Annotated in this window: 51 protein-coding genes and 3 pseudogenes (1 of these 54 only partly in view); 23 read left to right on the forward strand and 31 right to left on the reverse strand. The window is 40.4% G+C overall.

From position 1 onward, the window contains the following. The 3 genes in view from BVH04_RS04925 to BVH04_RS04935 are tightly spaced (at most 15 nt apart) and all read left to right on the forward strand, a layout consistent with a single transcriptional unit that may run on beyond the window. A protein-coding gene (locus BVH04_RS04925; RefSeq protein ID WP_086540217.1) for a DEAD/DEAH box helicase crosses the window boundary here: on the forward strand, positions 1-1,351 show its 3' portion. The gene continues 1,313 nt to the left of window position 1, outside the view; the window shows 1,351 of its 2,664 coding nt (coding positions 1,314-2,664); the start codon falls outside the window, past its left edge; its stop codon occupies positions 1,349-1,351. Positions 1,352-1,366: 15 nt separating this feature from the next. Continuing rightward, on the forward strand, positions 1,367-3,466 hold the full coding sequence (locus BVH04_RS04930) for a RecQ family ATP-dependent DNA helicase (RefSeq protein WP_086540218.1): 2,100 nt from the start codon (positions 1,367-1,369) through the stop codon (positions 3,464-3,466). Between the two features lies 1 nt (position 3,467). Beyond that, positions 3,468-4,733, forward strand: coding sequence for a DNA-processing protein DprA (locus BVH04_RS04935; RefSeq protein WP_086540219.1), 1,266 nt, complete (start codon positions 3,468-3,470; stop codon positions 4,731-4,733). A gap of 47 nt (positions 4,734-4,780) precedes the next feature. Here BVH04_RS04935 and BVH04_RS04940 read toward each other — a convergent pair whose 3' ends face one another. Both BVH04_RS04940 and BVH04_RS04945 read right to left on the reverse strand, forming a co-directional pair. After that, positions 4,781-5,203: a DUF4890 domain-containing protein gene (locus tag BVH04_RS04940; protein ID WP_086540220.1), complete on the reverse strand. Its 423-nt coding sequence runs from the start codon at positions 5,201-5,203 to the stop codon at positions 4,781-4,783. Positions 5,204-5,299: 96 nt separating this feature from the next. Next, on the reverse strand, positions 5,300-6,631 hold the full coding sequence (locus tag BVH04_RS04945) for an NAD(P)/FAD-dependent oxidoreductase (RefSeq protein ID WP_086540221.1): 1,332 nt from the start codon (positions 6,629-6,631) through the stop codon (positions 5,300-5,302). A 192-nt stretch (positions 6,632-6,823) separates the two neighbouring features. On the opposite strand from BVH04_RS04945, the gene BVH04_RS04950 reads away from it, so the two are divergent. After that, a complete protein-coding gene (locus BVH04_RS04950; RefSeq protein WP_086540222.1) occupies positions 6,824-7,531 on the forward strand; it encodes a YebC/PmpR family DNA-binding transcriptional regulator in 708 nt (235 codons plus the stop codon). Positions 7,532-7,555: 24 nt separating this feature from the next. Further along, the gene (gene yjjX, locus BVH04_RS04955; RefSeq protein WP_086540223.1) at positions 7,556-8,122 is read left to right on the forward strand and encodes an inosine/xanthosine triphosphatase; all 567 of its coding nucleotides are present in this window, start codon (positions 7,556-7,558) and stop codon (positions 8,120-8,122) included. A gap of 198 nt (positions 8,123-8,320) precedes the next feature. On the opposite strand, the gene BVH04_RS04960 is transcribed toward yjjX, so the two are convergent. Further along, entirely contained in the window at positions 8,321-9,307 is a 987-nt protein-coding gene (locus tag BVH04_RS04960; protein WP_086540277.1) for an NTPase, read from the reverse strand. Positions 9,308-9,376: 69 nt separating this feature from the next. Between BVH04_RS04960 and BVH04_RS04965 the strand changes: the two genes are divergently transcribed. Both BVH04_RS04965 and BVH04_RS04970 read left to right on the forward strand, forming a co-directional pair. Continuing rightward, positions 9,377-10,306, forward strand: a complete 930-nt coding sequence (locus BVH04_RS04965; protein WP_086540224.1) for a M28 family peptidase — start codon at positions 9,377-9,379, stop codon at positions 10,304-10,306. A gap of 118 nt (positions 10,307-10,424) precedes the next feature. Continuing rightward, a complete protein-coding gene (locus BVH04_RS04970; RefSeq protein WP_205635789.1) occupies positions 10,425-12,152 on the forward strand; it encodes a chloride channel protein in 1,728 nt (575 codons plus the stop codon). Between the two features lie 440 nt (positions 12,153-12,592). Here the strand turns inward: BVH04_RS04970 and mtgA are convergent, their stop codons facing one another. The 6 genes from mtgA to BVH04_RS05000 form a co-directional block, all read right to left on the reverse strand. Beyond that, on the reverse strand, positions 12,593-13,288 hold the full coding sequence (mtgA, locus tag BVH04_RS04975; RefSeq protein WP_086540226.1) for a monofunctional biosynthetic peptidoglycan transglycosylase: 696 nt from the start codon (positions 13,286-13,288) through the stop codon (positions 12,593-12,595). 9 nt (positions 13,289-13,297) lie between these two features. Next, on the reverse strand, positions 13,298-14,092 hold the full coding sequence (locus BVH04_RS04980; protein ID WP_086540227.1) for a class I SAM-dependent methyltransferase: 795 nt from the start codon (positions 14,090-14,092) through the stop codon (positions 13,298-13,300). Between the two features lie 65 nt (positions 14,093-14,157). After that, entirely contained in the window at positions 14,158-16,077 is a 1,920-nt protein-coding gene (locus BVH04_RS04985; RefSeq protein ID WP_086540228.1) for a DUF3857 domain-containing protein, read from the reverse strand. Then, positions 16,077-18,005, reverse strand: coding sequence for a DUF3857 domain-containing protein (locus tag BVH04_RS04990; protein ID WP_086540229.1), 1,929 nt, complete (start codon positions 18,003-18,005; stop codon positions 16,077-16,079). Before BVH04_RS04990 ends, BVH04_RS04985 begins: the two co-directional genes overlap by 1 nt. A 146-nt stretch (positions 18,006-18,151) precedes the next feature. Next, complete coding sequence (locus BVH04_RS04995) at positions 18,152-20,077, reverse strand: DUF3857 domain-containing protein (RefSeq protein WP_086540230.1); 1,926 nt, start codon at positions 20,075-20,077, stop codon at positions 18,152-18,154. Further along, complete coding sequence (locus tag BVH04_RS05000) at positions 20,070-21,959, reverse strand: DUF3857 domain-containing protein (RefSeq protein WP_140160523.1); 1,890 nt, start codon at positions 21,957-21,959, stop codon at positions 20,070-20,072. The genes BVH04_RS04995 and BVH04_RS05000 overlap by 8 nt, the downstream gene beginning before the upstream one ends. Positions 21,960-22,117: 158 nt before the next feature. Here BVH04_RS05000 and BVH04_RS05005 point away from each other — a divergent pair, with 158 nt between their 5' ends. Then, positions 22,118-22,582, forward strand: coding sequence for a MaoC family dehydratase (locus tag BVH04_RS05005; RefSeq protein ID WP_086540232.1), 465 nt, complete (start codon positions 22,118-22,120; stop codon positions 22,580-22,582). 87 nt (positions 22,583-22,669) lie between these two features. Here BVH04_RS05005 and BVH04_RS05010 read toward each other — a convergent pair whose 3' ends face one another. The 5 genes from BVH04_RS05010 to BVH04_RS05030 all read right to left on the reverse strand — a co-directional run bounded on the left by BVH04_RS05010 (position 22,670) and on the right by BVH04_RS05030 (position 29,002). Further along, on the reverse strand, positions 22,670-23,989 hold the full coding sequence (locus BVH04_RS05010) for a serine hydrolase domain-containing protein (protein ID WP_086540233.1): 1,320 nt from the start codon (positions 23,987-23,989) through the stop codon (positions 22,670-22,672). A 69-nt stretch (positions 23,990-24,058) separates the two neighbouring features. Then, on the reverse strand, positions 24,059-26,491 hold the full coding sequence (locus tag BVH04_RS05015) for a TonB-dependent receptor domain-containing protein (RefSeq protein ID WP_086540234.1): 2,433 nt from the start codon (positions 26,489-26,491) through the stop codon (positions 24,059-24,061). A 208-nt stretch (positions 26,492-26,699) separates the two neighbouring features. Further along, the gene (locus tag BVH04_RS05020; protein ID WP_086540235.1) at positions 26,700-27,311 is read right to left on the reverse strand and encodes a superoxide dismutase; all 612 of its coding nucleotides are present in this window, start codon (positions 27,309-27,311) and stop codon (positions 26,700-26,702) included. Positions 27,312-27,416: 105 nt separating this feature from the next. Further along, entirely contained in the window at positions 27,417-27,866 is a 450-nt protein-coding gene (locus tag BVH04_RS05025) for a nucleoside deaminase (RefSeq protein ID WP_262481353.1), read from the reverse strand. Between the two features lie 5 nt (positions 27,867-27,871). Continuing rightward, positions 27,872-29,002 (reverse strand): hypothetical protein, encoded by a 1,131-nt coding sequence (locus tag BVH04_RS05030; RefSeq protein ID WP_086540237.1) that lies wholly within the window; start codon positions 29,000-29,002, stop codon positions 27,872-27,874. Positions 29,003-29,243: 241 nt separating this feature from the next. Between BVH04_RS05030 and BVH04_RS05035 the strand changes: the two genes are divergently transcribed. Then, positions 29,244-30,353, forward strand: a complete 1,110-nt coding sequence (locus tag BVH04_RS05035) for a Na/Pi symporter (RefSeq protein WP_086540238.1) — start codon at positions 29,244-29,246, stop codon at positions 30,351-30,353. Here BVH04_RS05035 and deoC read toward each other — a convergent pair. After that, positions 30,335-31,009 carry a deoxyribose-phosphate aldolase gene (gene deoC, locus BVH04_RS05040; RefSeq protein WP_086540239.1) on the reverse strand — a complete coding sequence of 225 codons (675 nt, stop codon included), beginning with the start codon at positions 31,007-31,009 and terminating at the stop codon, positions 30,335-30,337. The genes BVH04_RS05035 and deoC overlap by 19 nt on opposite strands. After that, complete coding sequence (locus tag BVH04_RS05045; RefSeq protein ID WP_086540240.1) at positions 31,002-32,210, reverse strand: NAD(P)-dependent oxidoreductase; 1,209 nt, start codon at positions 32,208-32,210, stop codon at positions 31,002-31,004. The genes deoC and BVH04_RS05045 overlap by 8 nt, the downstream gene beginning before the upstream one ends. Positions 32,211-32,246: 36 nt before the next feature. On the opposite strand from BVH04_RS05045, the gene BVH04_RS05050 reads away from it, so the two are divergent. Then, the gene (locus tag BVH04_RS05050) at positions 32,247-32,825 is read left to right on the forward strand and encodes a methyltransferase family protein (RefSeq protein ID WP_086540241.1); all 579 of its coding nucleotides are present in this window, start codon (positions 32,247-32,249) and stop codon (positions 32,823-32,825) included. A 43-nt stretch (positions 32,826-32,868) separates the two neighbouring features. On the opposite strand, the gene BVH04_RS05055 is transcribed toward BVH04_RS05050, so the two are convergent. The 3 genes from BVH04_RS05055 to BVH04_RS05065 form a co-directional block, all read right to left on the reverse strand. After that, on the reverse strand, positions 32,869-33,471 hold the full coding sequence (locus BVH04_RS05055; protein WP_086540242.1) for a trimeric intracellular cation channel family protein: 603 nt from the start codon (positions 33,469-33,471) through the stop codon (positions 32,869-32,871). Positions 33,472-33,736: 265 nt separating this feature from the next. Continuing rightward, positions 33,737-34,348 (reverse strand): class I SAM-dependent methyltransferase, encoded by a 612-nt coding sequence (locus tag BVH04_RS05060; protein WP_086540243.1) that lies wholly within the window; start codon positions 34,346-34,348, stop codon positions 33,737-33,739. After that, on the reverse strand, positions 34,326-35,237 hold the full coding sequence (locus BVH04_RS05065) for a patatin-like phospholipase family protein (RefSeq protein WP_086540244.1): 912 nt from the start codon (positions 35,235-35,237) through the stop codon (positions 34,326-34,328). Before BVH04_RS05065 ends, BVH04_RS05060 begins: the two co-directional genes overlap by 23 nt. Positions 35,238-35,297: 60 nt before the next feature. Between BVH04_RS05065 and BVH04_RS05070 the strand changes: the two genes are divergently transcribed. The 9 genes from BVH04_RS05070 (at position 35,298) to BVH04_RS05110 (ending at position 43,014) form a co-directional block, all read left to right on the forward strand. Further along, a complete protein-coding gene (locus BVH04_RS05070) occupies positions 35,298-35,720 on the forward strand; it encodes a VOC family protein (RefSeq protein WP_086540245.1) in 423 nt (140 codons plus the stop codon). 9 nt (positions 35,721-35,729) lie between these two features. Then, complete coding sequence (locus tag BVH04_RS05075; RefSeq protein WP_086540246.1) at positions 35,730-36,791, forward strand: aminotransferase class I/II-fold pyridoxal phosphate-dependent enzyme; 1,062 nt, start codon at positions 35,730-35,732, stop codon at positions 36,789-36,791. Next, positions 36,788-38,023, forward strand: coding sequence for a serine hydrolase (locus BVH04_RS05080; protein ID WP_086540247.1), 1,236 nt, complete (start codon positions 36,788-36,790; stop codon positions 38,021-38,023). The genes BVH04_RS05075 and BVH04_RS05080 overlap by 4 nt, the downstream gene beginning before the upstream one ends. Positions 38,024-38,034: 11 nt before the next feature. Beyond that, entirely contained in the window at positions 38,035-38,256 is a 222-nt protein-coding gene (locus BVH04_RS05085; RefSeq protein ID WP_086540248.1) for a hypothetical protein, read from the forward strand. 208 nt (positions 38,257-38,464) lie between these two features. Then, positions 38,465-38,710: a hypothetical protein gene (locus BVH04_RS05090; protein ID WP_140160524.1), complete on the forward strand. Its 246-nt coding sequence runs from the start codon at positions 38,465-38,467 to the stop codon at positions 38,708-38,710. A gap of 33 nt (positions 38,711-38,743) precedes the next feature. Beyond that, on the forward strand, positions 38,744-39,019 hold the full coding sequence (locus tag BVH04_RS05095) for a hypothetical protein (RefSeq protein ID WP_086540250.1): 276 nt from the start codon (positions 38,744-38,746) through the stop codon (positions 39,017-39,019). 32 nt (positions 39,020-39,051) lie between these two features. Beyond that, complete coding sequence (locus BVH04_RS05100; RefSeq protein WP_086540251.1) at positions 39,052-39,318, forward strand: hypothetical protein; 267 nt, start codon at positions 39,052-39,054, stop codon at positions 39,316-39,318. 339 nt (positions 39,319-39,657) lie between these two features. Then, positions 39,658-40,596 carry a polysaccharide deacetylase family protein gene (locus BVH04_RS05105; RefSeq protein WP_086540252.1) on the forward strand — a complete coding sequence of 313 codons (939 nt, stop codon included), beginning with the start codon at positions 39,658-39,660 and terminating at the stop codon, positions 40,594-40,596. Between the two features lie 9 nt (positions 40,597-40,605). Beyond that, complete coding sequence (locus tag BVH04_RS05110) at positions 40,606-43,014, forward strand: alpha-L-rhamnosidase-related protein (RefSeq protein WP_086540253.1); 2,409 nt, start codon at positions 40,606-40,608, stop codon at positions 43,012-43,014. 305 nt (positions 43,015-43,319) lie between these two features. On the opposite strand, the gene BVH04_RS05115 is transcribed toward BVH04_RS05110, so the two are convergent. The 6 genes from BVH04_RS05115 to BVH04_RS05140 all read right to left on the reverse strand — a co-directional run bounded on the left by BVH04_RS05115 (position 43,320) and on the right by BVH04_RS05140 (position 48,779). Beyond that, positions 43,320-44,507 (reverse strand): T9SS type A sorting domain-containing protein, encoded by a 1,188-nt coding sequence (locus tag BVH04_RS05115; RefSeq protein WP_086540254.1) that lies wholly within the window; start codon positions 44,505-44,507, stop codon positions 43,320-43,322. Between the two features lie 174 nt (positions 44,508-44,681). Further along, a complete protein-coding gene (locus tag BVH04_RS05120; RefSeq protein ID WP_086540278.1) occupies positions 44,682-46,898 on the reverse strand; it encodes a DUF5916 domain-containing protein in 2,217 nt (738 codons plus the stop codon). Positions 46,899-46,999: 101 nt separating this feature from the next. Continuing rightward, on the reverse strand, positions 47,000-47,422 hold the full coding sequence (locus BVH04_RS05125) for a secondary thiamine-phosphate synthase enzyme YjbQ (protein ID WP_086540279.1): 423 nt from the start codon (positions 47,420-47,422) through the stop codon (positions 47,000-47,002). Between the two features lie 51 nt (positions 47,423-47,473). After that, on the reverse strand, positions 47,474-47,884 hold the full coding sequence (locus BVH04_RS05130) for a hypothetical protein (protein ID WP_086540255.1): 411 nt from the start codon (positions 47,882-47,884) through the stop codon (positions 47,474-47,476). Positions 47,885-47,962: 78 nt separating this feature from the next. Beyond that, entirely contained in the window at positions 47,963-48,319 is a 357-nt protein-coding gene (locus BVH04_RS05135) for a TfoX/Sxy family protein (protein WP_086540256.1), read from the reverse strand. A gap of 37 nt (positions 48,320-48,356) precedes the next feature. Continuing rightward, complete coding sequence (locus BVH04_RS05140; protein ID WP_086540257.1) at positions 48,357-48,779, reverse strand: hypothetical protein; 423 nt, start codon at positions 48,777-48,779, stop codon at positions 48,357-48,359. 241 nt (positions 48,780-49,020) lie between these two features. Between BVH04_RS05140 and BVH04_RS05145 the strand changes: the two are divergent. After that, positions 49,021-49,547, forward strand: a pseudogene (locus BVH04_RS05145) (transposase); the annotation flags it as partial. Between the two features lie 416 nt (positions 49,548-49,963). Here the strand turns inward: BVH04_RS05145 and BVH04_RS05150 are convergent. Beyond that, positions 49,964-51,565, reverse strand: a complete 1,602-nt coding sequence (locus tag BVH04_RS05150) for a sulfatase family protein (RefSeq protein WP_086540259.1) — start codon at positions 51,563-51,565, stop codon at positions 49,964-49,966. Positions 51,566-52,219: 654 nt separating this feature from the next. On the opposite strand from BVH04_RS05150, the gene BVH04_RS05155 reads away from it, so the two are divergent. From BVH04_RS05155 to BVH04_RS26775, 3 genes and pseudogenes are all read left to right on the forward strand, one after another. After that, the gene (locus BVH04_RS05155; RefSeq protein ID WP_086540260.1) at positions 52,220-52,717 is read left to right on the forward strand and encodes a tyrosine-type recombinase/integrase; all 498 of its coding nucleotides are present in this window, start codon (positions 52,220-52,222) and stop codon (positions 52,715-52,717) included. Further along, a pseudogene (locus BVH04_RS26770) lies at positions 52,668-52,844 on the forward strand (hypothetical protein); the annotation flags it as partial. The gene BVH04_RS05155 and the pseudogene BVH04_RS26770, both read left to right, overlap by 50 nt. A 51-nt stretch (positions 52,845-52,895) precedes the next feature. Next, a pseudogene (locus BVH04_RS26775) lies at positions 52,896-53,180 on the forward strand (transposase); the annotation flags it as partial. Positions 53,181-53,480: 300 nt separating this feature from the next. Here the strand turns inward: BVH04_RS26775 and BVH04_RS05165 are convergent. The 5 genes from BVH04_RS05165 to ltrA form a co-directional block, all read right to left on the reverse strand. Beyond that, positions 53,481-54,398: an NAD(P)-dependent alcohol dehydrogenase gene (locus BVH04_RS05165; protein WP_086540262.1), complete on the reverse strand. Its 918-nt coding sequence runs from the start codon at positions 54,396-54,398 to the stop codon at positions 53,481-53,483. A 152-nt stretch (positions 54,399-54,550) separates the two neighbouring features. Further along, the gene (locus tag BVH04_RS05170; RefSeq protein ID WP_086540263.1) at positions 54,551-54,982 is read right to left on the reverse strand and encodes a DUF6326 family protein; all 432 of its coding nucleotides are present in this window, start codon (positions 54,980-54,982) and stop codon (positions 54,551-54,553) included. A 9-nt stretch (positions 54,983-54,991) separates the two neighbouring features. After that, on the reverse strand, positions 54,992-55,615 hold the full coding sequence (locus tag BVH04_RS05175) for a hypothetical protein (protein WP_086540264.1): 624 nt from the start codon (positions 55,613-55,615) through the stop codon (positions 54,992-54,994). A gap of 81 nt (positions 55,616-55,696) precedes the next feature. Further along, positions 55,697-56,278 carry a Crp/Fnr family transcriptional regulator gene (locus BVH04_RS05180; protein WP_086540280.1) on the reverse strand — a complete coding sequence of 194 codons (582 nt, stop codon included), beginning with the start codon at positions 56,276-56,278 and terminating at the stop codon, positions 55,697-55,699. A 479-nt stretch (positions 56,279-56,757) separates the two neighbouring features. Beyond that, on the reverse strand, positions 56,758-57,651 hold the full coding sequence (ltrA, locus tag BVH04_RS05185; RefSeq protein WP_205635791.1) for a group II intron reverse transcriptase/maturase: 894 nt from the start codon (positions 57,649-57,651) through the stop codon (positions 56,758-56,760). Between the last annotated feature and the right edge of the window lie 20 nt (positions 57,652-57,671).

Below are 57,671 nucleotides of genomic sequence, written 5' to 3' on the forward strand. Positions count from 1 at the left end.
CCATGATAATTTTGAATCAGTTATTGCCGAAGCACAGAACCCAGAGTCGGTGTTGAATAAGATGACTTTCATCGAGCTAGATGAAGCTGAGTTGCAGCCCAAAACCGAACTGGTTTACAGTCCTTCCCTTACCGAAGTTGGGTTTACCCGAGAGGAAAAAATCATTGCCAAGATCGAAGATCAGGCGAAGCGCCGAACAGCCCAAGTGGGTCTGGATAGCAAGCGGGCGATTATCAATGCGATTCCGATTGTAGGCAAAATAGAAGGCGTTCGAAGTTTGGCTGATTTGTCAAAGCCCGAAGTGAAGCAAATGGTTATGTACAAAGTTCGGGAAGAACTATTTTCAGGTCAGACAGATATTTTTGCGGAGGAAGACTACAAAGCGGCTTATGCCGCTTATGATGAATTGGTGACCAATTACACGTTAAATGTAATTGAGATTCCACGGATTGACTTGGTCTTAGATGAAGCAAGAGCTTGGTTTGAAGACTTCGATCTATTCACCGAATTGGGCTTTAATTTCAAGCCACTTTCGGAGGAGATCATGATCGTGGAGCTGACCGGAGAGCGGCGGACCGATTCGATCGGGGTGATTCATGGGGCATTTCGAAAAGATTCTCCTGCCAATCAAGTAGTCGCCGAATTAATAAATTATCCAGAGATCGACTACGATGAATACAGCGAATTACTTTTCAAGCTTACGCATCAGGCTTTAGCTTTTATTCAAGGCAACTATCCTGACACGGAGCAATTCAGATTGGTGATCAAGCAGTACCGCAAGCACATTGCATCGGAGATTTACAAGCAGATGCGAACCCACTTTCGGATCAGTACTCGAGACTATGGGAAGCCGAAAGTGTTGGCATTTGTGAAGATTGAGGATTGGAATTTCACGGTTTTACCAAATGGACGCAGACATTACAAAGATGTGATCAAGCCGACGAGTTTGATTCCGAAATTGGTATTTACCGGTTTTGAGAAAGCAGGACATTTGGAGTACAAATTTGACTCCGGTACCGAGAAAGACTTTGCTTACATTCTGGAAAATGACAAAGATGTATTGAAATGGCTTCGTCCAGCTCAGAATCAGTTCCGCATTTATTGGGCGAATAATTCAAAGCAATACTATCCTGATTTTGTAGTAGAAACAGGCGATACAATCTACATGATAGAAACCAAAGCAGCCGATCAGATGAAAAGCGCGGAAGTATTGGACAAGAAAAAAGCAGCGGAAACTTATTGCAAATATGCTTCAGAATTCACGGAAGGGCATGGCGGAAAGGCTTGGAGGTATGTATTGATCGCCCACGATGAAGTGAATGTGACTAGGAGTTTTGGGTATTTTGTTTAAATAAATCTTTTGTGTATGAGCAAGGAGCTAGCACTATCACTTTTACGAAAAGCACTGAATAATCCTAGCGCTGAATTCAGAGATGGACAATGGGAAGCCATAGAAAAACTAACTGTTTATAAACAGAAGTTACTGGTGATCGAGCGAACAGGCTGGGGAAAAAGTTCGGTTTATTTTATCAGTACCAAAATACTTCGAGACCAGGGAAAAGGCATGAGCATCATTATATCTCCACTTTTGGCCTTAATGCGAAACCAAGTCGATGCAGCAGAACGCTTAGGTATTAGAGCTGCTACCATAAATTCTACGAACGTTCAAGAATGGGACTCTGTCAAAACCGCCATTCTCAGGGATGAAGTGGATACCTTATTGATTTCGCCTGAGCGATTGTCCAATGAAAAATTTATTGAACAAGTACTTTATCCAATAGCACAACGCGTTGGACTTTTTGTGGTTGACGAAGCCCATTGCATTTCGGATTGGGGTCATGATTTCCGCCCAGATTATCGCCGTATTGTTGGAATTCTAAAAGTGATGCCTGATGGTATGCCTGTTTTGGGTACCACAGCAACTGCAAATAATCGGGTCGTTGCTGATATTCAAGACCAATTAGGCGGAATTTCGATTATCCGAGGAACACTGACAAGAGAAAGCCTTAAACTTCAGAATATCACCTTACCAGATCAAGCATCCCGATTAGCTTGGCTCAAGGAGAATATTCCGCATATGGAAGGAAGCGGAATCGTATATGTACTTACGAAACGTGATGCGAGGATAGTCACAAATTGGCTAAATGATTGTGGAATCGATGCAGCTGCTTACTATTCAGGAGTAGAAGATGAAAACTTCGATGATTCTAATTCCTATCGCCAATTTTTGGAAGACTCTCTTTATAACAATGAGCTAAAAGTATTGGTCGCTTCTACTGCTTTAGGAATGGGATATGATAAGCCAGATTTAAGTTTTGTTGTCCACTTTCAAGCCCCTGGATCGATCATTAGCTATTACCAGCAGGTGGGTAGAGCCGGTCGAGCTATCTCGGATGCATATGGGATTTTGCTATTTGGTAAAGAAGATGCCGATGTCCATGAATATTTCAGAGAAGGAGCTTTCCCGCCAGAAGAAATTGTAAATGATATTCTAAAGGCATTGGAAGATTATGATGGCCTATCTGTACCTAAACTTGAAGAAGTCCTAAATTTAAAAAGAGGACTTATAGATAAAACCCTCAAATATTTAAGCGTAGAGGAACCTTCTCCAATTGCTAAAGTTGATTCACAATGGAAAAGAACAGCAATCACCTATGCCATGGATACTGACAAAATTCTACGCCTTACATTCCAAAGGCAGGAAGAATGGGAAAGTGTCAAAGAGTATATAGAAACAAAAGACTGTCTGATGAACTTCTTACAAGAAGAATTGGACGATGAAATCACCGGTCCTTGTGGTAGATGTGCCAACTGTTTGAAGACGGAAATTTTATCGAGCCAAGTACAACATAGGAATATTCTGGAAGCATCTATTTATCTCAAGCATTCAGAATTTGATATCGAGCCAAGAAAACAGATTCCTAGCGGGACATTACCAAATTATGGCTGGAGAACCGGAAATTTACCTCCTGATCTTCAGGCAGAAATTGGGAAGGTTTTATCTAGGTGGGGAGATGCAGGCTGGGGAAAAATTGTGGCCGATGACAAACATGCAGGTTATTTTAGAGATGAGTTAGTGGACGCTATGGCTGAAATGATTATTCAAAGATGGAAACCACTTCCCTTTCCAGAATGTATTACTTGTATCCCTTCGCTAAGGCATCCTGATTTGGTCCCTGACTTTGCCAAAAGACTAGCAAAAAAATTAGAAATTCCTTTCTACCCGATAATTGTAAAGGTTGTAAATACACAAGCACAAAAAGAACAAGAAAATAGCTTTCATCAATGCCACAATTTGGATGGAGCATTTGAGATTAATGGGACGGTTGAAAATAAACCCCTATTTTTAATCGATGATGCAGTTGATTCGCGATGGACCTTTACAATTGCATCTGTATTACTCAAAAAAGCAGGTTCTGGTCCTGTTTATCCGGTAGCCCTTACCTCCACCTCAGTTAGCGATTAAAATGATTTCAGAAAGAACCAAAGCTATATTACTTCTTACTTCCTACCTCTCCAAAGAGCTTGATAGAGAAACAAAACCCTTGAATATTCGAGAATGGAATGAGGTAGTAAGATGGATGCAAGCTGAGAAGCTGACTCCAGAAGGCTTACTCACAGGTAATTTAGAAGTTACTCTAAGCACTTGGCAAGAGACTAAATTCTCCAAACAACGAATTATTGATTTGCTAGATCGTAAAATGGCACTAGCTCTCAAGTTGGAAAAATGGATAAAGGCAGGAGTTTGGGTTATTAATCGAAGCGATCCAGAATACCCGGAATCAATAAAAAATGCATTGAGCAGCAAAGTGCCTCCGATCCTTTTTGGAATAGGAGATATAAATCTATTATCAAAGGATTACATTGGAATAGTCGGATCAAGAAATATCGATGAAGAGGATGTCTTAGCGACGGGAGGAATTGTAAATCAGATTTACTCGCAAGAATTTGGTGTCGTGTCAGGAGGAGCTAAAGGGGTAGATGAACACTCGATGTCTGGAATCTTGGATCGGGGAGGATTTGCATTGGGAGTATTAGCTGATAGTCTTATCAAAAAGTCAACTGATGGGATATATAGGAAATCAATCCAAGACAATAAGCTTGTTCTTATTTCTCCATTTAACCCAGAGGCAGGCTTCAATGTGGGAAATGCTATGGGTAGAAATAAGCTGATCTACATTCTTTCCAAAGCGACGATAGTAGTCAGATCTGAAACAAAAGGGGGGACATGGTCAGGAGCTGAGGAGAATCTAAAGGAAAAATATGTTCCACTTTGGGTAAATGAACCTAAAGACTTGAAATCAGCAAAAGGCAATGTCGAAATTGTTAAAAAGGGAGGTAAGTGGCTTCCATCAACTTTTGAAATCTCTGACCTTATAAAAGTTATTCCAAAAGATAAGGAACATCAAGTCTCACTTTTCGATGGTTTTTCCGAACCCAATAGAGCCACATTTAATCAAGTTAGTGAGCCGAAAGTAGCTTATGAGCCTTTAAAAAAGTCAATGAATTCCCCGTCAAACTCTGATATAATTGATTTTAAGAATGCGAGTTTCTATGATTTTTTTATCTACAAAATTTCTGAAAAAATCGGCAATCAAGCTTTTACAAAAGAGCAGATAATGGCAGACTTTGATCTCTCTTCCAAGCAACTTGACGAGTGGCTTAAAATAGGAGTTGAAACAAAGGTTTTGGTTAAAAATTCAAAACCAGTTTCTTATCAATACAAGCCTTGATATAAACCAAAAAGCCTTCCTGACTACATCAGGAAGGCTTTTTATTATCAATTTCCACCGCCTCTATTTCCTCTTCTAGGATCTGCCTCGATCTGAGCATTTGGTCTGCGACGCCTTGGGTCATCCATTCGCTCTGCTTTGAGTTCAGCCCATTTGGTTCTTTGCTCCTCAGTCAACACCGCCTGAATTTTAGCATCTTGTTCTTTCATTTCTGCTTTCCTAGCATCCATTTCTACTTTGCGAGCTTCCATCTCAGCCTTTCTTTCAACCTCATTCTTTTTAGCAAATTCCAAATTAATAGCTAAGAGTTGCTGCTTTTGAGCTTCTGTGAGAGCGAGTTTTTCTGCCATTTGCTCTGTACTTCGGTTAGCTCTTTCTTCGGGACTTGGTCTTTCTCCACCTTTTCTTTGAGCCATTGTGCTTAAGCTGATCATGACCATCAAGCCTGTCACATAAATCCATCTTTTCATGTTTTCTATTGTTTAGTAGTTACATGAATTAGACCTTACATGACTGCAGGAGTTTAATTTGGGATTAGATAGTTTTTGTTAAGAAATCTAAATAGCTTATCTCTCCTCTATCAATTCCTTCCGTTCGCTTTCTCTCACATATTTAGGCTTGATCAAAAGACGTAAACTTGGATCAAAACTGAGGTAATTCCAAGACCAGTTTAGAAATACGAACAGTCGATTTTTAACTCCAAGGATCGCCATCAGGTGAACAAATAACCAAGTCAGCCAAGCTAGCAATCCCTGAAACTTAAGAAAAGGAAGATCAACTACGGCTCGTCTTTTCCCTACAGTCGCCATTGATCCCAAGTCTTTGTATTGAAAGGGTTTCAACGGTTTTCCATTTTGGAGAGCTTTGAAATTTAGTGCCAGATTTGCTGCTTGCTGCATAGCCACTTGTGCTACCTGAGGGTGGCCTTTTGGATACTTTTCTTCCACGAGAAGGCTCACATCGCCTAACGCATAAACGCCTGAGCAGTTTATTATTTGCGAATGGGAATCAACGTAAATCCTACCATTTGGGGCAAAGTGATCTGGAGAAAGGCCTTCGATTCGATTGGGTTTAATACCCGCTGCCCAGAGTAAGGTCTTTGTTTCCAGAAAAACATCGTCATTAAGTGTCACGATTTGTCCATCATAGTCTTTAACTATGGCATTGAGCATCACTTCCACTCCGAGATCTTGGAGATACTTTAATGCATGACTTTTAGCTTCGGGAGACATCGTGCCGAGCAATTCTGAACCGCCCTCTATCAGTACCACTTTCATATTGGAAAAACTAAGCTCGGGATAGTCTTTTGGCAGCACATTATTGCGCAGCTCAGCCATCGCCCCAGCTAGCTCCACGCCAGTAGGACCACCACCTACTATGATCACATTCATCAGGTATTTCCTATTCTCCACTTTCTCAATATTGATCGCACGTTCATAATTAGAGATCACTTTGTTCCGTATATAAAGCGCCTCAGATATGGTTTTCATGGGAGCGGCATAATACTCGATGGACTTGGAGCCAAAGTAATTCGTATCTCCGCCCATAGCCAATACCAAATAATCATAATCTATATGTCCTATATCTGTAACTAGCCGCTTTTGGTCAGCATCAAAATGCTTCACTTCAGCCATACGGAAAATCACGTTTGTGGAATGGTGAAAAATTTTGCGAAGCGGAAAAGAAATAGCGCTAGGCTCTAGACCTGCAGTAGCTACCTGATAAAAAAGTGGCTGAAACTGATGGTAATTATTCTTGTCTAACAATATTACCTGAAAATCACTCTTTATTAATTTTCGGGCAAGTTTCAAACCTGCAAAACCTGCTCCTACAATGACAACTTTTGGAAAAGTGGTAGCTGGAATATTCGGGATGGGAGAGGTAACGGAATTGGTCATGATACAGGGGTTTTTCAAAAACCGTAACGAAATAACCAGAAGATAAGATGCGAAAAGTAACTATTCTTCCAAATCTGGTCAAAAGACCAATTTATTTCCAAATTTCAAATATATCTGGTTAGTACAATGAGCTGACAAATTCTACCTAAACGAAAAGAATTGCTAATTTTACCACCCTAATAGTTAATAACCATGGGAAGAGCATTTGAATTCCGAAAAGAGAGAAAATTCAAGCGTTGGGACAAAATGTCCAAAGTTTTTACACGTCTGGGAAAAGAAATCGTAATGGCGGTGAAATCTGGAGGCCCTGACCCCGCGTCAAATCCCAGACTTCGTACAATAATCCAAAATGCCAAGGGTGCTCAAATGCCCAAGGACAGAATCGAAGCTGCAATCAAACGTGCATCAAACAAAGACGAGAAAGACTATGAAGAAGTAGTTTATGAAGGCTATGGCCCTTTTGGAATCGCAGTAGTCATAGAAACCTCCACGGATAACATCAATAGGACGGTTGCGAACGTAAGAAGCTACTTCTCCAAAGCTGGTGGCTCCCTAGGCACTTCTGGCTCGGTGGTCTTTATGTTTGATAGAAAAGCTGTTTTCCGCTTCACAAAAGGCGACTTTGACCTAGAAGAACTGGAGTTCGAACTAATTGATTTCGGATTAGTCGATATCGATGAAAATGAAGGTGAAATCTTCGTTTACACCGAATTTGAGGACTTTGGCACCATGCAAAAAGTACTCGAAGAAAAAAATATTGAGGTGATCAGCGCAGACTTTCAGCGCTTTCCGAGTACACTTACCGAGCTTGATGAAGAGCAGGAAGAGATTATCCATAAGATGATTGACAAAATGGAAGAGGATGATGACGTAAACCAAATTTTCACAAACATGGCCTAGGCATCCCCTAGGCTTTTTTATTCTATGAATTTCCCAAAAAGAGAAAATTTTCAGGCTACAGAAAAGCCACTAGTAATAGTAGGAAGTAAAAACCCTGTTAAAATTGCCTGCACAGAGTCGGCTTTTACAGAAGCCTTTTCCAAAGGGTTTGTCGTGAATGGCATCACTGCTGCTTCGCAAGTATCAGATCAGCCAAAGGGCGATGAAGAAACCTACCTTGGAGCTAGAAATAGAGTGATCAATGCCAGAAAAACGTTTCCCGAGGCCGATTATTGGGTAGGTATTGAGGGTGGTATTGGCGAAGATGTGCGAGGTATGTTTGCCTTTGCCTGGATCTATGTCGAAAATAAGTCTGGTCTTCACGGCAAAGCAAAAACTGGGACATTTTACCTTCCTGAAGGAATAGTCAAATTAGTTCACTCAGGATTGGAGCTTGGTGCTGCAGACGATCAATTTTTCAAACAAGAAAATTCTAAGCAAAATGGCGGATCTGTAGGAATTCTTACACATGGGGTAATAACGAGACAAACCTATTATAATCAAGCAATTATCCTCGCACTGATCCCTTTTCTCAATAAAGAGCTATTCTAAAAAAGAATGATTTTTACAATTTTTTTACCTAAGTATCTTTTAATCGAAGAAAATTTGATTAGTATTGAATAATTAAAATTTAAACCTTTGCTTTATTTAAAAAACTCGGAATTTTCCAAACATCCTAGAAATACAGAAGTAAAAGTTGCTTAAATCACCCTTAACATTAAGTAGCTATAGACCTCTCGGATGAGAGGTCTACTTTTTTAAGTTATTCAGAAAATTGTTCAGCGCAACTCTCCAATCTGGGTCAGCATCCCATTCAGGCCCGACATACAATTCTTCTCTCACGAGTAGTTTGATGTTATATTTGACCACAATCCGGGAAGCTGTCGAATCAGACTTTGGCTCAAGACCCATACTTTTCATCAAATCTGCTTCTCTACCCTCCACTTTCACTAATAGAAATTGTACTCCTTCACTAATCAATTCTTGATCAGATTTCGCTTCTGTAAGCCACTCTATCTGATACGGATATTTCTGCTTCAGTACTTGTTCTATTCCAGCTTTCTGAGCCGCCTGTTCCGCTAAAATAGCTTCAGCAGATTTGCCATACATATCGTGCCTAAAATAGCTCAGTAAGCCCGTCTCTGCTGATGACCCTTCTATGGTAATTCCCAATTTGAATACGTCCAGATTTAGTGGGTTTTTCGCCAAAAATTTCTGGCTTGACGTAGTCTCGGAAGTACTGATGCTGAGAAACTCTGGCACATCCAATACTAGAAGATTCTGTGAAGGCTGGTTTTCTCCTATCAATCCAAACTGGCTAGTAGTGGCTCCAATATCACCATCTGTTACGCCAAATAAGGCAGTAGAAGTTATGATTTGCCCATTTTCAGAAAAAGGACCTACATGAATACTCATCTGATTCTTTTGTCGAGTAACCAGAATAATATTTTTGATAAGTCGCTGCTGAAATGTTTTAGCATAATCTGTCTGAACCGCTTCCGAAAGAGCGACTTTTTCCAGTTCAAAATACGCCACTGGATCAGCTCCTGCCTGTACTAGTGAATTATGCACACTATCTGCCACTTCTTTCCACGTCATCATGGGTCTAGCACTCGGATCAGTAGAGACAAAGACCACAGATTTCCCATCAAAAAAGGACTGAGTCAAAGCGCCTTGTGCCAAAACGGCGGAGAGATTTGCTAAAAGAATAAATAGAAGAGAGATATAATATTTCATGAATTCAGAGGTGTGATCCACTAAGCTTATTAATTTTACCAATATACATAACGCAAAATACTTTCCTTGATGCACCTCAAAATCAAAAATACTCTAAGTTGTTTTCTCCTTCTACTAATTTTTCAAGCAAACGGACAAAGTATTGCTAGCAAAAGTCTTCTTGAAAATATCAAGTTTTTATCCGGCGATGAGCTGAAAGGCAGAAAAACAGGAAGTGAAGGAAGTGCCGAGGCTCGCTCATTTATTCTCGATCAGTTCAAAAACATCGGACTAGAAACACACTATACAGATTTTCAGCAGCAATTCCAGTTCGAAAACAGAAGAGAAAATAAAACCTACGAAGATGCTGTAAATATTGTGGGCTTTGTAGCGGGCAGTTCTTCGAAGAAATTGATAGTAATTACAGCTCATTACGATCACGTGGGCATCGGTAGACCAAATTCGGAAGGTGACTCCATCTATAATGGTGCGGATGACAATGCTTCTGGCACGGCAGCATTAATAGAACTAGCGAAGTATTTCAAAGAAAACAGACCTCAGCATTCTATGATTTTCGCAGCTTTGGATGGAGAAGAAATGGGGTTGCAAGGTGCAAAAGCGTTAGTAAAAGACTTCCCATTTCCGATGGAGCAAATCGTCTTGAATATCAATATGGATATGATTTCCAGAAATGAAAAAGGGGAATTATATGCATCAGGCACCTATTACAATCCTATCTTAAAGACAATCCTGGAAAACGCAGCTTCTGGATCCACTCCAAAATTGCTATTCGGCCATGATGAGCCAAACACTGGCCGAGATAACTGGACACAATCTTCAGATCATGGTCCTTTCTTCACTGCAAATGTCCCTCACATCTATTTTGGTGTAGAGGATCATTCAGATTATCATAGACCGAGTGATTCTTTCGAAAATATTGATCAGCAGTTTTATATCAATGCGGTCAATCTTATATTGAAGTGTACCTTAGCTCTGGACGCTGAATTGCCCAAAGAGTAGGTAATACTCTTTTCATTGATTCACTTCTTACTTACATTAGACTTTAACGCACACTTCTAGCGAAATTTTGGCTAAAACAGACTTTATCACCAGGCTCTTGATATGGAGGCTCAGGCACATGAGCAACCAAACCTTTATCCTAATTCTCAGCGGGATAATTGGAATACTCTCTGGCCTGGCGGCAGTGATACTAAAGCAAGGGGTACATGCCATCCAGCATTTTCTCACCGAGGGATTTTATAAAGAGTACGCTAATTTTCTTTACATTATATATCCGCTCATTGGTATTTCGGCAGCATATCTAATAGGCAAATTCATTTTTAAAGATGTTGGTGGACATGGAGTACCGGATATCTTATTTACGATTTCCAAAAAACAAAGCATCATTGCAAGAGTAAAGACCTACAGTCGTGTTTTTACTTCAGCAATTACCGTAGGGTTTGGCGGATCAGTAGGCCTAGAAGCTCCCATGCTGGTAACAGGCTCTGCCATAGGTTCCAATGTAGGCTCACTAGTGCATCTGAATGCAAAAAAGCGCACACTGTTATTAGGATGTGGAGCAGGAGCAGCTATTTCAGCCATATTCGGCGCTCCGATTGGAGGAGTGATTTTCGCCATTGAAGTCATTCTGATGGAAATCAGCACTGCAAGTTTTATCCCACTGCTGATTGCATCTGTTACTGGCTCACTGACATCCATGGTTCTTATTGGGAAAGACTCCGTATTCAATTTCAAATTGACTGACAATTTTGAGGCTTCACACATGCCGTATTACCTGCTTTTGGGAATAGTCTGTGGTCTGGTTTCCTTGTATTTCAGTCAAGCTGTGAGAAAGACAGAATCTCTTATGGAGGGACTAGATAGCCAAGCATTACGAATCTTATATGGTGGAGCCATACTGGGAATCATGGTATTCTTCCTGCCACCCATCTATGGTGAAGGATATGATACGCTGAATACACTTATAGACGGGAATTCTAATCAATTACTTGAAAAAAGTCCTTTCTTCTCGATCATTGAGAATCCTTATTTGATTATCATTTTCCTCGCATTTATTATCATAGTAAAGCCTATCGCCGCAGCGGTCACGCTTAGCGCTGGCGGTAGCGGAGGTATATTTGCACCTTCACTGTATGTAGGTGGAATTTTAGGTTTTCTCTTCGCTTATTCTAGCAATCTTTTTGATTTCACTATCCCGCTACCACTGGCGCATTTCACTTTAGTGGCCATGTGCGGTGTAATGGCTGGCGCTCAGCACGCCCCACTTTCCGCCATATTCTTAATTGCAGAAATCACAGGAGGGTATGAACTTTTCGTTCCCTTAATGTTCGTATCTGCTATTTCCTATGTGACTAAGACGGCTTACCAAAAAGATAGCATCTACACGATACAGCTGAAGGAAAAAGGGAGGCATCTACCCGAGTCAAAGGATCAGGAATTACTGGAACTCATTACTATTACCCATGTGATCGAACGAGACTTACTTCCAATCCATCCAGATGCAAAATTGAAGGATTTGATCAGCCTGGTAAAGATCTCAAAGCGGAATATATTCCCTGTAGTAGATGAGCATAAAGCTCTGCGAGGGATAATAACGCTGGATGACATTCGTGATATTATGTTTGATCGAGAAAGACAGGACACCGTCCTAATAAAAGAATTGATGCACAGTCCTCCAGAAATCCTATTGGCTACTGAGAATATGCAAAAAGCTATGGAAAAATTTGAGCTTTCCGGAGCTTGGAATCTACCTGTAATCGAAGAGGGCAAATATTTGGGCTTTGTTTCTAAATCCAGAATCTTCAATGCCTACAGAAAACGCTTGATCAGGCAAAAGCAAGATTAATCGATTTAAGAATAATATTTGGAAGAGTGATTTATCCACTTTTCTGCATAGCCACTTTTACTTTATTTTTTAAGTTAGCCTTTTTTATCCACAAATTTGCCTTTAAAAATCACCCTATAAATCATTGATATACTGACTATTAGAGGATTAATATTTACAAGTGTGGATAAATTATCGAAAATGTGGATAAAAAATACTTGCATTTTTTAAACCTCAAATGGAGGCTCTAGGCTAAGCTTTTGCAGTTTTACCTTTACTCCAAAAAAATGATCTATATGCTATTTTAAAATTGCCAATTCCACCCAATTATAATAGAAAATTCTGTGTCCCTGTGTTATCAGTTCTAAAATGAAAAAGTAAATTCTCCAAAAAATTGGGATTAAAATTTTTCTCTTACTTTACCACGGAATATTTCAATTTTAACAGCGTAAATACAAGCATTAAATACCCATCCCAATTGGCGCCAGATTATTCATCTGTCTGAGAATCCAGCTTTGGCGACCAATGATATAGGAAGTTGGTTTGGCGGGTGACCATCGTCTAGGATTCGGAAGTACAGCTGCAATCATGGCTGCTTGGTTTCGATTGAGTTTGGATGCAGGTTTATTATAATACGTCTGAGATGCTGCTTCAATTCCATAAATGCCGTCTCCCATTTCTATCACATTCAGGTACACTTCCATAATGCGCTCCTTCGACCAGATCAGTTCTACCAATACAGTGAAATAGGCTTCAAGCCCTTTTCGGATGTAACTCCGCGAAGGCCACAAAAAAACATTCTTCACCGTCTGCTGTGTAATGGTACTAGCACCCTTTACCCGCTTCCCTTTTTTGTTATTTTCCCAGGCTTTTTTCATTGCATCGATATCAAATCCATTATGCACCAAAAATTTCTGATCCTCTGATGCATATACAGCCTGTGGGGCATTCTTCGAAATTTCACTGAAAGGCACCCAATCTTTACGAAGTCGAACTTCTTTCTCCGAGTCAAACGCCTGCTCAAAAACTCTAATTACCATCAACGGTGTGATCGGGACTGGTATGAAGCGATAGATCACCGTCAACCCGACGGATATAATCAAAAACCACATGGTAGTTTTCCAGATCAATCGCCAAACCCATTTAAGAACCTTCATAATTGCATTTTAAATTGTAGCACTTATTTGCACAAAATGATAGAAAAAGACTGCATTTTCATCTATAGAAATAGTATCAAGATCCATTTCCATTGCCAAAATATGATCTTCAATGATCAATCCCGCATCGATCATACCAGAACTGGCACTTTTCATCAATCCCTTCCAATATTGGGTGATCCTTCTGAGATCTTCAGGATTTCGCTGGTCCAGATGAAAACCACCGTGAAATAACTTGATTTGCTTATATCCAGCTCGCAAAAGCAGATTACCAAGGTTTGCTCCAATGTCAGGATCACCTCCGAGTGACCTCTGAAACTCATTGTAAGCGTCGTAGTATTTAGATAATCCTGGAAGTGGTGGGTTAAAGTAAAAACTGGAGTTGAACACCTCGGTAAACCAAAGTTTAGAATTTGGCAGCAGGCACGGTTTAATTCCTTCTAAAACTCGGTATGCATCAGGAATATGCTCCAACGCCCAGCAGATAAACACCGAATCAAATTTGTCATCCAATTCAAGCTGTGTCGCATCCTGACAAATAAATCTCACGCGATCGCCAGCAAAAGCCAAGGTTTGCTTTGCCCGGTCAATTTGACTTTGGGAAAAGTCGACGCAAGTAACCTCCAGATCAGGATATAATCTCAGCAAAGTCTCCGTCTGCGCACCGACACCGGACCCGATTTCGAGTAGCTTTTTGCATCCAGCAAAATCAATACGAGGATAAATAAGATAACCCAGCACTCCAGCCTGATCCATCAGTCTTTGTTGCTCCTCGGGGATAAATCCGTGTAAGTATGCTGCCATTAGCCTTAGTATTTGGGGTCGAAATTATCAATAAAAAAATTGGCAAAGGAAAAGAGTTCCTGATTTTAGAGCTTCTTCAATAAAATAGGTTCTGACATTTTGGAAGCTATACTCTCCATGATAAATTTCAGATCAGAATACTCTAAAGCAGGAAAGGTTGATTTGAGTAATTCTACTCTTGTACTAATTTTCAACTCTTTATCACTGGCATCAGACTGAAACAAGAATCTTATGCCTTTCGAAGGAATTGTGATCACCTGATCCTCAGGATAGTCATCGAGCTCATATCCATCCGGGATGATGAGATTCACATTAAAACTCTCAAAGATTGGATAATCAAATTCTATTGGAAGTATTCGGCTATCTTGAGTAAAGAGATTTTTAGCAAAGGAAGACAACTCAAATGGGCTTATTATTATGAAATCTTCGGATGCAGTTTCAATATTTGTTTTGAAGTGCATGGTAAACATTCTTTTTTCTTTTATCTGATCATCATAAGAGAAATCCAAAAGCTCTTTTTCAATTCCATTTTCCTCTAACAAATTCTCATATGAACCTGCCTCCTTATATTTTCCACCCTTCAACGCTTCATAATCCATAAATCTGAGTGTATGTGAAAGCTGCAAATTTCGAGTAGAATCGGCTTCAAGATTGACCAAATGAATGATTCCAGATCGGTGTTGTAAGTTGATTTCGTCCAGCCTGCCCTTGTCTTTCTCCATAAAAAAGCCCCTCGGAACAAGCTTTCTCAATGGTACAAGACCAAAAGGAGCAGTTGAGTCAGTTGCATCCAAAAATACCTGCTGCCCATCAATCTTAGCAAGTAAAATTGAGCTTTGAAATTGATTGATATAGGGTTTTTCAATCAATGTACTCCTCCCTTTTCCACGCTCGTTTACCATAACTATATGAGAATCTATACCCTCAAGCTTGAGCAAATGCGAAAGGAGTAAATTTTTATCGAAGCTATTTCCTTCTTTCTTCTCCAAAAAATCTGGCAACGTATAAAATGGTTCTAGCCATCGAGAAGAATACGCTTTATAGTTTTTTGAAACATAATCAAAGACCTTAATAGCTGTGGCTTTCTGTGTAGAATCAGTGAATATCAAAGAAGGGTATTTGGCCTTAGGCACTTTATCTCCCAAATAAGTGGATGTCTCGGTTCCTTCCATAAGTTTAGTCGCCATTTGCTTCCATGAAGCATAAAAGATGTCTGAAGTTTCCAGATTCTCTTCTTTTACATATTGACTAGTAAATAAATAACCGTCCACTCTGATCTGATAATCATACAAACTGCCAACAAATGGTTCTTGGGGAAGTGAGGGAATGTTCTTTAACGTCCAAGAATACGTGTTTCTCTTTTCGGAAATCTGAGCAACTTCTTGAAGTGCTTTTCCTTGCGTAATCATTTGATACTGAAAAAAATCAGGCGCTTTAAAGGTGTACTTGCTCACCAAGGCAGGGATTTCTTTTTGAAAAGCCCATCCGTCTAATATGCTATAACCCTTATCCATTTTGGTATAGCTATATTCCAAAATGGATCCTTTTTTCACCTGAGGAAAAGCAATCCGAACTTCAAAATATCCCTCTCCCATATCCACTTCTTTTAAATGGATTTTATTTGAAAGCTGTACTACCTTTCTTTGATCCCCATCCTGATAGCTTACCTGTGCTTTGAGTCTTGTGATATCCTCGTTTAAGTATAGCCCTTTGTAAAATTGTATTCTGAAATCTCCGAAGCCCTCCACATTATCATCCAAAACCTTGACCCTGTATATATAGTCCGTGTATATACCATTCACTTTGAAGTAAGCATTGGCTTCTTCATAAAGTGTAACCTGCTTTGCCTCTGGCTCGAATGGGACGACTTCAAGTGCGAGTTCTTCTTCAGTATACTCGCCAAAAACTACCTGTGCCTGGCACAAAAAGGGAATAAATAAGATGAGAAAGTGGAGAATAAAAATCCTCCAATAAAGCGGATTCATCAGGGGTTAGACTTCTTTTTTAGGATCACCGGTTCAGAAAGTTTTGAGGCTACGCTTTCCATGAAATACTTGAGGTTTCCATATTGATGTGCAGGAATCAACGGGATTTTGACCTCAAGCCTAGCTGTAATTTTCAACATTTTATCCATCATCATCGGTGAATACATAAAAGTCACGTACCCTCCATCAATAGTAAATTTTTCCTCCAAGGGATAATCGTCGATTTCATATCCTTCGGGAATCATCACATTAGTATTATAAGTCTCTGTGAATGAATATTCAAAATCGACGGGAAATACGCGATATTCCTCTGAAAATGGGTTGTCTGAAAACGACGAGACCTTCAATGGCCTAAATGAAATGAAGTCACTATTTCCAGTTTGAGGGTATGTTACTTCGTAATTTACTGTGTAAAAGTTTTTCTCATGAATCGCATCATCCACTTTGAAGTTGCTAAAATTAGTCTGATCCTCTTCTTTAAATAATTTCTCCAAAGGCTCGTTTTTCCTTTCATTTGATGCTACCAAATGGGCTAAATCAAGTCCTTTATAAAAATAGTTTCTGAAAGAACTTTGCATCCAAAGCTGCCCTGACTCATTTAAGCTCACCTGACTAAAATGAACGGTGTTTGAATTATGCCGGATGTCGATTGGGATTAGCTTGCTCGCCTTCTTTTGTAAGTAAAGTCCGCCAGCGACGTGCTTATCTAAATCCACATAGCCAAAGGGAGCCATCACGTCGGTGAGGTCTAAGAACTGAAGGGAGCCATCAAGCTCTTTAAGAAGAAGTATTTCATCAAACTGGTTGAGAAAGGGGTAGGGCACTAGTTCACTTCTTCCGTAGCCTTTGCTACCTATCAGCACGGGATCGCATTTTATTCCCATGGATTTGAGAATTCCCATCAGTGTCAGCATCAATTCCACAGGAGTACCTACTTTGCTTTTGAGCAGCTGATTTAGCGATTGCTTTGGATAAATCCAGTCTTCTCCTTTTATCCCATAGTTGTCCCTGAGGTAATAATAAGCCTTCTCTGCTTTCTCTTTTTGCGAAGCTCCTGACAAATCCACGTTTAAGGATTCCTTTTCTATTGGATTACTTCGGTAAAAGCCTTTATCAGAATAGTAGGTAATCATGTCGTCTCCCAACGCTTCCCAAGTATTCATAACATTTTCCCATTCTACTCCCGATGTAGATGAACTCGCTTGATATTGGGTAAGCTGAAACTCTATCCGATCAACATAATCCCTATAGTTTTTCATGAAAGGCTCTTCTTTCAGCGAATATTGATCCCTCAACGTCCAACTGTAAGTACCATAAGCATCCGTCTTTTCAACTTTGCTAGCATAGTTACTTCCCTGACCTATTGTCCTATACTGTAAATAAGGTGTCATGGTAATCTGATACTTACTATAAAGCGTAGGAATGTTGTTTTGAAACGTCCAGCCATCAATGAAGGTGATATTCTTATCAGTTTTCTTGTACGTATATTCTATGATGGAGCCCACCTGAACATTGGGAAATGAAATCCGCACTTCCTGATAACCATTATCCACCGCAACATCAAAAATCCCTTCGTTTTCTACTTTGATCTCCTCAGCTTTCCCATTTACATAATTCACCGTTTGTGCTTTCAGTCCGCTGATTTCTTCATAGCGCTTATCACCGACGTAGTACCGCATGCGAACATCCGCATATTGCTTTCCTGATTCCGCTAAGATTTTGATCCGAACGAAATAAGTGGTCTCAAAGACATTCCCAAAAAACTTCGACTCTCCCTGAGTCATCAATATCACCGCTGGTGCATCTGGCTCGAAAGGCACTTCACTCAGATAAACTTCCGTTTGATTCGCTTGCCCAAGCTTAGCTGTCTGGGAAAAGGCTGAAAAGGAAATACAAAGAAGAGTGAAAAAAAGGAAGGCTCTATTCATGTATACTTGTCGTGGTTGACTTCGTGAAATAGTAATTTTTGGTGCTCGAAGCGTTAATGCGTTTTAGAAGTTCTGATTTTTCATCCTTACTCATTTCTTCATCCAGCGTGATGTTGCTTTTTCTGGTGACTAAAAGGTTTTTGCTATCAAGGACTTATCTTCTTTATTAGGATCACCGGTTCAGAAAGTTTTGAGGCTACGCTTTCCATGAAATACTTGAGATTTTCATACTCACTTGCCGGAATAAGCGGAGCATTCACCATGAATTTTGCTGATATTTTAAGGTTATCGTTGATTATTGAAGGAGAGTACACGAAAACGACATATCCTCCATCTATGGTATAACCCGCTTCCAATGGGTAGTCATCTATTTCATACCCTTCTGGAACGGACACGACGGTGTTATATGTTTCTGAAAATGCATACCCAAAATCGACGGGAAACATTCGATACTCTTGAGTAAAGGGATTTTCAGCAAAAGATGAAAATTTCAGTGGGCTAAAAAGAATCATATCTTGATCTACAATCTCAGGAAATTTCATTTCAAAATTTAACGTCACAAACCCTTTCTCTTCCAGCATATTGTCCACATTGAAATTTTCAAAAATTACACCTTCCTCTTCATCGAATAGCTTTTCTAAGGAATCATTTCTTTTTTGAATTTCATCTATCTGCTTCGCCAAACTGAGGCCTCTGTAGCGATAATTTCTATGAGAACTCGCCATTACCAATTGACCTTCATCATTCATTTCAACCTGACCGAAATAAATAGAATTCGAATTATTCTGAATATCAATTGGCACAAGCTTACTCTGCTGCTTCTGTAGATACAGTCCACCTCCCACATGCTTGTCTAGATCCACATAACCAAAAGGGGCATCAGGTTGTGATAAATCCACAAATTGTTGCTCGCCGTCTAGTTCAGCGAGCAATAATATTTCATCAAACTGATTTAGAAAGGGAAAAGGAACTATGTCGCTTCGTCCATAACCTTTACTACCGATCAAAACAGGCTCGCAAGTGATTCCTTCGGATTTCAATACTCCCATGAGTGTAAGCATGATCTCAGCAGGGCTGCCTACCTTGGATTTCAGTAACTGATTAAGATTTTGCTCTGGATAGATCCAGTCTTCCCCTTCAACCCTGAAGTTATTTCTCAAATAATAGTAGGCATTTTGAGCAGTCTCTAGCTGTGTTTCACCTTTCAAATCAACGTCAAGGAATTCTTTCTCAATGGGGTTACTTCTATAAAAACCCTTTTGGGAATACATGGAGATTACTTCATCGCCAAGCACTTCCCACGTATTTAGTACATACTCCCATTTTGGCCCATAATCACCTCTCACTTCGTATCGAGCTAGTTGAAAATCTATACGATCAACGTAATCACGATAATTCTTCATGTATGGCTCTTCTTTGAGTGAACGAATATCTTTCAAAACCCAACTATAATTATCGTATTCGCTAGTTTTTTCTACACTTGAAGTATAATTCTGGCCTTGACCCAACATCTTATATTCTAATGATGGGATCATATTGATTGCGTACTTGCTATAAAGTGTAGGCAGCTTATTTTGGAATGTCCAGCCATCGATAAATGTGCGATTTTTATCTGTTTTCTTGTATTGATATTCAATAATAGATCCTACTTGCACATTCGGAAATGATATTCTCAGCTCCTTATAGCCATCATCAAGATCCACATCAAAAACCCCATCTTTTGACACCTTTACACTTTCTGCTTTTCCATCAACGAAGTTTGTGGTCTGAGCTTTGACTGCAAGGATATCTTCCATGTTTTGATCCCCAGCGTAATACCGAATCCGAATGTCCGCATACTCCTTCCCGGCTTCGGCAAGTACTTTTAAGCGCACAAAATGGCTAGTCTCCAACATTCCAGATAAGAACCTGGAATTCCCTTGAGATACTAATATCACTGCAGGAGCATCCGGCTCATAGGATACTTCTGTTAAGGAAATTTCGCTGTCCTCAAACTCTCCAAGTTTATAAGTTTGAGAAAAAGTATGTGTCGAAAGGAGTAGAAAAATAAAAGTTAGTAGAGATTTAATCATGTCTGAGTGCAGCTGTGTTTTTGATAAAATAGAAGTTAGAAGAGCCTAGGGCATTAATTCGTTTGATAAGTTCAGTTTTGGCTTCCTCAGAAATATCCTCGCTAAGTGATAGATTAATTTCTCTATTCACACTCAGGTTTTTTCCTTCTAAAGATGTCCGTAAAGTCACTTTAATACCCTCTTCTTCGAGTACCAAGTTTTCTGATAAATTCTCTGCCTCCATCACCTCTGGAAGCTCAATCAGATATTCGTCAATTTGATTAAGTGAATTATTGACTAGCATTTCATCGGTAATCTTCCCAAGGAATGGTTTTAGAATCATTCGCTTAGCAGTGTTTTGGACAAACTTCTGAATAAACCCTTCATAGCTAAGGTCAGCCAATAAAAGAGAATCTTTATGATCCACATGCAGCTCATATTGATTAATAATCAATCCTGCAACTGGAGAATTGCTATTGAAAAAGTCACGCTGCTGACGTGTATCCAAGTATTGTTTGACATTCTGCAGATCCTCCGCAAAATTACCCTGAACGTTGATTTTGGTGGCGATGGTCGCATTTCCCTGTGGATCAATTTTGACCACATTTTTGCTGAGTACAGTATTCCATTCACTGCTATTATAGGCAGGTGTTTTGGTGAGATATCCCCCACGTTCATTAGTGACCAATACATATCTATTCTTGGTAAAATCTCCCAGAAAACCTGTAGGAAGCGAATTGGAGGTACATTCCAGCCAAACTGGGCTTTTCCCATCCTCCAAAGGTACCTGCAAAATGACGTGGTTAAATTGATTGGAAGGAAGATCTGTTTCAATTTTCTCCGCATTTTCACCTGCTTGAACCAATGTATAATTGGATGCTATCTCCACAGCTTCCAGCATGGACTTCATGAGATTTGTCAAGCCTTTGCAATCACCGTAAGCATACTTCACCACTTCTGTAGCAGACATCGTCTGCCACCCTCCTATACCCAGCTGAATACTCACATAGCGGTAGTTTTTCTGAAGGTATTGATAAAGAATTTCAATCTTTTCATAATCACTATCAGTATCTGCAACCATCGTCTTAATCTCTGCTATAAATTCTTCCGGAAGTACATTTCGGCCCTTATTTAGTTCGTATTGCCAAGTGGCTAAGCCTGACCAATCTTCCATTTTCCCTACAAAATCTCCCATCGCAAATACCACTGGAGCCAGTAGCAATCGATGATCATCTTCTTTCTTCAAATCAGGTGTTTGCACGGGCAGATCTGTTTCCACCCAAGTCACTTCGACTAGTTTACCCACAGTTTTTTCAGACTTTTCTCCGAGCAAATTCACAGCTTTATAGCGCAAGCCAATATGCTCGGGATAGGCTACAACGAGCGTAGACTTAGTCACTTTCTGGTTATACCGGTGGACCGGAACCCAATCACTCAAGTGGAAATTACTAGAAGATTTAGTCTCAATAGTAACTGCAACCTGAACGGGAAATTTGCTGCTTTTTACTTCAAAATACTTATGTCGATTATCATCAAAGATGCTGCCACTGGAATATATGGCGGCATCTGCCATATCTTTGGCCTTTGCCTTCTCAAGAGTTTTACCACTTATGGGATCAGTGATTTCTATTTCAACGCTTTCAATTTCATTTAACTTGTCGTAAAAAACAGAGGTAAAAGCGTGAGCTAATCCTTCAGAAGAAAGGACAGTAAATGTTCGCTCTATTTTGTAAATAACTTCATAAGAATCAGAAATTTCAATCCGCTGATTTTCTGAAAGTATGGAGTAAATAGGAGGGGAATCCTTCTTAGAGATAGAGTCAGAATGAACTGGAAAACCTAATAATAAGTGAGCTACTACAAGCAATGCAACCATATAGAAATCAGTGATAAAAGTCTGCAAAGTATGTAGTTTTTTTATAACTGAAGGCACATTAAAAAATTATTTTAGTGAATAATCTGCCTATTTTGAAGCATACTTTTATACTATCGGGCTAAATAATTCCCTTGTAATTCCCATCAAAACTTCCCTAATTTGACTTTATTCAAAATAAATAACGCATGCCTCCAGTAATCATCGGTAGTTTTGAAGAGTTTGAGAAACACAACGGACAGAGCTTAGGCACCTCCGAATATTTCCAGATTACTCAGGAACAGATTAATATTTTCGCAAAAGCTACCCATGATCATCAGTGGATTCATACAGATCCAAAACGGGCAAAGGCTGAGGGGGCATTTGGAAATACCATCGCACATGGCTACCTCACGCTGAGTATTGTGCCACATCTTTGGGAGCAAATCGTGGACGTGCGCAATCTAAAAATGATGATCAATTATGGAATTGAATCTCTGAAGTTTGCTAATCCCGTGCTCGTGGAAAGTGAAGTACGCTTGGCCGCAAAGCTAAAAAACGTAGCAAATCTCCGAGGAACTGTCAAAGCAGAAGTTGAGGTCACACTCGAAATCAAAGACCAGAAAAAGCCCGCCTTTACCGGTGTTTTGATCTTCTTGTATCATTTTCAGTAAGCATCTTCTAAAAGATCTTACCATTTAAAAAAGGGATTCAAAGGCATAAAATCAAAAATAGCCAGGTGATCACCTGACTATTTTTGATCATTTCCTTCTAAAAGCAATCGATGCACCACCTTGCTTCAGTGTCATCCCACCTGTTTCCGGAGCAAATTCGAAGATGGCTCCGACCATCGCAAATTCAAATCGATGTTCCCCTTTCGCTTCCAGAGGAGCATCCGGTTGGCCACTGGGTTTGGCAATGAGCACGTTTCCATCTCGTACAAATGTAATCACCAAAGGAATCTGCTCGGAAGCATATACACCTACATATTCATCCAGATCTTCTTCACTTAGTACGACGCTGGAAAAGTTAGGGATCTTCACTTCCTTACCAAAGTAACTATCAAGCACGGCCAGCAAAATCTCATTACTGTTAAAGTTCAAACCGTTTGAAAGACTTACGACTGACAACTTTTCCTCAGGAAAATAGCTCAAATGTGAATGGAAACCATCGATCCCCCCATTGTGCCCATACCCTTTCTGAACACCATAAGGAAATTGAAACATTCCCCTCCCAAATCCATCTTCCATCTCCATCATTAATCCTAGACTTTCTTCTGAGACAATTTTTCCTGCATAAAGTACTTCAATAAACTTAGCCAGATCAGTTGTAGTGGAAACGATGGCGCCAGCGCCAGCAGGTACAGACATATCGGTAAGCGGCTCAAAAACCCATTTTCCGTCTCCAAATTTATAAGACTTGGTTTCTTCCTTTTCAGGAGCTTTACCTACATAAGTACCTTTCAGCCGCAGTGGTGAAGTGATGTATTCTTTGATCAGATCAGCATACGAATGATGATTTACTTTCTCCAAAATATAAGTCAGTAGCACAAAATTGGAATTGGAGTACTCTCCCTTGCTGTCCGGCTCAAAATCACTACCTCCAGCCAAGATTTGCTCTACCATAAACTCCTCGGTTTGGGGGTTCAGGTAATAAGTCATATAGACTTCGTCATTCGTGAAGTTGTGGATGCCACTGCGATGTTGGAGCAAATGGCTAATAGTGATCTTCTCAGCATTTTTTACTTGGGGATAAAAGTCCGAAAGCGGCTGTTCAAGACTCAATTTCCCTTCCTCAACACTTTTCAATACCAAGGAAGTCGTGAACATTTTAGAAATAGAGCCTACTCGAAAGCGAGAGGCTTCTGTCAATTTCTCGCCAGCCTCACTATCATGGAACCCAATTGAGCGTTCATAGATCACCTTGTCTTCATGGGATAGTAGAATGTTTCCCATGAACTTATCATGCATTTGCAGGGAGTCCAAAAACTGATCAAGCTTAGAAAAATCCTGAGCTGTGGCAAGGCCGCTGAATCCGGTAGAAATCCATAGTATCAATGCTAAAACTTTATACTTCCTCATATCAGTATTTTATTAACTTTTGGAAATTGCAAACAGCTTTTCCCCAATGGGAAAAGCTGTTTTACTCATTTAATCTAATCTATTTCTCTCCTCTGAGCTTCCTGAGTTGCTTTTCACACGGAAGCTTTCTCCTTTGGAAAAATTGTATTTCAGCGTGAATCTAACTCCCTGGTTGCTTCGATACTGACGGAAATTTGTATCAATAGCTGCAAAATCTACATTCGCCTTGATTACTTGGGTGCGGAAAAGGTCAGTACCGTTTACCGAAAGCGTGATCTTATCTTTCATAATTGATTTGGTCACACCAGCATCCACCCAGCCGAAACCAGCGATCTCACCTTGTCCCCAAATCTGTGGACCAAGATAAATACCCATTACCTCCGCTTTAAATCCCAAAGGCAATGTCAAGTTATGTTGCGAGCGAACCATAAATGAAGTGTTAGAAACGTCAAGGTAGTCGTCACCAATTTGGGATTTATATTGGTTATAATTTACCTGAACCATATTGGAAGTGGTCCACCACTCTTTGATATCTACCGGGATGATTGCTCTGAAGTTGGCATTTCTTGTCTTGTCAAAATTATCTGTGTAGGTAGTTGTAGTGCGTTCTTCTTCATTCTGTACAAAGACCTGCATAAATGCATCCTCAGTCTCACTATAGCCGAGAGTAAATTGGTAAGCTCCTTTCACCACATGGTTCATCTCCAAGTTATTGGAATACTGAGGCTTCAGATTCGGATTACCCCTTTCTGTCGTCAAAGGATCGATATAATACACAAATGGGTTGAGCAATCGATAGTTTGGCCTGGTGATTCTGCGATTCACGTTATAGACGATCTGGTAGTTGTCACTGATTTTATGCTGTAGAAAAGCACTTGGGAATAGGTTGAAATACTTCTGGTTATTCACCTGATTCAACGTCACCGAATTTCCTGTGATATCAGAGTACTCACCTCTGAGTCCTGCCTGGTAAGAAAGTTTTTCGGAGAATTTACCTTTATACGAAATGTAGGCTGCAAGGACATTTTCATTGTAAATGAAGCTGTTGCTACTTGGATCAGGTACAAGTGGGCCATCTTCCTGGGATTTACTCAGGTCAAGGTTATTATCCGACATCACCCAGCTTCCCTTTACACCCGTCTCGATTGTATTTCCTTTTCCTACAGGTTTCACAAAATCTACTTTGGCAGTGAAGATGTTGTAGTACATATCATTGAGTGTCAAAATACGACTATTCATCACGTCTGAAGTGTTTTCACCAACCCATTGCATATTGGTCAATAAAGACTCACTATCAGAATTCATTCTCGTAAAGTCAATGTCTGAGCTGATCTTTGTGCCCAAAGTATCCAGCTTTGCATCGTAGTGAAGGTTGACAAAAATTCTATTTCCTACTCCTACAGAATTGTTCTTAGAATCCAGGTAGCTGATTTCTGAAATCCCCGGAGTGATAATATCAGTCAAAGAATTACTGTCATCGGTATCCTTAGAATCTGAAGCCTGTACATTGAGTGCGATATTTTGATTCTCATTTATCTCATAATTAGCCGCTCCGTTGAAAAACAGATTTTTGTTCCTCGTGGTAATTCTTGAATCCTGAAAAAAGTTTGATACACCTTCTGGGATTACAAAGTTTCTATTGATTTCCAAATCATTGTAATTCCCATAGTGATTGTAGTTCAAATTGGCATTTGTGCTCCATTTGCCTTTCTTCACATTTAGAGAAACTCCAGTGTTTGGGAGCCATTGCCCGTTATACAAAGCTCCAGCCTGAATATTTCCAAAAATCCCATCTACAGTATTTTTTTTCAGCTTGATATTAATTACACCAGCAGAACCTTCCGCATCGAATCGTGCTGATGGATTATTGATCACTTCTATACTCTTAATGTTATCCGCAGGCATAGCCCGAAGAAAGTTTGCCAGATCAGTGGCACTCATGTAAGTCAATCGATCATTGATCATCACTGTAGCACCAGTCCTACCATTCAGGTTGATTATCCCATCCTGATCCACGTAGATTCCCGGAGATCTACCGATTATGTCTAACGCATTAGATCCTTCAGCCATCACCGTTCCTTCCACGTTGATGACGGTCTTATCAGGCTCGATAATAATCTCAGGACGCGAGGATTTCACAGTGACCTCATCCAGTCCCGTCATCTCGTCTTGGATAGCCACTGTCCCAAATTCTTTGATCAATCCTGGTGCGAGTGCGAAAACCTCGGATTCAAACTGTGCAAAACCGATGGACGAAATCACCAATTTCACCTTGGCGGTCTTCGTTGATTCAATCAGAAAAACTCCATTTTCATCAGATACAGCCCCACCCACGAGATTGCCGCTCGTAGCATCTATCAATGCCACATTTGCATAAGGCACTGAGTTCTCGTTTTGGTCAGTGATTTTTCCTGAGATCTGGCTGACATCTTTGGCGGCAAGGTTACTTAACCCTAGGAGGTAGGTCAAAAATGTTAAAAAAAGCAAGTTGGTCGTTTTCATTTCAATAGTTCTTTGTGTGTGTCGTTCTGTGCCACCCTATTGAAAAAGAAATGCCAAGGCAAGAAATAGGCTCAAATAAGTTTTAAAAGCCACTTTTAACTTGTCAACAAAAAATCATTGTCTCGAAACCGTACAGTAATATTTCAGCTTTGGACAAAAAAAATCCCCGAACAGTAGTCCGGGGATCTTATAAATATTCTTGCTAAGCTTATTTTTTCAACGCTTCTGAATAATTAGCATTTGCTTGCTCCCAATTGATTACGTTCCAAAAAGCCTCAATATAACTCGGACGCAAATTCTGATATTTCAAGTAATATGCATGCTCCCATACATCAAGTCCGATGATCGGAGTTCCTTTGATCTCAGCCACATCCATAAGTGGATTGTCTTGATTTGGTGTGGATACAACCTCAAGCTTGCCTGCTGATGTCATGATCAACCAAGCCCAACCAGAACCGAATCTTGTAGCTGCTGCTTTGTTGAAAACTTCTTTGAATGCATCAAAATTGGTAAACTTGGCATTGATTGCATTAGCCAAATCGCCGGTAGGTTCTCCGCCTCCAGATGGAGACATGATTTTCCAGAAAAGGCTGTGGTTATAATGACCACCGCCATTGTTTCTTACCGCGGTGTTAGATCCTGCTACTTGAAGCAATTCTTCTATAGACTTGTTTTCCAGGTCAGTGCCTGCGATTGCGTTGTTAAGATTAGTTACGTATCCATTGTGGTGCTTACCATGGTGGATTTCCATAGTTTTTGCATCAATGTTTGGTTCCAAAGCCGTAGCGGCATAAGGTAAGGATGGAAGTTCGAAAGCCATTTTGTTTAAATTTTATGGTTAAAAGATTGATTTAAAAATCATACAAATAATCTGCCTTAGCAACCAAGACCAGTTGAAAAAGGTTCTTGAATGACCAAATTCCTTCTATTTTCTGAGTTTTTTAAAAAATTCCAATACTAGCTGTTCTGATTCAAGCGCAAGACTACCCGAAAAAACTTTGGTCTTGGGGTGCAATATTCCCGGATTGCTTTGCAAATACCCTCTTTTAGGATCAGAGGCTCCAAAATGGATTTCGCCGATTTGCGACCAAAAAAGTGCTCCTCCACACATTACACAAGGTTCCAAAGTCACATACAATCTACAATCATTCAGGTACTTTGCTCCCATGTAATTAGCCGCAGAAGTGATCGCAAGCATTTCTGCATGGGCGGTTACGTCATTGAGTTTCTCTGTTTGATTGTAAGCTTTCGCGATGATTCTGTTCTTCGAAACTATCACTGCACCTACAGGAACTTCCCCTTCTTCGAAAGCAACTTTGGCTTGCTTCAGGGCTTCATTCATGAAGTATTCGTGACTGTAAAGTTCTAGTTCCAAACTGTCTAGAAAAAGTCAATAATTTCGTTTCTCACACCATCATTAATGATAAATGCAAGAATCAACGATACAACCAATCCGATGAATGCCTTGTAGACATCCTTGCGCGCCAATCTGAAGGCTCTGAAAAGCCAAGCATTTCTCTTTTCCGCTTTTGCATGCTTTCCAAGTGCAATCGCTATTTCTCTACCACCCAATAAGCCTATAAATACCCAGGTAGTACTCATCGGCACATTGCTATAAAGCTTAAAGTAGAATAGGATAAGTGCATACACAAAATCGACTATAGTCGCGGCACGCACATCCGTCACATTTGTTTTCTCGTTGACAATCCCTTGGATTTTGTCCCCTTTCATATAGAAAAGGAAGCCTAACCCCAAAAATACAAACCCCGTATAGACGATGAATTCCGGTGCACTTAACTGTCGAGGAAGGAATACCGCGATATTGGCAGCATCCTGCATGATCCATACTGCCCAGAGAGTCCCTGAAGTAACCCATTGCAAATAGATCCAATAGGGAGCAGGTTTTCCTTTAAGGTAATTCTTTACAAATCGCTCAAGTACAAACCATACCGCAATAGCAATGGTAAAAGCCAAAATATACCCTACAAAACTCTTAAACATCACGCTTACAATAGTGCCAGCACTATAAGTAAAGACATTAAGCAAGAGAAATGTAGTAGAAACGGGCATTCGCAACCTAGTCATGATGAGGAGCACAATAGGTGCCGCAAGCTGAAGAAATACAAAGCTCGTAGGAGCTTTATCCAATCCTGGCACACTCAGTCGCTCATAACTCACATCACCGTCGAATACAAACCAGCTGTAAGTAACCGTGGCTACAAAAATAAGCCCCATAAATAGCCAAAGCCAATACCACTTCTTAGAGTGATTGGATGCTATAAATGTTCCGATAGTCTGTATACTATCGTTTGCAATCGCAGAATAAGCAGCCAATGCAAACCCAAACCACATGGCAGCATAGGTATAAGGGGTAATTACAGCAGCGATTGAGATTAGTACACATATGACTATCAGAAAAGGCTTCTCTTTCTTGGTAAAATCAAATAGCGAATAAGCGCCTTTGGAGAGCTTATCCTGATTAATGTTTTGATCTATTTTTTTATTGGCCATGATTTGCCTTTTGGTCGGTCGCGCAAAATTAAAGAAGTTATATTTCTATCCATGTTATCAAATTGTTAAGTAAGCACAATTGCTCTTCTAAAAGATAGTTTTGCCTTGTTTTTCCCAAAAAAATTTCAACTTTTGCCAAATATTTTATTAAAAATTTGGATTGTAGGAAAGTTCCGTATCTTTTAAAAATGCCGAATCTATTGATGAAAGTGGTGAACAGGATAAATTATGAATCTGCTAGATGGAGAGCTTAGAGCTGGAAAAAGACAAGGTAAATAAGACAAAAAGCTATCTGATGATGCTTTTGGCGCTTCTGCTATTCATCTTCGCGATTGATTTGCTCACTGTAGCGATGAGCAATCTGAACAATGAGGTGGCAGATAATATCCTTCAGGCCACCAGAAATCCTTTTATCAGTCTTTTCATTGGACTTCTGATGACCGCCCTTATCCAAAGCAGTTCCACCGTTACTGCCAGCATAGTAGCCGTAGTCGCTTCCGGACACCTCACTTTGGAGCAAGCAGTACCTATGGTAATGGGTGCCAATATCGGAACTACCCTGACTTCTACGCTGGTATCTCTCTCTTACATTATGAATAAGAGAGAATTCAAAAGAGCATTTTCTGCGGGTATGCTTCATGATATTTTTAACATCTTCACTGTTATTATTCTGTTACCGTTGGAAGTATATTTCGGTTTTTTATCTAAACTATCCATCTCTATAGCAAGCGTATTTATCTCAGATGAGTCATATTCAGGGACTATTGTGTACAACAAAGTCTTCACCAGACCGATCACAGAGTGGATCTCGAATACCATAAGCATTCCATTCTTAACGATGATTCTTTCAGTATTCTTGGTTTTTGCAGCGATAAAAATACTTTCTACTTCTGTTTATAAAGCATTTGTGCTAAATACCTTTACGGACATCAATAAGCTGATTTTTAAGAATCCATACATGGCATTTATCTATGGGACTTTCTTCACGGCTGCTGTGCAGTCCAGCACTGTGACTACTTCTTTGGTGGTTCCCTTGGTCGCAAATAAAAAAGTGTCTGTAAAAATGGCTTTCCCTTTTATTATCGGAGCCAATATAGGAACTACGATCACGGCAGCTTTAGCTGCCATATATAAGACAGAAGCTGCTATCGCACTAGCGATTGTTCACTTTCTGTTCAATTTTATAGGAGCACTGATTTTCTTGCCTTTTCCTACGCTAAGGAATATCCCAGTGATCTTGGCGTTATATATGGGCAAAAAATCAGTTAAAAGTAGGTATTTAGGCTTTGTCTACGTTCTTCTGACCTTCTTCATTATTCCATTTTTACTGATCTACTTCAGCAACGATTGAGAATTTCTCCAAGAATCCATCAACTCTTTGGCAGAGCTGCTCCCAATTCTGTCAGCTCCTGCTTTAATCAGTTCGAGCGCAAAGTCCAGTGTTTTGATACCCCCGCTCGCTTTGATGCCCACCGAGGATGACAAATTCTCTCGCATCAGCTTGATATCTTCTACTCTTGCGCCAGCCGAAGCGTAGCCAGTGGATGTTTTCACAAAATCCACTCCAGCATCCTGACAGATCAAGCAAGCTTCTACGATTTGCTTTTCATCCAGATTGGCTGTTTCGATAATGACTTTAAGGATTCGTTCTTCTTCATGACAGATCTTTGCGATTTGAGCGATTTCAATCTTTGGCCAATTCATGCCAGAATGGTAAGCAGTCTGTGACCAAACCAAATCTAATTCATCTGCACCTTGACTGATCGCCTCCCGAGTTTCAAATACTTTCGTAGCCGTATCAGAATAGCCAAAAGGAAATCCGATCACCGTCACCAATTGCACATGCTCTTCGCCTAAGTCTCTTCTAACTTTTTTTAGCCAAAAAGGAGGAACGCACACACCGATAAATTGCTCTTCGATTGCCTCCCTGATTAGCAAATCCACCGCTGCCCCAGTTATGGTGGGCTTCAAAAGTGTGGATTCTAAAAATCGATTCAGGTTATTCATGTTGATTTACAAAGTCTGTAAGGTATATAAACTCAATAGTCAGATCTCCGTCTCGAGCAATGGTAGCACGCTCAAGTATTCCTGAATTTTCTTCCAAAAGAGCCGGAATCACCCATTTTGACAATTGAGTCCCAAACTCCTGACTTGCTTCCCGTGGAAGTTCACAAGGCAAATTATCTACAGCCATCACAGATATACTGGTCTGGCTACCAAAGGCAGGCAGTTTTTCGCCAGTTTGCCGATCTACATCATACACTGGATCAGTGATAGTAGAGGAAGTAATCGTAGTAGGAATAGGCCCTCCCACGTCACAACTCACATCCGCAATCACCGAAAGCTGAAAATCATCAGCGGCAATTGCTTTCAGTTCAAACAAACGAGGGGCATCTGGATCCCAATAAGCTCCCGAAATCATCATTTCTCCCGCTTCTGCGAACTTCTGGAAATGACTTTCATATCTCTCTGGGAAGCTGTAGAATTCTTGCTTGTCAAAGCCTCCATCTGATTTCCTTCTATTGTAATCTGCAGAACTCAATTTCACATAAACAGGCTCATCAAAATATAGATGCAAGAAGTCATGAACCGATACTTCACGAATCTTCAATGAATTCAAAACCTCCTTAGCTCCATTTCCCACACGCCCTGAGCCAGTCAGCACAATTTTCACTGGCGGCAGCTGTACTTTGGCTAGCTCGCTATGAAGTTCCTTCAGATCTGTGCATTCATTGGCGCGCTTAAGGTCAAACAAATCAGTCTTCTTCCCGTACGTCCAAAAAGCATTGTAAGCCCCTACTATTCCGGCCCACCTTCCAAAGGCAACCACCCGATTTCCTTCCTCATCTTTCAAAACTTCATAGTCAATCAATCGAATGTTTTTATCCAAAACAGTCTGAAGCAGCTTCCGATTATAGGCTTGTTTTTTGAGACTATGAGAAAAGAAAAAGTATGTCTTGCCCTCAATCAACTGATCAATCGGCACTTCTTTCACTCCGAAAAGCACGTCGCAACCTGAAATATCATCCACAATCTCTATACCCGCATCAAGAAATTCCTGGTCGGTGAAAGAGCGAAATGGACTGGATTGTACTTGAAAAGTGAGCTTACCCGCATATTCTTCCTTGATGGCTTTCAGCTGCTCAGGCGTAAAAGGAACTCGTTTGTCGGGCGGGTTTTTTCCTTCGCGGATTATTCCGATTTTCATAAAAATTATAGTTACTCTGAAATTTAATATACCCTGATGAATTATGTGCTACTAGCTCTCAGCTGGATCGTATTTTATACACTTCATTCTATTCTGGCTGCATCCAAGTTAAAAAGAATTTTGGAGGGAAAATGGGGAAATGCCTACAAATGGTATCGCTTGGCTTACACGCTGATCTCCTTGTTGCTTTTCCTCGGCATCGTGATCCAAGCGCTGCTGATTCCTAAAAGCCTTTTGATCAACAAGGGTGATCTGACCAATTATCTAGGCTATATGCTCGCAGGATTTGGGACTATTATCGTTTCAAAATCAAGCAAACACTATTCAGTAATGCGGTTTCTTGGGTTTGCGACTTCATCAAAAGAAGATGAAACCTTAGTTACTACTGGTTTATACTCAAAGATTCGTCATCCGCTTTATGCAGGATTAGTGCTGATTTTTCTCGGCTATTTTCTTTTTGCAGGGACGATAAGCGCTACCGTTCATGTTGCTTGCTTACTTTTATATTTACCTTTTGGGATATATTTTGAGGAAAAAAACCTGATAATCCAATTTGGCGAGGCCTACCAGAAATACAAGGGAGAAGTCCCAGCAATCATCCCAAAGCTTTGGTAATACTTTTGAAAATTGAGTCTTGAATTTGCCATTGATCCTCGATTCAGTCTAACCTCGGCAAGCTTAACTTATACTTCATAGAAAGTAGTCTGATCACTATAATCACTGCAATGGAAATCAACAAATTCATATCCCTTGGAACCTCGTAATAATTAAGAACCAAGTAAACAATTGCCCCAGCCAAGCAGGCAGAAGCATAGATTTCTTTGCGGAAAAGAATTGGAATTTCATTGGTCAACGTATCCCGGATCACGCCACCCATCACAGCCGAAAACATCCCCATCATAGCTGCAATCTCTGGTCTCATGCCCAAACTAAGAGCTTTCTCCACTCCAAGTACAGTGAAAAATGCAATCCCAAGCGTGTCAAATAAAAAGAAAGTTTTCCGAAGTCTGCTTAGAAAAGTGGGGAAAATAAATGCAGCCAAAATCCCTGCAAATATCGCGTAGAGAAACCACACATCGGCGATCCAAACTAGCGGATAGCTATCCAGTAAAATATCCCTAAGCGTACCGCCACCAATAGCCGTGATAAAACCTGTAAAGCCAGCACCAAACAAATCATGCTCAAGCTCTCGAATAGCCAATGCCCCTGATATCGCCAAAACAAAGGTTCCTACTAATTCCAATCCGTATTGTAAATCCATTTAAAGATCATTCTTTCTGTTTTTTTCATGCCGATGCAACTATCTGCATAAACATCTTATTTCGATTCGTGAAACACGAATCAAGGCGAAAAATAATGCTTTTAATCAGTTCGAGGCTGCGTCCTCAAGACAGATCTTCAGCCTTAGACTTAATCACGCCGATGATTGTGTCTCCACAAACATCTAAATTCGGCAGGTTAGACAAGAATCGAGGCAAGCAGGCTTTCGCTTAGCCCGTTTTCTCCAATCTCTAATCTTTAATTTTTCACTTCTCCGTCACGAAAACTCCCATTGCGCGCTGACCATGCACCACCACAGATTTAGGATGTTCCAGAAAATTCAAACCCATTTCTTGTAACTTATCCACATGAGATTCAGTGAGCAAAAACCTTTCAGAACCATCAGGAAGCAGGTAATTTCCTCCTCCTAGTGCTTGGCTTTTCTCCAAAATCCCTCCAAATGCAGTCGTCATCCGAAACCATAAAACCCCACCCGGCTTCAGCACTCTAAGCATTTCATTCATCATCTGCCAAAAGTTACTCTCATCCTTTGCAAAATGTAGAACTGCCGAACAGATGACAGCGTCAAAAGCCTCCTGATGAAAAGGTATTTGCTCCAATCCAGCTACTTGAAATCGATGCGCATCATAACTCTTGTCCAAGCTCTTTGCCAAGTATCGACAGTATTGAATCGCCACTTCGTTCTGATCTATACCAAATACTTGATAGCCTTCATTGATGAAATAGACAGCATTTCTTCCTTCCCCACAGCCAGCATCCAGGATTTTCATCTCGGCTGAAAACCTGCCTTTCAGAATCTGATCCAGCAAGTAAATATCGATATTACCAAGTAATTTATTCAGTTCGGAGATTGTCATTTTCCCATTTGTCTAAGGCTTGAATTGCTTTTACCCGACCTATTTCTATCAGTTCTTCCGCACGGTGAAATTCCAAAGTACCCGCTTGATTTCTTGCTACCTGAATCGAAACATCCACCTGAAATTTCTCAATCAATAAGGCCGAAAACCTATCTTGGAGCAAGTCAAACGAGCGTGTCATCAGGCTAATCGAACTGAGCGAAGCTGGCTTTTCTTCCTTTATTTGCTCTGGAAAATACTGTCGCATTTTAGTACGATAGTCCGTTACCCAAGTGGGCATAGATATATAGCTTTTGCCAGTTGCATCTTTTTTTGGAGATATCACCAATTCAGAATCGCCGGCATTCAAACCAACCACAACAATCATATTTTCTTCTGTCTTTTGCAAAAGAGAAAGCGGCACAGGATTTAGGACGCCACCATCGATCAACTCATGTCGATTAAAGCGTGCAGGCTGAAAAACTGTAGGAATACTTCCCGAAGCCCTAATGACATCATACAAACTCCCTTCCCTAAAAATTATTTCTTTTCCGTTGATATAATCAACTGCATTGCAATAGAAGGGAATATCAAAATCCTCAATATTACAATCCTCCACCACTTTTTTCAAGGCGTTAAAGACCTTTTCTCCTTTGATAAATCCTCTACTGGAAAAAGTGAAATCCATCAAGGAAAACACATCAAGCCTATCCAAATGACAAATCCAATCTTTGAATTCCTCCATTTTACCAGCCGCATACATACCACCGACTAGTGCGCCAGCAGAGCAACCTGCAATCTCAGAAATGTGGTAGCCCCGCTTTTCCAGCTCTTCGATCACACCCACATGCGCTAGTCCCCGAGCTCCACCGCTGCTCAAAACCAATGATACCGATTTCCTTTTCTCCATAATATTTAAGGAATAATCAACTAAATTGAAGCCGAAAAGTCCTCAACGAAAGTACACATTATGAGCCAATTTAAACCCTTTCATCTGGCTTTCCCTATTAGGGATATAGCAGAGACACGCGCATTTTATGGCGATCTTCTTGGTTGTGAGATCGGTAGAAGTACCGACAAATGGATAGATTTTAACTTCTTTGGACATCAACTCTCAGCCCACATAAAGCCTGAGGAGTTGGCTTTGGCCCAAACAAATACGGTGGATGGAAAGCACGTTCCAGTCCGGCATTTCGGAGCAATTTTGCCCTGGGGCGAATGGCATGAATTGGCTGATAAACTAAAAGCTCATAGGATAGAGTTCGTGATCGAGCCTTACATCCGTTTTCAGGGTGAGGTAGGGGAGCAGGCGACTATGTTCTTTCTCGATCCCTGCGGAAATGCGCTGGAGTTCAAATCCTTTCAAGACGAAACTCAGATTTTCGCTAAATAAACAAGCCCTTTGAAAAATCATTACCTGAACTCAGGAATAGGTCGAACGATCAACATAGAAGGAAAAGAATACCTTTATTTCAGCGGAACCTCCTACTTGGGCATTGCTCAAGACAAGACTTTTCTGAAGGCTTTATCAGACAATCTATTTCTCTTTGGTGCGAATCACGGACAAAGCAGAATTAATACTATACGTCTGCAGGTTTTTGATGACTTTGAAAATCACTTCTCTCAGAAAGCTGGATCTGAAGCTGCGGCCGTTCTGAGCTCTGGGTATCTTGCAGGAATCGCAGCCTGGAAATCACTCGCTAAAGATGCAGATGAAATATGGATAGCACCAGATGCACATACTGCAATAATCCCAGATAATCTTTCTCCTTCCATTGAATTTAATTTTATACAATGGAAAAAGCATTGCCTAAAACAATCTGAAATCCTCTCTCCAAGAAAAATTTTACTCATTGGAAATGCGGTTGATCCGTTTGCCTGTGAAATTCATGATTATGATTGGGTAAGAGAAATAGCTCAAAAACATGAGATAAGTCTCTTGATAGACGACAGTCATGCTTTTGGAGCGGTTGGAAATAGTATCTATGGCACTTACCAAAAGTGGGCTGATCCTTCTATCAACTTACTGGTTTCGGGTTCTTTGGGAAAAGGCTTGGGTTTGCCGGCAGGAATAATTTTAGGTGAAGAAACGCAAATCTACCAAATCAAAGCAACTCCACTTTTTGGAGGAGCATCTCCTGGTTCGCCTGCTCATCTGAAAACATTCTTGGATATGGAGAAACTCTACTTGAAGAAAAAAAGCTGGCTACAAGATGCCTGTGGGATTTTTGCTCAGGAAACTGCAAATATTCAGCAATTGCATGGAAGTAGAAACTTCCCTGCATTCGCCTACAGCGACGATAAGTGGGTTAAAGAATTCGAAAAAGCGGGAATTATTACTTCTTCATTTCCTTATCCGACCGCTGATAGCCCGAGTGTAAACAGAATAGTAATTTCTGCCTATCATGTGTTGGGAGACTTAATCTATCTCAATCAAGTGATCCACAATTTGTCCAGCTTATGAAATTTATTGCGCAACTAACATTAATCGGAATTCTGATCACTTCCTGCTCGCCAAAAGAAAAAGTGCCTTTTGAAGATAGATTGGCCAATTATCCAACTCTGGAAAAGGTGTTGCGAGATGTGGATAAGTATCACGTTCAGATTATCTACACGCAGATCGAACGCAATGAACATGGAAACCCGATGATGACTGATTATACAGTCAATCTGGACGATGAGCGTTATTTTTATCCAGCTTCAACTGTCAAATTACCTGTTGCATTACTTGCTTTAGAATGGCTGGAGGAGCAGAATATCGAGGATTTAGATGCTCAAACCACTATGCTGATCGATTCGATTCGTCCCTCGCAAATCCCCGCTTTGGTAGATTTCTCTTCAAAAGATTCTTTACCTAGCATAGCGCATTACATCAAAAAGATTTTGCTTGTTTCAGATAACGATGCCTATAATAGACTGTATGAATTGTTGGGGCAAGATTACATCAACCAAAAACTCATATCAAAAGGACTGGAACATACGATTATCAATCATAGGCTTAGCTATTCAGCCAGCGCAGAGCAGAATAGAATTGTCAATCCTATTCGCTTCGTGGATACAGCTGGTAAAGTGATTTTGGAGATTCCGGAGCGAACTATAGAAACTACCTATTCAAATGTGGAAAACCCAACAATCGGAAATGCCTATTACGATGGAGATTCACTGGTAGCACTCGGAATGGATTTTACATTCAAGAATAGAATGGCACTTTCTGATTTTCACGGAATAGTGGAAAGAATTATGTTCCCTAGGTCGTTTGTAGAATCAAAGAGATTTGCACTCAATGAGGAACACAGGGAGTTTGTTTTGAAATACATGAGCATGCTTCCCGCGGAGAGCAATTTTCCCAGCTATCCTGCTTCAGAATATTGGGACAGGTATTCCAAATTCTATTTAGACGGAAATGACAAAACTGATTTCCCAGCGAACATTCGTATTTTTAATAAAACAGGAGAAGCTTACGGACACTTGATCGATGCAAGTTATTATGTGGATTTCAAAAAGGACATTGAGTTTTTTGTATCGGCAGTCATCTATGTGAATGCTGACGAAACGCTCAATGATGACGAGTATGAATATGATCAAATTGGCTTTCCTTTCTTCGCAGAACTAGGGGACTATCTCTACCAATTAGAATCTGAAAGGAAAAAGAAGATTCCAGCGGATTTGAAAGAGTTTAAATTTGAGTATAAGTAAAATTTTGATTGATGGATCCGGAAAAGGGAAAAGAACGATTTATTAAGCACTTCACGCCATATCGTAAGTATTGGTGGAAGCTTACCCTACCAGGAGCTATTTTCTTCGCATTAGGCACACATTTCTTGATCAATAGAACCATCTCATGGGACTTTCTGAAGAGCGAGGAGTTCTATTTGAAATTGTTTGTCTATCTGATTTTCACCTCGTTTACTAATTACTATATTTTGTGATTATACGGAATCTTGCCAGAAGAAAATTTATAGGATCGAAGGTCCAAAGACACATTGAATTCTGGTTTACTTCGGTCTTCGGTCTTCCAACCCGTTGACCAAAGAGAATTCGCTTACTGGCAGAAAAGCGTACATACATACTATATTTTCTATAGACCTAATACTCGACATCATCTTGGAAGAAACCGTAAACAAAGCTCATAAAATCATGAAACAGAAAAAATTACCTTTTACCTATCGGTCGCTAGCTCATTTTTACTTCGTCTTCATTCTTCCTACGGCAGTATTGTTTATTATCATTTCAGAGCTTTTCAATGATAACCCTTTCTCTCTGGATCAACTGAGGAGCCCAGGTTTTTGGCTAGGTTTCTTCGCTTTTCAGATAGTATTTGGAACTTGTATGTACTTTTGGGATTACAAATCTCGATCGAAGGATCTTAGAGAAAATTCCTGATCGAAGTGCGAGCAAGCAAAGTCAATTCTAAGTATGAAAAAAAACGAAGCCACAACTCCCCCCACAAAGAAGAAGAAAATCCACTTCGTTTACCGCTCATTTTTTAACTTCTGGTTGGCAGTTATACTTCCAGCCAGCCTTATTACCACGATTGTAATTCAGTTATTCAAAAGCGACCCGCTTTGGCTGTACTTTTTCGAATTGCCATCTACCTATGTCAAAATCTTGCTATTTCAATTGATATTCGGGACTTGGCTTTACTTTAAAGAGTACAAGCCGAAATCAAAGAAATTTAGAGAAGAAGCCTGATCGGAATCCAAGCAAGTAGATTTAAGTCTCTTATGAAAAAACACCAAGCTAAACGTCCTGCAGAAAAAAAGCATACCCCCTTTATTTATCGCTCATTTTTCAACTTTTGGGTAGCAGTTGTCCTACCTGGTACATTACTGGCTTTGGTAATCTCAAAGTTGTATTACGATAATACCATCAATTTTGAGCCTCTAAATGAGCCCTCAACTTGGCTTTACTTTGTAATTCTTCAGATATTTACAAGTTTTTTCAGCTACATCTGGGTTTATAGTACAAAGGCAAAAAAGTATCGTGAGTAGCTTTATTACAACCAAAAAAAATGTATTTCCTCTTTGTTGAAACGGGATCACAAAAACAACAGAGTATTTGGTTACAAATATCGAATCAGTCATTCTTTTTACTGCCAGTCTATTCGTAGATATCACGCTACTGGCATCAATCAGTATAATAAGATATTGTGATTATACGGAATCTTGCCAGTAGAAAATTTATTGGATCTAAGGTCCAAAGACATATTGAATTCTGGTTTACTTCTGTCATCGGTCTTCCAACCCGTTGACCAAAGAGAATTCGCTTACTGGCAGAAAAACGTACATACAGATAAGATATTTATACCTTGGACTAAATAACAACCCAAGATGAAAAACCTACGCTACTCCCTATTCCTTTTGGCTTTCTTGCCTACAGTTACTTTTTCCCAAAACCTAGCTGAAAAACTAGGTTATGCCAAGGACGCTAAACTTATCATCATCCATGCAGATGATGTGGGAGTATCACATTCTGAAAACAAGGCTACGTTTGAAGCTTTGAAGAAAGGAATAGTCAACTCCACCAGCATGATGGTGCCAGTAAGTTGGTCTGCGGAAGCTGCGAAAATGGCGGAGGAAATGCCTGATTTGGATATTGGGATTCATATCACGCTAACCAATGAGTGGGAGAATTTCAATTGGGGTCCGGAAGCTGGACGTACAGCAGTACCCGGACTGGCAAATGAAAGCGGTCATATGTATAAAGACTGCGGACCCGTAGCTATGAATGCTAGCCCTGCTGAAGTAGAGGAAGAAATCAGAGCCCAGATCAAAGCTGCAAATCAAATGGGTATCACTCCCACACATTTGGACTCACATATGGGTTGTGTATTCTATGGACGTCCGGAATATCTGAGGTCATATTTGAAAATAGCTGAAGAGTTGAAGATCCCAGTCTTACTCAACACACAGATTGTGGAAGGAATCATCAAACCAAATTCGGCTCTTTTTGAAGGTATAAACGTGGATATGTTCCCCATAATCGATCAGCTAATTATGGCTGAACCAGAAAATTACACATCTGGAATGGAAAACTTTTATACGGATGCATTGAATAATCTGAAACCTGGTTTTAACGTGATTCTGATTCATCTGGCATTTGATGATGAGGAGATGAATGCAGTGACAGCAGGTCATGACACCTATCATGCACCTTGGAGGCAGGCGGATTTTGATTTTTTCACTAGTGAAAAAGCCAGAGAACTCATCGAAAAAAACAACATCAAATTGATCACTTGGAGAGAAATCAGAAAAACTCTCGAAAAATAAAATCTGTTTATGTCTAACTATTATGTATCGCTTTTTCTAGTAACAACCTTGATATTCTCCTGTACCAGACCAAAATCTCCAGATGAGCAGCTCATGGAGAGCCTTGGCGAATTACCCCAACTTACAGGAAAATCGGATTATTTGAAAAGCCCTTTTACCAGTGCAGGTGATCGACTTTACCTTATCGGAAATCAGGATGGGAGTTTTCCGGATATGGGTTGGCATGTGGAAGGAGAAATGGGAGGAATCTGGATGCATCCGATCAAATTGATGGATGGATTTACGGCCTCTCTCAGTTCTGGAGAAAAGAGTATTTGCCTCGATCAAGGCACTTCATTTGCGAATTATTCCATGGCTAACGCTATCCAATTTGATGGGAGCGAAATGGGTTTGGAAGTGAGACGCGTCCATTTTGTACCTGATGGTAAGCCTGGAATAGTCATTCTTTACGAAATTAAAAATGTAGATGCCTCCGAAAAATCGATCAGATTTAACTTTAATGCCTACGTGGATTTAATGCCCGTTTGGCTCGGTGATCGAAGTGGGATGGTCGATAGCACGGATGTGATTTCTTTTGACGAGCAAACCCAAACCTTTACCGGAAAAGACCTGGGGAATGACTGGTTCACGGTCTGGGGCGGCAGTAATGAATTTATTTTGAATCCTTCTGAGATCAGTTGCGAAATGAATCCAAAGGGAAAAGGAGCTTCAGCTGGTTCTGAAGTTGACTTGATGATCCCGTCCGGGCAGTCGATTCAGATTCCCATCTTTATCGCAGGCTCAGATCAGAGCAATTTGGAAGCATTGGAGACCTTTGCAGATTTAAAGTCTACTTATGTTGAAGACTTCTTTTCCAAAAAATCTCGGTATGAAAAACTCCGGCAAACCGCGGAGATTCAAATCCCAGATCAGGAACTTCAAGAAGCCTATGAGTGGATAAAATACAATACCGACTGGCTAGTTCGCGACGTTCCGGGAATCGGGCGAGGATTTGGTGCAGGTCTGCAGGATTACCCTTGGTGGTTTGGTGTGGATAGCGAGTACACCATTCAGGGACTGATAACTACAGGCAGAAAAGACTTGGTTTATTCTACCATAGAATTGATTCATTCCCTATCGGAAAAAGAAAATGGAAACGGTCGGATCGTTCATGAAGTCAGCACAAATGGCATTGTATTCAACCCTGGAAATATCAATGAAACCCCACAATGGGCCTCCACGATTTGGGAAGTCTATCGCTGGACTGGAGATAGGGAGTTTTTAGAAACCTATTTTCCCGGGATCGAAAAAGGGCTGAACTGGCTGCTTGAAGAAAACGACAAGGATGGAAATCTCTTACCCGATGGCTATGGAATGATGGAAATCCACGGATTGGAATCTGAGATGATCGATGTGGCGGCTTACAGTCAAAAGGCGTTTGCCGATGCTGCTCAGATGGCTGAAATATTAGGGGAATATGAACTTGCAAAAAGGTATCAACAGACGGCGGATGCCTTGGCCGAAAAGATAAATACCGATTTTTGGGTGCCGGAATTCGGTTCTTACGCAGATTTTATCGGAACAGCCGAAGAAGCACTTCATTTGATTGATGGAGCAATTATCCGTGCAGACACCTTGAATAAGCCTTGGGCGGTGAAAGAACTAAAGGCTACAAAAGCAAAATTATCCACATTGCCAAAAGACCAAAAGCAAGGCTTTGTCCTTTATCATAATTGGGTAGTCAACACGCCAATGGAAACAGGAATTGCTGATCCAGAGAAGGCTAGAATTGCTTTAGCCACGGGAGAAAAATATACCAATCCTTTTGGAGTCTTCGTTACAGGAATTGATCGGGATGAGCAGGCAGAAAGCGAGGATGGTACTTTTTCAGGAAGCAAAATTTTCTCCTACACCGGTGCAGTGATGACTTTACCAACGGGCGTTCAAGCCATCGGCGAAAATAACTACGGAAATCCAGATGCTGCATTGGACTACCTTAAGCGAATGACACGAAGTTTTGGCTTTGCCTTGCCGGGTTCGATTTATGAAGTTTCGCCGGATTACGGCATGTTTACACAGGCTTGGAATATGTACAGTTTCGCCGTTCCGATCATCACCCAGTTTTTTGGGATTCAGCCAGATGCTGGAAATCGGGTGATTTACATCCGTCCGCAGATGCCAACTGATTGGGAAAATGCCAGTATTCAAAAGGTGCTCATTGGGGATAATGAAATCTCGATGACTTATGAAAAGTCGGGCGATCAACTATCGATCGAAATCACTCAAACCGAAAAAAAATGGGGAATTTCGATCGAGATTCCCGAATCGTATTCCAAAGTAAAAGTCCTGGGTAAAGAGGTGAGTTCGGATACGAAGGATGGATTTCGCAGGATTTTGATGACGGGAGCGAAGGCGAGAATAGAAGCTTCCAAAAATTAAACTCTAGCTCCTTATTTTTCACTATCGGACTAATTCAAGCTCAAGAAAGAACCGTAAAATCAAGCTGGAAGGGAAGCTTTCCAGCAATGATTTAAGTCAAACAGGCTATGCGGAAAACCTTTTCAGAATTCACCATACTCTTTTTAAGAACTTAGAGTCGTTGACTTTTGGAAGATCTCTCAAAGGAGATCTGGCCTACTTATATGGTAATTTCCCAAGGCGGAACCCAAGAACAAATCTGAAATAGCTACGCTCAAGGAAAAATTCTCAGAAAAATGGAAAACCTTTTCGGAGAATTTTAGTCGCTACTTTTTAATCAACCGCTTGCTCATTATTTGATCGCCAACGCTCACTTGGACCTGATATACTCCCGCGCTCAAATTATTTACAGGAATTTGATATTCAAAAGTATTTGACCTTCGGATGGATCTCTCATATACCAATCGTCCAGCTCCATCAAATAATTCGATCTTTACGTCAGCTTCTTGATCCATCCCTACATAGAGATTGGTTTCAGATATGGCAGGATTGGGGAAGAGTTGAAACTCTCCTGGTTTTAATTCCCCTTGAATAGCAAATCGATTGTTTTCCAAGCCATTTCTCGGAACAGAAGCTATAACGGTGATTTTTTGGATTGCCTGTGAAGTGTTTCCATTTCCATCGGTAGAAGTCCAGATTACCTCGGTGATTCCTACTTCGAAATAAGATGGCGCATTATTGCTGATGACTACTTCGCTACAATTATCAGATCCCAGAGGCGTTCCTAGGTTTTCTGCAATGGCAAACTGCTCCCTTTCCTCAATCCGAATTGTCAAATCTGCGGGTGGAGTAATCAAAGGCGAAATTAAATCCTGGACAAGTACAGCTTGCTCCTGATAGGTAGCATTGCCATTCCCATCTTCAAAAACCCACAAAACGGAATATTCTCCGGGTTGATCATAAATGAGAGGATCATTTGTCTTGGCAAAGACTCTTCCTTTGCAGTTGTCAAACGCCGCAGGAGGAGATATTGTCACCATACAATCTCCCCTGATTGTTGGCAGTTTTACTGCCTCGGGGGTCAAAGCGGATACATCTTTGATCACTACCTCCTGCTTTTGCTCCAAAATAGTACCATTGCCATCGTCATATTGCCAAGTAACCGTATATGAACCTTGCTTCGAATAAAAAATGTCATCTGATGTAGTCGCGGCTAGCGTTCTTCCATTCTCATTTGCAATCGAAGGCGAAGGAACCACAAGACTACACTCACCATTCAGAGTCGGCAAATCAGCAATTCTCGTCCTCACCGCGTTTTTTTCTGCTACTTCTACACTTGTGTTTGAAGTCTTTTGCTGAAGGTCTTGCTGAATTTGAGGTTGTGCTGATAGCTCGCTTTTCGAAAAATCAAAAGCCGATGGCAAGATCTCTTGAATTGGCTCGGGCTGAGTGGCACTGCTCAAGGTCAAAAAAGCAATGGCTATCAAGGTAGTAAAATGCATTATTCGCTTCATCACTTTCAAAAATTTGTCGTTCGACTAAAAATAATTGAATCTAGTATAAAATGAAAGGCTAATGCTGTGATTATCCCGAAATGCAATGTAAGATTCAACTGGCGAATTTCGCTTCCTATCAAATCTTATTTAGTATAAGTTGAAAGGCTGATCTAGTAGAGAGACAAACTTGGATCATAGATTCAACCAATAATTCAGCTTCAGGACTAAGCTCCGCTGCTTTGGCATAAAGTCCCCTGGGAAATAATTGTCCGTGTACACTAAGAAAAAGTCTGATACCGGGGCAAAACGCCACTGCAAACGGGTGTTGATATTCAGGTTGTCAATCTGATTATTGTATTGAATAAAGGTCGTCCAGAATAGACTTTTTGTGAACGTAATATCAATTCGCGGACCTATTAAGAATAGATCTGCGTCGTTTTGTGGTTCTGGTAATTCAATTTTATTATAACTGAAATTCATCGAAACATTAGCTGTATAGCCCATTCGAAGCCCCATTTCTCCTCTGAAACTTGCGATCGATCCCGTAAAATACTCTCCAAACTCAGATCGTAAATTCACATTAAATGCCTTACGGGGATTGCTTTGAAACTGCAGCTCAATCGTATTATTGTTGTATCCTGTACCGGCTTTCAATTTTTCTCCCCCAGTTCGAGTGGGATCAAAATCATTAAACAGATAAACGTATTTGTTATTTTGGGTCACCGATAACTGTGCTAGTGACTGAAAGCGTACCTCATAACCAATGTTCAAATCCCGATCCGTGGTCCCTAACGTCTCATTCCAGCGCAACTCATATTCTGCAGTGGGTCCATGCCGATTAATAATCCTCGATTTCGGGAAAAAGCTATACGAGATATCTGGATTTAAGCGCTTGTAATCCACTCTTGGCACAAATCCTACCACAGGATTATAACTTTCGCCAATATCCAGATAGCTGACACTCCAGTTCCAATGGAGGTCATTGTACAGAATGTAGGCATTGAACGTCCCCGGATTTTTTCCAAGGTCTTTTTCAAAAGTTCGATGGTAAAATGCTTTTCCCGTCCATCTGTTATCTGCAGAAGCCAAGTTGTATTCTAGACCTAACAGACGGTTATACTCATCAGGGTTAAATAAACTTTGGTATTCATCCAATGCCAAAGATTCCCTGTCGACAAAGATCATCCCGATGTTTGAGCGATTAAACACCTTCTTTTGCAAGGCCAACACGCTAAAGTTTTTCCCAGCAATTCCAGCTTCCTCATCTGAGGCAGTTTGCATATTCATCATCCCTATACGCCAATCATCGGTGACTTTTCCTGAAAGCCTAGCGCCATAGATGATTTTATTTTGAATGTTTTGACCAGTGTTTTCATCCCGATCCACTCCAATTCTTCTGGAGAAAAACGGTCTCGCCAGCGGATGACCAAAGCTGGCAAACAGATCAGCATTTTCTAAAAAAAACTGCCGACGTTCCGGAAAAAAGATCTCAAATCGATCCAAGTTAGTCACCTGTTCATCGACTTCAACTTGTGAAAAGTCCGGGTTGATCGTCAGGTCCAAGTTCAAAGCTGGGCCTATTCCGATTTTAGCATCTCCTCCAATTGCAGGAGTCATATCCTCTTTCGTTCCCTCTAAAAAATTTTTTGAAGTCCGACCGGCGATATAGGGAATCAAAGAAATATTTGCTGAGTTTTTTTGCAGGGGTTCTTCGAAAATCAGTTTCCGAGAAAAAGCGAGCGAGATGATAGAAAAATTTCTTGGAATAGGTGACCAAGTGCTTCGCTCAGGTAAATGGCTGTCTATTCGATAGAAATTTACATTCCAATTTTGCGAGCCATCTTGAAATCGGAGCGTAGAAAGTGGAATAATCGCTTCAACTACCCAGCGATCTTCCAGAATGGTCGCTTCAGCAAACCACTTATTATCCCAAGCCAAGCTCAGGTCCTCAGACCTTGAACCTCCATTGGAAAGCAGCCCTTCTCGCTGTACGCCGTAAGGATTTACCCCAAACTGAAATGCGTTGGTTTTATCATTGAATGTGTCAAAAACGAAGGTCACGCCGTCATTGGCCTCGCCTCGGTAATCTCTCCGCAAAGAGGTAGAGATGTAATCCCGATCCTCATTATTTTCCATGATTGCGGCCAAGTAGATGTTGTTATCATCAAAGGCGACTTTTACCCGCGTATTTATTTTTGCCCGGGAAGTATCAGATGGAAAATATTGCATGAAATCCCCATTCCATCCTTCTGCATCCATCCAAATCGCCTCATCCAAAATTCCATCCAATTTGATCGGTTCTTTTAGCTTGAAAGCAAATGCATTACTCTGCTCAGGAGCTGGCTCCTTTTGAGCAAAAGCAGCGGTAATAAAAAATGAAAGGAATAATATATAAACTAGGCTTCTCATAGGTTTCGGGTACTTCGCAAAGTTATTCCCGTACCATGCCAATTCTTTGGCTTTTATATTAATGGTCAAAACTGCTGATAATCCCCTCAAAATTTTGCCCTTCAATTGCCAAATGCTGTTAAAACCAGGTTTCTTCTACTCGGATTGCGGCGAAATTCACACAGATAAATTCCTTGCCAAATTCCCATGTTGAGTTTTCCACCAGAAATGGGGATTTGTAAGCTTGTGTCAAAAAAACTGGCTTTAATATGCGCAGGCATGTCATCTGGCCCTTCAGCTGTGTGGATAAACCGTGGATAAGACTCTGGAATTAACTCATTTACAAAAGTTTGAAAATCCTTTCTAACGGTAGGATCTGCGTTTTCATTGATTGTCAAAGCCGCGGATGTATGCTGAATAAAAACCTGCAAAAACCCGACCTTGATGGATTTAATTTCAGGTATTGCAGCTTCAACTTGGTCAGTGATTAGATGATAGCCAGCTGGATAGGAAGGTAAGCGAAGTTTATGTTGGAAAAATTGCATCATTCACAAAAATAAGGTTTGCCCAAACAGCACAAAACACTCTATCTCACATTATTGCTTATCGAAATATAATTTGGCGCCATCGCAAGCATTCCAAGTTCCCGTGAGCTGACCCTGACTGTTGAGAAAGTATTCCTCCTGATCCTTTTTACAACCGTGAATCAAGTGCGCATCTACGCTTTCGTAGTGAAAGAGAAACTTCCTCAATCCATCCTCTAAGCGTTCTTCATAGGTTCCGCTGATTCCTTTCTTTCCGATAGATTTTCTAAACGTTCCATCTGAAGAAAGAGAATATACAAACGCAGAATCCCGAACGGTGATATAGCTTGGATTTGATATGCCCCCTTCTTGATAGCCTGCGATTACCCACTTTTGATCACTTTCCCTTGGCTCTGGATAGTCATTAAAATCACATGAGCATGCGAAAACAGTGAAAATTAGGAAGAGAATAAGGTTTTTCATCGATTCAGTTGGTTGCTTCTGGGTTGCCCAATGAAATTCAAATACTCGGCCAGTATTCTTGACGAAAAATACTGTCTTTCATTTTTTACTTCTTTTCGCCAAAGGATTATATTCCAGTGCCTTTTCCACCCAGAATTCCCAGTCTTCATCCATATCAAATCCATCAGGATCAACGTAAACAAATCCCTTCATAGGCCTCCCTGTAAATTCCATCGGCCGACAACCTGTCCGCTTCATACACAGGTCCTGGGCAGATTCCCCGACTCGCACCATCATCTGGTCTTCTTTAGTGTGCTTATCCTTATTCAAGCCAATGCACATTTTATCATCCACCATGAATAGCATTCCACCCATCATCTTTTTGGAGGTAAAATCGACATGCCTGAGTTTGAAACTATTCGCAAGTCGCTCTGCCAGGTACTCATCGTAGGCCATAATTTTATAATTATTCAGTTGAAAGAAAGGAGATTAATCACCTCACAAGTGAAAAGAAATTTGTGGGCCCATCACAGGCAGCACTTCCACCCACCAACAACTTATTTTCATCAATATACATTCCCTCAACATTGGCAGAACAGCTATTCCTCAATTTATCTTCAGGAAAAAATAAAGTATAATTAGTTCTTTTACCCCCAACTTCATAATTCAACACTTCCGTTTTATAAGTACCAGCAATAGACTCGTCGCCTACTGTCTTGAGAAAAGTCCCGTCTTTTTTGAATAAATAGGTATAAGTAGAATCCGTGATCGGCTGAAAACCGAGATCCCCACCAAATCCTGAATTCTGCCATCCTGCGATCTTCCAAGTTTGTGGAAAATGGTCAATCGGCTCTTGATCATCTTGACAGGAAAAGGCAAATAAGGCAAGCAAAAGAAAGAAAATAGAGGGCTTCATAAAATTTGGATTTATAGACGAAAGCGGTGCGTAAAGCTATTACGAAGCTCGTACAGAGATCGCTACAGATCAGATCTTGTTAAGGAAATTTTCCAACGTTTTGGGCTTCAAGAAGTAGGCGATTTCGAAGCACTAAACTATCTGCCAGCGCTCCCGATAACTCGAGATTGATACGGAGGATCCCGATAGCTAGCGGGACTTCCTTTAACCACTGAACCGCCAATTTTTTGTAGGTGCTGTTGCACTAAAATCCAGGATCAATCCAGATAAGGAACTGATAAATGCGCTGTTCCAAAAAGAATGGGTGGTGTTCGCCAAACGGCCGTTCGGCCACCCTAAGGCCGTACTGGAATACCTCGGTAGATACACTCACAAAGTGGCAATATCCAATCACCGGATTCTGGATATAGACACACAGAAGACCACCTTCAGTTACAAGGACTACCGACAGGGAGCCCAAAAGCTAGAAATGAGTTTGGACAATCTGGAGTTTATCCGCAGGTTTTCGATGCATTACCTGTCCCGAGAATCGGGATTTTACCTAGAGGCCTTGTACGGATCCGTCACTTCGGCATCCTTGGAAGTTCAGCCAAAGCAGTAACGATTCCATTGATTCACCACCAACTAGGAATGCTTCTTCCAGAGAAGGAACCAAGAGTACTCGAAATCTATAATCCAAGATATCGTGCTTGCTGCGACAAAGAAACAATGATCAGCATCCAGCGGATTCCCAAAAGGGGACCACCAAAAAGCAGCTACCTACCTTAAATTCTTACTTTTTAAACTCCAAAATAGTTGGGCTTGGAAAACCATTCAAAATCCCGACTCAATCCCCATAGAGTCTTAATCGGTTCTCCGCCTCGGCCTTTCGGTTTACAAAGGAAAATTAGATGGAAAAGACTAGACCTACTATCCGCCTGGTTTAGAAGTGACACAGGGATTTGATAAATTTAAAATGAGCGATGCGAACTTTACCACGGCGTAATTTAGTGGCCTCTTGTCCTTAACAGTCTCCCCTCTTTAATTAAGATGCCAACAACCAGTTGTTAAACCATATATAGTTGTAAATTATTTTGCTCTTGCTTGCAAAAATTTGATAATTTTTGAGCAAGCTATAAACCTTGATATTTTCTCCTTCCCTTCCTTTACTTATTCAAGGTGTGATTAGGTATTTAATTTAGTGATCACTTTAGTTTTTCAGGTTTCGGGAACTTTCTTATCGGAGAATATCGCTTATAACTATCAAATAGTTCGGTATTAGGGCCTACAACACGTGGATCATTAGATTTATTTAATTCGCTTATTAGTTCAGTCTTTAAAGCGCCTTCAATATTCTTCAATAATTGTATTCCCGATAAATTTTTTAAACAAGAAGGGTCTTCCTCAACATTGTAAAGTTCATATTCAGGACGTTTTTCGACAGCAAAATCGAAATATGGCAAAACCAATTCTTCTTTGTGATTTTCGATGAGGTAGGTTTTTGTTGGGCTATCATCAATATCTGTATAAGCACTTTCATTGATGTACTTATTGTGTTCATCTAGCCCATACAAGGGAAGCAGTTGTAAAGAATCATTTTCAGAAAACTTTTGTGGAGCACCTGATGGCCATCTCTCAGGTTTCATGTTCCAAATAAAAAGATAATCTCCTTTGCGTATTGCCCTTTGAGGATACCCCCAATTCAAATATCTAGAGGAAGAGTGGCGTTCTCTACCAGAATAAGCAGCTCTTCCTTTTGTTGTTACACTACCTTCTGATGAACTTAATAGATTCAATAAACTTTTTCCCGTAATGGGGAGCATCCCTTTCGAAGAAGTATTGGTCGCTTCAAGAATTGTTGGTGCTATATCAATAAAACCCAAAGGATCTTCTATTACTCTATTTCCTGGAAATTGCTTTGGGTATCTAATAGCGAAAGGAACATGAACTCCATATTCATAGCTATTTGCTTTTGCGCGAGGGAAAGGCATCCCATTATCGGAAGTAACAATTACAATTGTATTTTCCAATTCTCCAATCTCATCTAAATATTCTAGCATTCTTTGAAGATGGAGATCAAACCATTCAATTTCAATCGCATAATCCAATAAATCACCTCTTATCTCATCATTATCAGGAAGGAATTCAGGTACAGTAACGTCCTCCAATTTTTTGGATGTATTTTTCCAAGAATCTTTTTCGTATTCTCTATGTGGTTCGTAACCACCAAACCAGAAAAAAAACGGTTTATCTTTTCTGACATTTTCTACAAAAAATTTAAAATTCTTGAAATAATTAGTCCCGCTAATACCTTTAGCAAAACGCTCATCCTCTTTACCGGTGTACTTAAAATCACTATGTAAATCTCCTGCGGCATCTTTTTCCCTCCAAAGTGAATCTGCCTCACTCTCGGCATATTGAAAAGGACCAACACCTTTCCCTGTTCTTGCAACGGAATATCCATTCTTCTCAAGTAAATCAACAAATGGAACATACTTCTTTAGCCATGCTGAAGCATGTTGACCAGCCTGTTCATTTTGCCAATGATGTCTTCCTGTAATTATTGAGCTTCTTGATGGGGCGCACCCTGGAGAACCCGCATAAAAGTTCGAAAAATATATCCCCTCCCGAGCAACTCTATCAAAAGCTGGAGTTTTAATAAACTCTGACCCGGCATAACTAGTATGTACAAAAGATTGATCATCGCTTATTGCAAAAAGAATATTTGGACGATTTTGTGCACACAAGTTGAACCCGATGCATAAATTCAATAATAAGGTAAAACAAAATACTATTTTTAATCTCATAATTTATAGTGTTTATAATGAATTAACGATTAGTATGTAAAGCGGTTGGAGTTTAATGGTATCACTATTTCAAATTGCAGATGTATTAATACAAGGTCATCATTTTTAATTTGTGGCGTGCCGGCAGTAGATTTATAGTGTAGCGTTGAGAGTAGTTTTATTACTGTCTAATAGTTCTTTATACTCTGAATTAGGAAGGAATTTATGTAATTGGGAAATAATAGAGATATAACTGCCTTTTTGACTAAAGTTGTTGATTCCTCAAAATATTCAACACTAAGTTCAATAGGGGTTATATTGTACTTTACTCTACTCACAATAACGATTATTGTGTCACTGTCTTTTTCAGTTACTTCTATTGGTGAAATGTTAGTTACAAAAGGAATTGAGAAAATACCTTTTGCTCATTTTGCACTAAACCTGCGGTAGTTTCAAAAGCAATCCGAAAGAGGTAGCTTTTTGATTCAATCTTAACTCTATATCAATCATGAAAAAAAAGAGCCAAACCTCCTCCAGACTGCCTTTTCCAATGTAGCAGGTTTTGCCGAGCTACTCGCCAAGTTTGAGCAAAAAGTTGTCGTCGCTGGCAAAAGCAAAAGTACCTTATCCAACTACGCTCGACATCTGGCAAAACTTGCCATCCACTTCAATGAATTGCCCACCGAAGTGGACCCAGACCGAATCAACGATTACCTGCATCTGGTCAAAAGAAGTCACAACACGCCATCAGATTCCTACTTCAAGTTTACCGTTTACGCCCTTCGGTTCGCCTATCGGATTGAGGGCATGAAGGACAAGCGGATCGAGCTGCCAACCATCAAGCGAAGCAAAAAGCTGCCTGTCGTCCTGAGCCAAGAAGAAGTCCGCCGCTTGCTCAAAGCTCCCAAACTACTCAAGCATCGGATACTTATCGGGTTGCTCTATGGTTGTGGTCTTCGCTGCTTTGAGGTCAGAAACCTAAAGATTGCCGATCTGGATTTTGACCAGGGCCAAGCGATAAGAAAATGTCCTGTGGACATTTTTAGCGAGGAGCCAGCTTGCAGGGGAGGCTCATGTCAAAGATGGAAAATGCAAGAAAGATCGCAATGTCCCGCTGGCAGACATTCTGATCCGTGGACTGAAAAGCTATCTAGAAGCAGAACAGCCCAATGAATGGGTATTCAACAGCAAAGACCAAGAGATCGTTGGCCGTGTAGGCGGAGATTTTGACTCCAGATATCCCCAGCGTGGAGTGCAGTGGGCAGTCAACGAAGCCAAGAAAAAGGCAGGCATTAGCAAGCCGATGAGCGTGCACACGCTCCGGCACACCTACGCCACACATCTGCTCGAAGAGGGGCTTGAGTTTATCCGCAGGTTTTCCATGCATATTCTGCCCAAAGGATTGGTGAGAATCCGTCATTTCGGGATATTGGGAAGCTCGGCCAAGAGTGTTACGATTCCGCTCATTCATCGGGAACTTGGAATACTGCTTACGGAACCAGAACCGAGAGTTCTGGAAATCTACAATCCTAGATACTGTCCCTGTTGTCAGAAGGAGAGTATGATAAGCATCCAGCGGCTTCCCAAACGCGGCCCGCCAAAGGCAGGCTTTTCCTCCGACCCAACCCCATTCTGATTCCTGATTTTGTTTGGGCTGGCGAAGCTGTGCCCAGGCTATAAAAAAGCCCTTCCTAAACGGTTTAGAAGGGCTGAAGAAGTAGTGATATTTTGACTTTTTGGCGAAAAAAGAAGCATCTGGCTCCCACTTTTTGGGCTTATTCGTCCTTGGCCCGCAATAAATTTCCGACTCAATCCCCATAAGAACTTCACCGGTTTTCCCGATATGCTTCGCTATCGGGACAGGCCGTGCGACAGCGGTTCATGCTTGGCTTTGCAAGCCGCACGAAAACCTAGTTGTTAGTGGCTGGTGTTCTTGTTATTGGCTTATTTTCAATACAACATTTCCTTTTTTTCTTCCTGTGTCAACGTACCTATGTGCGTCTGCTATTTTGTCCATTGGGAAAGTTTTGTCAATCGTAGCTTTAAATTCACCTTTCTCGAACAACTCTTTTAAAAGCTGTAGTTTTTGTATGGTTTCGGAAGCGTATCCTGAACTGACACTTTTGTAAACACCGTTTTCGTTTAAAAGGTTTTTACATAGATTTTTATTGGATTTACCAACTGCATCAAAGATTATATCAAACTTATCTGCCCAACTTGTAAAGTCTTCTTTATCATAAAGCACAATATTTTTGACTCCTAATTCACTAACAAGTTTATGACCATTGGAACTGCAAACTGCGGTTATATTTGCATTATGATGTTTGGCAATCTGTATAGCTGCTGTTCCTACTGAACCTGTTGCACCAATAATTAAAATCTTTTGATTCAACTTTTTGGCAATCTTTGCTTTGTTTAAAAAATGAATAGCGGTTTGACCACCAAAAATTATGGCTGCGGCTTCTTCGTATGTGGCATTTTTAGGCATTTCCAACACATTGCTATTTTGATTGACTGCAATATATTCTGAATATGTTCCGAATTTGAAACCAGTCATTCCAAAAACTTTATCTCCAACTTTGAATTTTGAGACTTTATTTCCTTTGCTTTCAACAATACCCGAAAAAACAATTCCTAAAATGGGTTTTCTTGGTCTTGAAATTCCTAAAACCAAACGCATAATTACTTTCAAAAATCCTTTAACATCAAGACTTCTTAACCTTACATCTCCAGAGTTGACCGCAGTAGCAATTATTTTGACAAGAATTTGATTGTCGTTAGGCAAAGGTTTAGAAACTTCCTGAATTTGCAAAACTTCAGGGGTTCCGTATTTGGTGCAAATAACTGCCTTCATCTAATCATTTTATTTTTATAAATTATACCAAAAATGCAATCCCGGCTGTCCGTAAAAGAATCTTGGCCATCTATCGTCAACCTGTTTAAACGATTCAGGCATTGTTGATTGATAGGGACGATGAGTTATTGCTATTGAAGGTTGAAAAAAACCTATACTAAAATACGAGGCCATTTCCATGCATAACGGATAATTAGACAAAGAAGAACGACTTCTACCACAGCGCCAATCACCATGTGCACCCAAGCCTCTCCTGCCAAATTAAACAATATAAGGGGAATATTAATTGCGGCAATAATGATATTTGCCCAGCGATTTACTTTAGCCGGCAGGGTAACGGAAAGGAATATCATCATTGCCGGAATTGTCACCACGGCGAATGCCGCCACTAGAAATCCCTGCGTGAGATCAAATACAAATACTTTCCCTTTCAGAATATTTTCCAGTGTACCCGGCATATATAAGGCGAAATAATCTAAATAGATAATGAGAAACATTAAACTCGCCCACAAGGCAGCAAGCTTAAGTTGCACATTGACTTTGATGTCTTCAAGTGTGTTTTGTGGTGTTGTTTGTGTATACATAATTATCAATTAAAAATTAAATCCGAAATGCAGCCCTGGTTCAGGTGTGTATTTTGGCCACTTGTCATCTTTTTGTTTAAAACCATCTGGCATTTCAGTGTGATAAGCACGGCCAGCAATACCAAGTGATGGTTCTATAAAAAACCTGTCCTTAAAGAGTTTGATGTGATAGCCAATTCGGTTTGTGTTGAATATAATGAAACCGTCACCCACAGTATTGCCATTGTCATTGACAAATGTTTGCAACATAGGCGTTACGTGTACTGCTACGTAAAGACCTTTCCAAAAAAACCTTTGATAAGCAAGACCAATACCATACTCACGAATATACCCTGGAAATTTTTCTTCCGGCTTTCCGTATGATTTGTTTAAAAATGGGTTAATACCAAGTGGCCAAGCATGTTTCCAAGTTATTAGTTCAAGTGAAATAACATCTTTTCCTGTAATACGATAGCCTAAATTGAGTTGAGCGAAGCTGGGGGGATTTACGCGATCTAAATTACCTACTAAAAACAAAGAGCTACCCACGAACCACCGTTTGTAAGTGCTGTCCGTTTTAGCATATTGTGCATTCACCTGTAAACTGCTTGTTAAAATTAAAACAAGTCCAATCCATAAAATTTTCTTTTGCATATCTTTTTTTTATTGTTAAATGATATTACAAAAGTAGATTGGCTGGTTCTTTAAATTCGTTCACTTAAGTTAAGAAATGATTTACACTTTGCTTTTTTCCAAAATTCTTGCTCTTAACCTACTTAATGATTGAGGTTTGATACCTAAAAAACTTGCTAATTGATGTTGTGGCACACGTTGAATAAGGTCTGGTCTATTTTGCAGTAAGTTCAGGTATCGTTGTTCAGGTGATGAAGTTTTAAACTCGTCAAAATTGATTTGCTGTTTAGCTAAAAGTTCTTCTGACAATACTCCACACATTAGTTGAAATTTAGGAAATTTAGTATTTAGTTCAACTCCCATATCTGGGTTTGCAACCGTTAGTATGGTGTCCTCAACACAGCTTACAAAATATTCAGACTTATTATTATTTTTTACACAATGGGGTGTCATGCCTTCCATTTCGGTGAAGAAAGCGGTAGTTTTTTCTTCACCATCTATGATGTAATATTTCCGTATACATCCTTTTAGAACAAAATAGTCATCCTGCGATTTCTGTCCTTCTTTGAGTAAGATAGTCCCCTTCTTAACAGAGCGGAATATGTCTAACGAAAGTAATGCGTTCTTCTCATCTTCTGTAAGAGAAATGTATTTTGAAATAAAGTCAAATAGTATGTCGTGCATTGTTTTATATGTTAATATGTTATTGTAGTCTGTTACACTTGCCACTAATCGAGTCACGCGAGGGAATTTCACCCTCACGTTCTCACGGAACCGTGCTTGAAAGTCTCCCTTCACACGGCACTTCTTGTTTAATCACAAAAGTGTGAACACTTTATGGATTTACCAATTTCCAGTGCGGAAAGAGTAGCGGAGATTCCTTATACTTCTTCTGCAACCATCTAACTGAAGCCATTTTGTAAAGTCCTTTCTCCCATTTAACCCATTTGAGCAATCGTATATTTAACTGGTTCCAGATTTCACGTGTGTGGTTCCTTGAAAATTTGCACTAGTAATTCATTATGCCTTGAATAACAGAGCGTAACTCACCTGCAATTACTTCAATTGGTTTTCTTCGTTTGTGAATGTTCAATTCTTTGAACTTCTCCAACACGCTGCTCTTCGATTTTCTGCTCATGAACATACTGGGCATAAGCATCAATCTACCAGTGACTCTGCCACTGTGGTCGAATGGTGAAACCCAGAAAATCATAACCCTTTGGATATTTCTTCTCTGCTTTTCCTCTGACATTTACAATTTGGGTCTTTTCGGGGTGTAACGTAAGTTGGCATTTTCGCAGTCGTACACCAATCTGTTTTAACACATAAATGGCTTGTTTCTCCGTTTTGCAATGCACCACCACATCATCCGCATAGCGTTCAAAAGGCTTTTCAGGATGATTTGTTTCCATCCATTTATCAAAGCTGACATACATAAAGATATTGGCCAACAATGGACTGATTACCCCTCCTTGCGGAGTACCGGTCAGTCGGTCTATATGGTTTCCGTCTTGTTGCACGATACCAGCTTTGAGCCAGCGTTCCACATATAGCAAAACCCATTTGTCCTGACAGTAAAACCGTACTGCTTTCATCATCAGTTCATGGTCGATGCTATCGAAGAATCCTTTAATGTCCAAGTCGATAGCAAAGTCATGGTTGAACGTGTTCTTGCATGCCTGATCTACTGCCTGATGACAATTTCTGGATGGTCGGTACCCGAATGAACTGTTGTGAAATTGTGGCTCCACCATGCGTTCCAAATGTGTTTTCGCTACTTGCTGCGCTATTCGGTCCAATAGTGTTGGGATGCCTAATTTACGTTCCCCTCCGCCCTTCTTTTTGATGGCGACTTCTTTTACAGGCATTGGAAAATAACTGCCAGAGGTTAGCCGGTTCCATAGTTTGTATAATTCGGTTTTCAGGTTGTTTTCCAACCATTCCCAATCCATATTATCCACGCCACCGCTTCCCTTGTTGGCCCGTACTTTCTTGTATGCCTGAAATACCATCACTCTGGTTATTGGCTGTGATTTTATTTCATAATAGTCAATCATTGCATTCCTGCTTGTTGTTA

It is taken from the genome of Algoriphagus antarcticus, from assembly GCF_002150685.1.
Classification (GTDB): Bacteria; Bacteroidota; Bacteroidia; order Cytophagales; family Cyclobacteriaceae; genus Algoriphagus; species Algoriphagus antarcticus.

Excerpts from the sequence above, each read along its gene's own strand:
- mtgA (WP_086540226.1), bottom strand. The coding sequence starts at position 13,288 with ATGAAGGTTCTTAAATGGGTTTGGCGATTGATCTGGAAAACTACCATG.
- BVH04_RS05140 (WP_086540257.1), bottom strand. The coding sequence starts at position 48,779 with ATGAAGCCCTCTATTTTCTTTCTTTTGCTTGCCTTATTTGCCTTTTCC.
- BVH04_RS05035 (WP_086540238.1), top strand. The coding sequence starts at position 29,244 with ATGGAGAGCTTAGAGCTGGAAAAAGACAAGGTAAATAAGACAAAAAGC.
- BVH04_RS04965 (WP_086540224.1), top strand. The coding sequence starts at position 9,377 with ATGCACCTCAAAATCAAAAATACTCTAAGTTGTTTTCTCCTTCTACTA.
- BVH04_RS05030 (WP_086540237.1), bottom strand. The coding sequence starts at position 29,002 with ATGGCCAATAAAAAAATAGATCAAAACATTAATCAGGATAAGCTCTCC.
- BVH04_RS05170 (WP_086540263.1), bottom strand. The coding sequence starts at position 54,982 with ATGTATACACAAACAACACCACAAAACACACTTGAAGACATCAAAGTC.
- BVH04_RS04990 (WP_086540229.1), bottom strand. The coding sequence starts at position 18,005 with ATGAATAGAGCCTTCCTTTTTTTCACTCTTCTTTGTATTTCCTTTTCA.
- BVH04_RS05100 (WP_086540251.1), top strand. The coding sequence starts at position 39,052 with ATGAAAAAACACCAAGCTAAACGTCCTGCAGAAAAAAAGCATACCCCC.
- BVH04_RS04945 (WP_086540221.1), bottom strand. The coding sequence starts at position 6,631 with ATGACCAATTCCGTTACCTCTCCCATCCCGAATATTCCAGCTACCACT.
- BVH04_RS05105 (WP_086540252.1), top strand. The coding sequence starts at position 39,658 with ATGAAAAACCTACGCTACTCCCTATTCCTTTTGGCTTTCTTGCCTACA.
- BVH04_RS04960 (WP_086540277.1), bottom strand. The coding sequence starts at position 9,307 with ATGAAATATTATATCTCTCTTCTATTTATTCTTTTAGCAAATCTCTCC.
- BVH04_RS05055 (WP_086540242.1), bottom strand. The coding sequence starts at position 33,471 with ATGGATTTACAATACGGATTGGAATTAGTAGGAACCTTTGTTTTGGCG.
- BVH04_RS05065 (WP_086540244.1), bottom strand. The coding sequence starts at position 35,237 with ATGGAGAAAAGGAAATCGGTATCATTGGTTTTGAGCAGCGGTGGAGCT.
- yjjX (WP_086540223.1), top strand. The coding sequence starts at position 7,556 with ATGAATTTCCCAAAAAGAGAAAATTTTCAGGCTACAGAAAAGCCACTA.
- BVH04_RS05115 (WP_086540254.1), bottom strand. The coding sequence starts at position 44,507 with ATGAAGCGAATAATGCATTTTACTACCTTGATAGCCATTGCTTTTTTG.
- BVH04_RS05090 (WP_140160524.1), top strand. The coding sequence starts at position 38,465 with ATGAAACAGAAAAAATTACCTTTTACCTATCGGTCGCTAGCTCATTTT.
- BVH04_RS05010 (WP_086540233.1), bottom strand. The coding sequence starts at position 23,989 with ATGAGGAAGTATAAAGTTTTAGCATTGATACTATGGATTTCTACCGGA.
- BVH04_RS05050 (WP_086540241.1), top strand. The coding sequence starts at position 32,247 with ATGAATTATGTGCTACTAGCTCTCAGCTGGATCGTATTTTATACACTT.
- BVH04_RS05110 (WP_086540253.1), top strand. The coding sequence starts at position 40,606 with ATGTCTAACTATTATGTATCGCTTTTTCTAGTAACAACCTTGATATTC.
- BVH04_RS04930 (WP_086540218.1), top strand. The coding sequence starts at position 1,367 with ATGAGCAAGGAGCTAGCACTATCACTTTTACGAAAAGCACTGAATAAT.
- BVH04_RS05165 (WP_086540262.1), bottom strand. The coding sequence starts at position 54,398 with ATGAAGGCAGTTATTTGCACCAAATACGGAACCCCTGAAGTTTTGCAA.
- BVH04_RS05085 (WP_086540248.1), top strand. The coding sequence starts at position 38,035 with ATGGATCCGGAAAAGGGAAAAGAACGATTTATTAAGCACTTCACGCCA.
- BVH04_RS05045 (WP_086540240.1), bottom strand. The coding sequence starts at position 32,210 with ATGAAAATCGGAATAATCCGCGAAGGAAAAAACCCGCCCGACAAACGA.
- BVH04_RS05020 (WP_086540235.1), bottom strand. The coding sequence starts at position 27,311 with ATGGCTTTCGAACTTCCATCCTTACCTTATGCCGCTACGGCTTTGGAA.
- BVH04_RS04995 (WP_086540230.1), bottom strand. The coding sequence starts at position 20,077 with ATGATTAAATCTCTACTAACTTTTATTTTTCTACTCCTTTCGACACAT.
- BVH04_RS05180 (WP_086540280.1), bottom strand. The coding sequence starts at position 56,278 with ATGCACGACATACTATTTGACTTTATTTCAAAATACATTTCTCTTACA.
- BVH04_RS05080 (WP_086540247.1), top strand. The coding sequence starts at position 36,788 with ATGAAATTTATTGCGCAACTAACATTAATCGGAATTCTGATCACTTCC.
- BVH04_RS05015 (WP_086540234.1), bottom strand. The coding sequence starts at position 26,491 with ATGAAAACGACCAACTTGCTTTTTTTAACATTTTTGACCTACCTCCTA.
- BVH04_RS04980 (WP_086540227.1), bottom strand. The coding sequence starts at position 14,092 with ATGGCAGCATACTTACACGGATTTATCCCCGAGGAGCAACAAAGACTG.
- BVH04_RS05070 (WP_086540245.1), top strand. The coding sequence starts at position 35,298 with ATGAGCCAATTTAAACCCTTTCATCTGGCTTTCCCTATTAGGGATATA.
- BVH04_RS04985 (WP_086540228.1), bottom strand. The coding sequence starts at position 16,077 with ATGAATCCGCTTTATTGGAGGATTTTTATTCTCCACTTTCTCATCTTA.
- BVH04_RS05095 (WP_086540250.1), top strand. The coding sequence starts at position 38,744 with ATGAAAAAAAACGAAGCCACAACTCCCCCCACAAAGAAGAAGAAAATC.
- deoC (WP_086540239.1), bottom strand. The coding sequence starts at position 31,009 with ATGAATAACCTGAATCGATTTTTAGAATCCACACTTTTGAAGCCCACC.
- BVH04_RS05150 (WP_086540259.1), bottom strand. The coding sequence starts at position 51,565 with ATGAGATTAAAAATAGTATTTTGTTTTACCTTATTATTGAATTTATGC.
- BVH04_RS05005 (WP_086540232.1), top strand. The coding sequence starts at position 22,118 with ATGCCTCCAGTAATCATCGGTAGTTTTGAAGAGTTTGAGAAACACAAC.
- BVH04_RS04935 (WP_086540219.1), top strand. The coding sequence starts at position 3,468 with ATGATTTCAGAAAGAACCAAAGCTATATTACTTCTTACTTCCTACCTC.
- BVH04_RS04940 (WP_086540220.1), bottom strand. The coding sequence starts at position 5,203 with ATGAAAAGATGGATTTATGTGACAGGCTTGATGGTCATGATCAGCTTA.
- BVH04_RS05135 (WP_086540256.1), bottom strand. The coding sequence starts at position 48,319 with ATGGCCTACGATGAGTACCTGGCAGAGCGACTTGCGAATAGTTTCAAA.
- BVH04_RS05130 (WP_086540255.1), bottom strand. The coding sequence starts at position 47,884 with ATGAAAAACCTTATTCTCTTCCTAATTTTCACTGTTTTCGCATGCTCA.
- BVH04_RS04970 (WP_205635789.1), top strand. The coding sequence starts at position 10,425 with ATGAGCAACCAAACCTTTATCCTAATTCTCAGCGGGATAATTGGAATA.
- BVH04_RS04950 (WP_086540222.1), top strand. The coding sequence starts at position 6,824 with ATGGGAAGAGCATTTGAATTCCGAAAAGAGAGAAAATTCAAGCGTTGG.
- BVH04_RS05125 (WP_086540279.1), bottom strand. The coding sequence starts at position 47,422 with ATGCAATTTTTCCAACATAAACTTCGCTTACCTTCCTATCCAGCTGGC.
- BVH04_RS05120 (WP_086540278.1), bottom strand. The coding sequence starts at position 46,898 with ATGAGAAGCCTAGTTTATATATTATTCCTTTCATTTTTTATTACCGCT.
- BVH04_RS05060 (WP_086540243.1), bottom strand. The coding sequence starts at position 34,348 with ATGACAATCTCCGAACTGAATAAATTACTTGGTAATATCGATATTTAC.
- ltrA (WP_205635791.1), bottom strand. The coding sequence starts at position 57,651 with ATGATTGACTATTATGAAATAAAATCACAGCCAATAACCAGAGTGATG.
- BVH04_RS05175 (WP_086540264.1), bottom strand. The coding sequence starts at position 55,615 with ATGCAAAAGAAAATTTTATGGATTGGACTTGTTTTAATTTTAACAAGC.